The organism is Clostridium sp., assembly GCF_050717515.1.
Classification (GTDB): Bacteria; Bacillota; Clostridia; order Clostridiales; family Clostridiaceae; genus Clostridium_AD.
In genome coordinates this window covers 1-47,137 of sequence record NZ_JBOITL010000004.1, presented here as the reverse complement: position 1 = coordinate 47,137, position 47,137 = coordinate 1, and the positions used below count along the sequence as shown (strand labels likewise).

The 47,137-nt window shown below is 31.9% G+C and carries 47 protein-coding genes; 24 read left to right on the top strand and 23 right to left on the bottom strand.

The window, feature by feature from the left end; all coding sequences use genetic code 11:
* A partial coding sequence (locus tag ACREV6_RS00980; RefSeq protein WP_431576170.1) for a C40 family peptidase occupies window positions 1-319 on the top strand: 319 nt, incomplete at its 5' end.
* 91 nt (window positions 320-410) lie between these two features.
* Here ACREV6_RS00980 and ACREV6_RS00975 read toward each other — a convergent pair.
* The 6 genes from ACREV6_RS00975 to ACREV6_RS00950 all read right to left on the bottom strand — a co-directional run bounded on the left by ACREV6_RS00975 (window position 411) and on the right by ACREV6_RS00950 (window position 6,532).
* Window positions 411-731, bottom strand: coding sequence for a hypothetical protein (locus tag ACREV6_RS00975; protein WP_431576169.1), 321 nt, complete (start codon window positions 729-731; stop codon window positions 411-413).
* Window positions 732-920: 189 nt separating this feature from the next.
* Window positions 921-2,597, bottom strand: coding sequence for a peptide ABC transporter substrate-binding protein (locus ACREV6_RS00970; protein ID WP_431576168.1), 1,677 nt, complete (start codon window positions 2,595-2,597; stop codon window positions 921-923).
* Between the two features lie 64 nt (window positions 2,598-2,661).
* Window positions 2,662-3,639: an ABC transporter ATP-binding protein gene (locus tag ACREV6_RS00965; protein ID WP_431576167.1), complete on the bottom strand. Its 978-nt coding sequence runs from the start codon at window positions 3,637-3,639 to the stop codon at window positions 2,662-2,664.
* A complete protein-coding gene (locus ACREV6_RS00960; RefSeq protein ID WP_431576166.1) occupies window positions 3,636-4,667 on the bottom strand; it encodes an ABC transporter ATP-binding protein in 1,032 nt (343 codons plus the stop codon). The genes ACREV6_RS00965 and ACREV6_RS00960 overlap by 4 nt, the downstream gene beginning before the upstream one ends.
* Before the next feature lie 9 nt (window positions 4,668-4,676).
* Entirely contained in the window at window positions 4,677-5,603 is a 927-nt protein-coding gene (locus ACREV6_RS00955; RefSeq protein WP_431576165.1) for an ABC transporter permease, read from the bottom strand.
* An 8-nt stretch (window positions 5,604-5,611) separates the two neighbouring features.
* The gene (locus tag ACREV6_RS00950; RefSeq protein WP_431576164.1) at window positions 5,612-6,532 is read right to left on the bottom strand and encodes an ABC transporter permease; all 921 of its coding nucleotides are present in this window, start codon (window positions 6,530-6,532) and stop codon (window positions 5,612-5,614) included.
* Window positions 6,533-7,074: 542 nt separating this feature from the next.
* Here ACREV6_RS00950 and ACREV6_RS00945 point away from each other — a divergent pair.
* On the top strand, window positions 7,075-8,430 hold the full coding sequence (locus tag ACREV6_RS00945) for an MATE family efflux transporter (RefSeq protein ID WP_431576163.1): 1,356 nt from the start codon (window positions 7,075-7,077) through the stop codon (window positions 8,428-8,430).
* A gap of 137 nt (window positions 8,431-8,567) precedes the next feature.
* Here ACREV6_RS00945 and ACREV6_RS00940 read toward each other — a convergent pair whose 3' ends face one another.
* Window positions 8,568-8,786, bottom strand: coding sequence for a DUF3955 domain-containing protein (locus ACREV6_RS00940; RefSeq protein ID WP_431576162.1), 219 nt, complete (start codon window positions 8,784-8,786; stop codon window positions 8,568-8,570).
* 472 nt (window positions 8,787-9,258) lie between these two features.
* On the opposite strand from ACREV6_RS00940, the gene ACREV6_RS00935 reads away from it, so the two are divergent.
* Window positions 9,259-9,402 (top strand): hypothetical protein, encoded by a 144-nt coding sequence (locus ACREV6_RS00935; RefSeq protein ID WP_431576161.1) that lies wholly within the window; start codon window positions 9,259-9,261, stop codon window positions 9,400-9,402.
* A gap of 134 nt (window positions 9,403-9,536) precedes the next feature.
* Here ACREV6_RS00935 and ACREV6_RS00930 read toward each other — a convergent pair whose 3' ends face one another.
* The 5 genes from ACREV6_RS00930 to ACREV6_RS00910 form a co-directional block, all read right to left on the bottom strand.
* Window positions 9,537-10,127, bottom strand: a complete 591-nt coding sequence (locus ACREV6_RS00930) for a manganese catalase family protein (RefSeq protein WP_431576160.1) — start codon at window positions 10,125-10,127, stop codon at window positions 9,537-9,539.
* Between the two features lie 3 nt (window positions 10,128-10,130).
* Window positions 10,131-10,418: a spore coat protein CotJB gene (locus tag ACREV6_RS00925; RefSeq protein WP_431576159.1), complete on the bottom strand. Its 288-nt coding sequence runs from the start codon at window positions 10,416-10,418 to the stop codon at window positions 10,131-10,133.
* Complete coding sequence (locus ACREV6_RS00920; protein WP_431576158.1) at window positions 10,418-10,672, bottom strand: spore coat associated protein CotJA; 255 nt, start codon at window positions 10,670-10,672, stop codon at window positions 10,418-10,420. The genes ACREV6_RS00925 and ACREV6_RS00920 overlap by 1 nt, the downstream gene beginning before the upstream one ends.
* A gap of 248 nt (window positions 10,673-10,920) precedes the next feature.
* A complete protein-coding gene (locus tag ACREV6_RS00915) occupies window positions 10,921-12,312 on the bottom strand; it encodes a hypothetical protein (protein ID WP_431576157.1) in 1,392 nt (463 codons plus the stop codon).
* Window positions 12,313-12,582: 270 nt separating this feature from the next.
* On the bottom strand, window positions 12,583-13,668 hold the full coding sequence (locus ACREV6_RS00910) for a tetratricopeptide repeat-containing glycosyltransferase (RefSeq protein ID WP_431576156.1): 1,086 nt from the start codon (window positions 13,666-13,668) through the stop codon (window positions 12,583-12,585).
* Window positions 13,669-13,946: 278 nt separating this feature from the next.
* On the opposite strand from ACREV6_RS00910, the gene ACREV6_RS00905 reads away from it, so the two are divergent.
* The 7 genes from ACREV6_RS00905 (at window position 13,947) to ACREV6_RS00875 (ending at window position 19,500) form a co-directional block, all read left to right on the top strand.
* Entirely contained in the window at window positions 13,947-14,162 is a 216-nt protein-coding gene (locus ACREV6_RS00905; protein ID WP_431576155.1) for a hypothetical protein, read from the top strand.
* 1 nt (window position 14,163) lies between these two features.
* Window positions 14,164-14,463, top strand: a complete 300-nt coding sequence (locus ACREV6_RS00900) for a spore coat protein (RefSeq protein ID WP_216277464.1) — start codon at window positions 14,164-14,166, stop codon at window positions 14,461-14,463.
* Window positions 14,464-14,603: 140 nt separating this feature from the next.
* Window positions 14,604-14,876, top strand: coding sequence for a hypothetical protein (locus tag ACREV6_RS00895; RefSeq protein ID WP_431576154.1), 273 nt, complete (start codon window positions 14,604-14,606; stop codon window positions 14,874-14,876).
* 393 nt (window positions 14,877-15,269) lie between these two features.
* Window positions 15,270-16,292, top strand: coding sequence for a CotS family spore coat protein (locus ACREV6_RS00890; RefSeq protein ID WP_431576153.1), 1,023 nt, complete (start codon window positions 15,270-15,272; stop codon window positions 16,290-16,292).
* A 22-nt stretch (window positions 16,293-16,314) separates the two neighbouring features.
* Window positions 16,315-17,319, top strand: coding sequence for a CotS family spore coat protein (locus ACREV6_RS00885; protein ID WP_431576152.1), 1,005 nt, complete (start codon window positions 16,315-16,317; stop codon window positions 17,317-17,319).
* Window positions 17,320-17,332: 13 nt separating this feature from the next.
* Window positions 17,333-18,469 (top strand): glycosyltransferase family 4 protein, encoded by a 1,137-nt coding sequence (locus ACREV6_RS00880; protein ID WP_431576151.1) that lies wholly within the window; start codon window positions 17,333-17,335, stop codon window positions 18,467-18,469.
* Window positions 18,470-18,495: 26 nt separating this feature from the next.
* On the top strand, window positions 18,496-19,500 hold the full coding sequence (locus ACREV6_RS00875; protein ID WP_431576150.1) for a GDP-mannose 4,6-dehydratase: 1,005 nt from the start codon (window positions 18,496-18,498) through the stop codon (window positions 19,498-19,500).
* Between the two features lie 60 nt (window positions 19,501-19,560).
* Here the strand turns inward: ACREV6_RS00875 and ACREV6_RS00870 are convergent, their stop codons facing one another.
* Window positions 19,561-20,868 (bottom strand): UDP-glucose dehydrogenase family protein, encoded by a 1,308-nt coding sequence (locus ACREV6_RS00870; RefSeq protein ID WP_431576149.1) that lies wholly within the window; start codon window positions 20,866-20,868, stop codon window positions 19,561-19,563.
* A gap of 358 nt (window positions 20,869-21,226) precedes the next feature.
* Complete coding sequence (locus ACREV6_RS00865) at window positions 21,227-22,270, bottom strand: alpha/beta hydrolase (RefSeq protein ID WP_431576148.1); 1,044 nt, start codon at window positions 22,268-22,270, stop codon at window positions 21,227-21,229.
* A 268-nt stretch (window positions 22,271-22,538) separates the two neighbouring features.
* Here ACREV6_RS00865 and ACREV6_RS00860 point away from each other — a divergent pair, with 268 nt between their 5' ends.
* Both ACREV6_RS00860 and ACREV6_RS00855 read left to right on the top strand, forming a co-directional pair.
* Window positions 22,539-22,739 carry a hypothetical protein gene (locus ACREV6_RS00860; RefSeq protein ID WP_431576147.1) on the top strand — a complete coding sequence of 67 codons (201 nt, stop codon included), beginning with the start codon at window positions 22,539-22,541 and terminating at the stop codon, window positions 22,737-22,739.
* A gap of 100 nt (window positions 22,740-22,839) precedes the next feature.
* Window positions 22,840-23,355, top strand: a complete 516-nt coding sequence (locus tag ACREV6_RS00855; protein ID WP_431576146.1) for a hypothetical protein — start codon at window positions 22,840-22,842, stop codon at window positions 23,353-23,355.
* A gap of 232 nt (window positions 23,356-23,587) precedes the next feature.
* Here the strand turns inward: ACREV6_RS00855 and ACREV6_RS00850 are convergent, their stop codons facing one another.
* Together ACREV6_RS00850 and ACREV6_RS00845 are read right to left on the bottom strand one after the other, a co-directional pair.
* Entirely contained in the window at window positions 23,588-25,006 is a 1,419-nt protein-coding gene (locus ACREV6_RS00850) for a PH domain-containing protein (RefSeq protein WP_431576145.1), read from the bottom strand.
* Window positions 25,003-25,461, bottom strand: coding sequence for a PH domain-containing protein (locus ACREV6_RS00845; protein ID WP_431576144.1), 459 nt, complete (start codon window positions 25,459-25,461; stop codon window positions 25,003-25,005). The genes ACREV6_RS00850 and ACREV6_RS00845 overlap by 4 nt, the downstream gene beginning before the upstream one ends.
* Window positions 25,462-25,641: 180 nt before the next feature.
* Here ACREV6_RS00845 and ACREV6_RS00840 point away from each other — a divergent pair, with 180 nt between their 5' ends.
* The gene (locus tag ACREV6_RS00840) at window positions 25,642-25,839 is read left to right on the top strand and encodes a hypothetical protein (RefSeq protein WP_431576143.1); all 198 of its coding nucleotides are present in this window, start codon (window positions 25,642-25,644) and stop codon (window positions 25,837-25,839) included.
* A 121-nt stretch (window positions 25,840-25,960) separates the two neighbouring features.
* Here the strand turns inward: ACREV6_RS00840 and ACREV6_RS00835 are convergent, their stop codons facing one another.
* Window positions 25,961-27,676 carry a methyl-accepting chemotaxis protein gene (locus ACREV6_RS00835; RefSeq protein ID WP_431576142.1) on the bottom strand — a complete coding sequence of 572 codons (1,716 nt, stop codon included), beginning with the start codon at window positions 27,674-27,676 and terminating at the stop codon, window positions 25,961-25,963.
* A 298-nt stretch (window positions 27,677-27,974) separates the two neighbouring features.
* Here ACREV6_RS00835 and ACREV6_RS00830 point away from each other — a divergent pair, with 298 nt between their 5' ends.
* On the top strand, window positions 27,975-29,423 hold the full coding sequence (locus ACREV6_RS00830; protein ID WP_431576141.1) for a TldD/PmbA family protein: 1,449 nt from the start codon (window positions 27,975-27,977) through the stop codon (window positions 29,421-29,423).
* Window positions 29,413-30,744, top strand: a complete 1,332-nt coding sequence (locus tag ACREV6_RS00825; RefSeq protein ID WP_431576140.1) for a TldD/PmbA family protein — start codon at window positions 29,413-29,415, stop codon at window positions 30,742-30,744. The genes ACREV6_RS00830 and ACREV6_RS00825 overlap by 11 nt, the downstream gene beginning before the upstream one ends.
* Before the next feature lie 59 nt (window positions 30,745-30,803).
* On the opposite strand, the gene ACREV6_RS00820 is transcribed toward ACREV6_RS00825, so the two are convergent.
* From ACREV6_RS00820 to ACREV6_RS00800, 5 genes are all read right to left on the bottom strand, one after another.
* Window positions 30,804-31,103 (bottom strand): hypothetical protein, encoded by a 300-nt coding sequence (locus tag ACREV6_RS00820; RefSeq protein WP_431576139.1) that lies wholly within the window; start codon window positions 31,101-31,103, stop codon window positions 30,804-30,806.
* A 231-nt stretch (window positions 31,104-31,334) separates the two neighbouring features.
* Window positions 31,335-32,051 carry a transaldolase gene (locus ACREV6_RS00815; RefSeq protein WP_431576138.1) on the bottom strand — a complete coding sequence of 239 codons (717 nt, stop codon included), beginning with the start codon at window positions 32,049-32,051 and terminating at the stop codon, window positions 31,335-31,337.
* A gap of 30 nt (window positions 32,052-32,081) precedes the next feature.
* Entirely contained in the window at window positions 32,082-33,455 is a 1,374-nt protein-coding gene (gene ulaA / locus ACREV6_RS00810; RefSeq protein ID WP_431576137.1) for a PTS ascorbate transporter subunit IIC, read from the bottom strand.
* A 24-nt stretch (window positions 33,456-33,479) separates the two neighbouring features.
* Window positions 33,480-33,767: a PTS sugar transporter subunit IIB gene (locus ACREV6_RS00805; protein ID WP_431576136.1), complete on the bottom strand. Its 288-nt coding sequence runs from the start codon at window positions 33,765-33,767 to the stop codon at window positions 33,480-33,482.
* A 31-nt stretch (window positions 33,768-33,798) separates the two neighbouring features.
* Window positions 33,799-35,874, bottom strand: coding sequence for a BglG family transcription antiterminator (locus ACREV6_RS00800; RefSeq protein ID WP_431576135.1), 2,076 nt, complete (start codon window positions 35,872-35,874; stop codon window positions 33,799-33,801).
* Window positions 35,875-36,216: 342 nt separating this feature from the next.
* Between ACREV6_RS00800 and ACREV6_RS00795 the strand changes: the two genes are divergently transcribed.
* The 8 genes from ACREV6_RS00795 (at window position 36,217) to ACREV6_RS00760 (ending at window position 45,057) form a co-directional block, all read left to right on the top strand.
* Window positions 36,217-36,903 carry a response regulator transcription factor gene (locus ACREV6_RS00795; RefSeq protein ID WP_431576134.1) on the top strand — a complete coding sequence of 229 codons (687 nt, stop codon included), beginning with the start codon at window positions 36,217-36,219 and terminating at the stop codon, window positions 36,901-36,903.
* Entirely contained in the window at window positions 36,900-38,279 is a 1,380-nt protein-coding gene (locus tag ACREV6_RS00790; RefSeq protein WP_431576133.1) for a sensor histidine kinase, read from the top strand. The genes ACREV6_RS00795 and ACREV6_RS00790 overlap by 4 nt, the downstream gene beginning before the upstream one ends.
* A gap of 191 nt (window positions 38,280-38,470) precedes the next feature.
* Window positions 38,471-39,748 (top strand): efflux RND transporter periplasmic adaptor subunit, encoded by a 1,278-nt coding sequence (locus ACREV6_RS00785; protein ID WP_431576132.1) that lies wholly within the window; start codon window positions 38,471-38,473, stop codon window positions 39,746-39,748.
* A gap of 30 nt (window positions 39,749-39,778) precedes the next feature.
* Window positions 39,779-40,495 (top strand): ABC transporter ATP-binding protein, encoded by a 717-nt coding sequence (locus ACREV6_RS00780; protein ID WP_431576131.1) that lies wholly within the window; start codon window positions 39,779-39,781, stop codon window positions 40,493-40,495.
* A complete protein-coding gene (locus tag ACREV6_RS00775; protein ID WP_431576130.1) occupies window positions 40,492-41,682 on the top strand; it encodes an ABC transporter permease in 1,191 nt (396 codons plus the stop codon). Before ACREV6_RS00780 ends, ACREV6_RS00775 begins: the two co-directional genes overlap by 4 nt.
* A gap of 221 nt (window positions 41,683-41,903) precedes the next feature.
* Window positions 41,904-42,302 (top strand): GtrA family protein, encoded by a 399-nt coding sequence (locus tag ACREV6_RS00770; RefSeq protein WP_431576171.1) that lies wholly within the window; start codon window positions 41,904-41,906, stop codon window positions 42,300-42,302.
* Between the two features lie 85 nt (window positions 42,303-42,387).
* Window positions 42,388-44,583 (top strand): glycosyltransferase family 39 protein, encoded by a 2,196-nt coding sequence (locus ACREV6_RS00765; RefSeq protein ID WP_431576129.1) that lies wholly within the window; start codon window positions 42,388-42,390, stop codon window positions 44,581-44,583.
* 150 nt (window positions 44,584-44,733) lie between these two features.
* Window positions 44,734-45,057, top strand: coding sequence for a FlxA-like family protein (locus ACREV6_RS00760; protein ID WP_431576128.1), 324 nt, complete (start codon window positions 44,734-44,736; stop codon window positions 45,055-45,057).
* An 84-nt stretch (window positions 45,058-45,141) separates the two neighbouring features.
* Here ACREV6_RS00760 and ACREV6_RS00755 read toward each other — a convergent pair whose 3' ends face one another.
* Window positions 45,142-45,597, bottom strand: coding sequence for a DUF441 domain-containing protein (locus ACREV6_RS00755; RefSeq protein WP_431576127.1), 456 nt, complete (start codon window positions 45,595-45,597; stop codon window positions 45,142-45,144).
* A gap of 319 nt (window positions 45,598-45,916) precedes the next feature.
* Here ACREV6_RS00755 and ACREV6_RS00750 point away from each other — a divergent pair, with 319 nt between their 5' ends.
* Entirely contained in the window at window positions 45,917-46,909 is a 993-nt protein-coding gene (locus tag ACREV6_RS00750; RefSeq protein WP_431576126.1) for a glycosyltransferase family 2 protein, read from the top strand.
* Window positions 46,910-47,137 lie beyond the last annotated feature (228 nt).

The window sequence follows — 47,137 nt, the reverse complement described above, 5'->3', positions numbered from 1 at the left end:
CGCTTCGTATTGCTGTTACCAGCTTCAACGCAACACTCGATATGAGTGGTTGGTTAGACCTTCCTCAATAGGGACTTTCACCCTACAAGTAGATGCCAAGCTTTCTTGGCGCACTATAAATAATCTTGAAAAGGGTGATTTAGTTTTTTTTATGACAAATCCAGTTCTACCGAACCAGGTATCTCATGTGGGAATATATATTGGGAATAATAAATTCATACATTCCCCTAACGCATATGATGTTATAAAAATATCTGAATTAACTGGATATTACAAAGATAAGTTTGTAATAGGTAAAAGATTGATAAAATATACATAAGAAATGCCAGGTCCTTTTAAGGTAGCCATACATTCCCTATGTCATATTAAAAGTATCTTCCATATATTTAAGGTATTTGTCCAAACTTTGTTTACAAATAATATATTCTTCCAGTACAGTTTATTTCTGAATCTTCTTCATACTCTTGATAGTCAATATATGCACCTTTAAGTTCTATAACATTTTCGCTTATATCAAATGCTTCTATACTTATTGTTTCTATTACATTATTCTCATTAACGCAGGTAGCCAATGTCTCATAATAATCTTCTTCTGAATTATATATAATTACTGAATTTAATATTCTAAATCTCCTTTCCCTTCTAATCATTTTATCATCATTTAAAACTTCCCCAAATCCAATTTTTTCTACTCCATCATTATTTTTTTTCTCTTTAAATAAAAAACTCATTTCTATTACTCCCCTTTCACTTTAATTACCTTGACCTTTGCTTTACTCCTCCCTGTTAAACTTATTCTATCATAGTGACTTTGCTAAATTAGTAGAATATTGTCATATTTCAAATTAAAAATGATGCAATTTGCTGTATAATTATTTAAAAAGAAAATAACCAAGGTTTCCCCCGGCTATTTCTTTAATCTATTTTGCAGCTTTACCTTCAACAAATGCTCTGTCAAAGTACATCATACCAGTAGGTATCTTACGAACTCCCTTTACATAGGTTTTGCAAGCTACATTGCTTACATAGAAAGCTACTGGAACCACTGGCATATCTTCCATTAATATTTTTTCTGCATCATGTAACATTTGCATTCTCTTAACAGGATCTGCTTCTTTTTTTGCACCGAGTACAAGTTCATCGTATTTGGGGTTATTGTATTTAGGATGATTATTTCCATCAGTACTCACCATAATATCCATAAAAGTCATTGGATCCATAAAGTCGCCGATCCATCCATCCCTAGAGATTTGATAGTCTCCTACTCTTCTTTGCGGAACGAATACCTTCCAATCTACTTCTGTTAATTTAATATTTACCCCTAAATTCTTCTTCCACATATCTTGAACTGCCTGTGCTATTTTTGCATGTGTCTCATTTTTGTTATAAGCATATTGAAATTCAGGGAAGCCTTTTCCATCAGGGTAACCTGCCTGCGCAAGAAGTTTCTTTGCCTCTGCTATATCACCTTTTCCATCATAGTAGTCTCCACCAACAGTTCTAAACTGTTTAGTTGTATCTGAATCAGAAATGCCGAAAGGAACCCATGCAGTTGCTGGTTTACGAGGATCTTTCCATACTGCTTCAATAAGTAGTGGTCTGTCAATAGCGAGTGCTAATGCCTTTCTAACCTTAGAATTATCTAAACCCTTTATTTTGTTATTAAGGGATATATAATAATTTCCTATATATGGTACTGAAACAGCTTTTTTATCAGCAACTAATTTTGGTATGTCGTTACTTGGTAAATCATCAAGGTAATCAACTTCTCCTGTTTCAAAAGCAGCAAGAGCAGAAGTTGATTGAACTATCATTACAAACTTCATTTTATCAAGTTTAACTTCAGCTTTATTCCAATAATTATCGTTTTTTACATATTCCATTGAAGCATCATGTGTCCATGAAGTAAGTTTAAAAGGTCCATTTCCTACATAGGTTTCAGGATTAAGTGTCCATTTTTCAGGGTCTTTTTCTACTATATCCTGTCTTACAGGCATTAAGGTTGAAAGTGCACAAAGCTGTAAAAAATATGCTGTTGGAACTGCTAGTTCAACTTCAAGAGTGTAATCATCTGTTGCTTTTACTCCAACGTCTTCTACTTTAGCTTTCCCTCCATTATACGCTTGACCATTTTTCAAGTAATATAATTGGTTTGCATAATCTGATGCAGTTTTAGGATTCAAAACCCTTTTCCAAGAATATTCAAAGTCTTTTGCAGTTACAGCCTTTCCATCTGACCATTTAGCATCTTTTCTTAAATGAAACACATATTTTGTAGGAGCTTTTTCATCAAAATCAACTTTTTCAGCTGCAGCAACAACTGGTTTATTATTTTCATCTAGTCTCATAAGACCTTCAAAAACTTGATTTGCTATAGTCATTCCACCTACAGTTGTAAGAAGAGTTGGATCTATAGTATCCGGTTGAGCTCCCAGATTATAAACAACGGATTGCTCCTCCACTACTTTTGTCTCTTCCTTTGTTTTTGTCTCTTCCTTTACAGGTGTTTTGCTAGTACAACCTGCGAACATAGTCATAGTGAGTGCAATACATAGAGCCAAAGTTATTTTTCTGCTTAATTTTTTCTTGTTCAACATAACATCCCCCTTCATTTTATAATTATCTAAATATTAAAGGATTAAGCTCGTTACCCTCCGTCCTTTAATAAAGATGACAGGCTACCTTATGGTCTCCACCCATATTTTTTAATACTGGAGTTACTTTGGTACAAATTTCTTTAGCAAATCTGCATCTACCTGCGAACCTACATCCTTCAGGTGGATCCATAGGACTTGGAATATCACCTTCCAATATAATCCTTTGGCTAGCTGCAGCTTCATCAGGGTCTGGTAATGGTATTGAGGATAATAATGCTTGTGTGTATGGATGCAGTGGATGTAAATAGACCTCATTACTCTCACCAATCTCCATCATCTTCCCTAAGTACATTACTCCAACTCTTTTTGAAATATGTTTAACCATAGATAAGTCATGAGCTATAAAAAGGTAAGTAAGGCCCATATCTTGTTGTAGTTCTTCTAGCATATTCACTATTTGAGCCTGAATAGAAACATCAAGAGCTGAAATAGGCTCATCACATACTATAAAATTCGGCTCAACTGCTAGAGATCTAGCAATACCTATTCTTTGTCTTTGGCCACCAGAAAATTCGTGAGGGTATCTATTAATGTGCTCGTTATTTAAACCAACAATGTCTAACAGTTGTTTAATTCTATCTTTTCTTTCATTACCAATTGAAAGTTTATGAATATCAATAGTTTCACCAATAATATCTCCAACTGTCATCCTGGAATCTAGGGAGGCATAGGGATCTTGAAATATTATTTGCATTTGTTTTCTATAAGAAAGCATTTGTTTAGGCGAAAGGGTTTCAATATGATGTCCATTATATATAATTTCACCAGAAGTTGGTTCGTAAAGCTTTAAAAGAGTTCTGCCACAGGTGGTCTTTCCACATCCAGATTCTCCTACCAACCCTAGGGTTTCTCCTTTTTTTATATCAAAGCTTAAGTCATCAACTGCCTTAACAAAACTATTCCCTTTTCCAAAAAATCCTCGTCGTACAGGAAAATATTTCTTTAGGTTTCTTACGGACAATAAATATTCCGGCTCCTTCATATTATCTGCTCCTTCCTAAGTGGTCTTTCTATTTTGGGGGCATCAGGATGATTTAACCAACAGGCAGCACTGTGAATGCTGACAGTTGAATCAACATTATCAATTGAAAAATGCTGCGGCATATCCACCATACATACCTCCATAGCGTAATCACACCTTGGAGCAAATGGACACCCTTTTGGAGGGTCCAATAAATCAGGCGGTTGCCCTTCTATAGGTTTCAATTTTTCTTTTACCAGATTCTTAGGATTAGGAACACTATTTAAAAGCCCCCAGGTATAAGGATGTTTTGCATTATAAAAAATTTCTCTTGTGCTTCCTCTTTCAACTACATATCCACCATACATTACATTAACACTATCGCAAAGGTCTGCTACAATGCCCAAATCATGAGTTATCAAAATTATCGAAGTATTAAGTTTTTTCCTTATGTCCTTAAATAGCTCCAATATTTGGGCTTGAATAGTTACATCAAGTGCTGTTGTTGGCTCGTCGGCAATTATTAGTTTTGGATTACAGGAAAGCGCTATTGCTATCATTACTCTTTGCCTCATACCACCTGAAAATTCGTGAGGATACTGCTTTAGTCTTGTTTTTGGGTTTGCGATTCCAACAAGATTAAGCATATCTACTGCAAGTTTAATCGCCTGGGATTTTGAAACTTTTTTATGAAGTATAATAGGCTCTATCATTTGTTTCTCTATGGTTAGAACAGGGTTAAGAGAAGTCATAGGATCTTGAAATATCATGCTCATGGAGTTTCCTCTTATATTTCGCATAGCCTTATTGTTGTATTTTGTTATATCTGCGTCATCAAATATAATTTGACCTTCAGTCAATTTACCATTATCAGTTAATAATTTCATTATGGAAAGCATGGTTACAGATTTTCCACTACCGGATTCTCCAACAATACCTAAAGCATGACCTTTTTCAAGAGTAATGGATACATTTCTAACAGCTTTTACTTCTCCAACATGAGTAAAAAAAGATGTATTTAAATCTTTAACTTCCAGAATTTTTTCCACAATATTCACCTACTTTCTCATCTTTGGATCAAGGGCATCTCGAAGCCCATCACCAAAAAGATTAAACGCAACCATTGTTATAGAAATAGCTAAAGCTGGAATAAATAATTGATAAGGAAAAGTTTTATATGTGGCTAGCGCATCATTGCACAATGTACCCCAACTTGACATTGGAGCAGCCACGCCAAGCCCAATAAAACTTAAAAAAGCTTCTGTGAAAATCGCTTGAGGTATAGAAAGTGTTAAAGTAACTATTATAGCACCCATTGAATTAGGTATCAGGTGTCTTAAAATAATTCTGATTTTGCTGGCTCCTGCAGCTTTTGCCGCCAATATGAATTCCTGTTCCTTTAAAGATAACACTTGCCCTCGCACAATACGGGCCATTCCAACCCAATATATAATTCCAAGGGTTATGAATACATTTAGAAGGCTCTTACCTAAAACCACCATTAGAAGTATTACATAAAGCATCATTGGTATACTATAAAGAACATCTACAATACGCATCATAATATTATCTACATTGCCACCATAATAACCTGAAATACCGCCATATAATACACCTATAGTAAGATTAATAATTGCAGCTACAACACCTACAGAAAGAGATATTCTAGCTCCATACATAACTCTAACAAATATATCTCTGCCGAGTTCATCGGTGCCAAACCAATGAATTTTGTCAGGCCACTTGTTTGAATTCAAAAGATTATTTGAAGCATAATCAAATTTGCTTATTAAGGGACCTACAATAGCCATTATTAACACAAACATAATTACCACCATTGAAACCATAGCGACTTTGTTCCCTTTTAGTCTTCGGCCTGCATCTTGCCAGTAAGTTTCGCTTTCACGGTTAGCTACATAGCTTTGTCTTTTTTCAATGCTTACCGGCTTAAAATCCGGTATTTTTTTTATAGTATTTTCAGCCATTATCACCACTACCCTTCAATGTTAATCCTTGGATCCACAAATGCATAAACAATGTCTACCAAGAGATTACATACAATTAATAAAAAACTGTAGAAAACTGTCACTCCAAGTACTAAGGTATAATCTCTGTTAGATATACTATCCACAAAGGATCTACCAAGGCCTGGTATTGTAAAAATTCTTTCTACTACAAAGCTTCCAGTTAAAATTGCTGCAACTAGTGGTCCGATATAGGTAATTACAGGAAGTATCGCATTTCTTAAGGAATGCACAAAAACAATTGATGTTTCAGATAAACCTCGTGCTCTTGCGGCTCTAATATAATCCTGCCGAATAACATCCAGCAAACTGGATCTTATAAGCCTAGATATAAAAGCCATAGAAAATCCTGCTAGAGCCATTGCAGGTAGAACATAGTGTCTCGGACTCGAAAGACCGAATACTGGAAACCACCTCAGCTTTTCTCCTAAAAAATATATAAGAAGAGTAGCAACTACGAAGGATGGGATGGTAACACCTAATGTGCTTATAAACATTGCCAAGTTGTCCTGCCACTTGCCTTGTTTATAAGCGGATATTATCCCAAGGATTATCCCAAAAACTAATGATATAGAAACGGCAACAGCTCCCAGTTTCGCAGATACAGGAAAGCCTCTATTAATAATGTCATTAACAGATGTTCCTCTTTGTTGAAAAGATGGTCCAAGATCTAATTTTACTAAATCACCAATGTAATTCTGATACTGCCACAATAGCGATTTGTCTAAATTATATCTTTCTTGAATATTTTTTAATATCTCTGGTGGAAGGACCTTCTCTCTATCGAAAGGACCACCAGGAATTACATGTGCAAGTATAAATGTTGCAGTAACTACCACCCATAAGGTGAGTATGCTTGAAACAATTCTCTTAAGTATGTATTTTGACACGCCAATCCCCCCCTAGCATTGTTAATAAAAGTATAAATTCTATACTTTACTATTAATATTACTATTATTATTCATATATACCATATTATTCCTGTAATTGCAAGTTTATTCACATAATATTCTGTTAAATGTCTTTAATTTGGTGCCATCCACCTGCAAGTGGCAAATTCTTTTTCTTAATGAAAGCAAAAAAAACTAGCCAAAGTAGTGAATCTACACCACTCCAGCTAGCTTAAACTTCTCTTATTTAATTACACCCTCAATTACTGAAACTTCACACCTAAAAAAATGGACTTTACACGCAAATTATAAGTTACAATAAATAAAAATATTATAAGTATATATCAAAATTATATTTAAGCTTTACTTAAATATAATTTTGATATATACTTATATACGGACATAAAATACCAATTTACACTACTTCAAATATCACAATTATATCATATCACAAAACAAATATCAATGTCAATAGAAATTTCAAAAATTGTAAAAGGATTTAGTTATACTATCAAAATAATTTGATTAAGGAGATTTTTGTTATGAGTTCAGCGAGTTCAGATTTTGAAAAGGGTAAAATAGGAAAACTATTGTTCAAACTAGCCTTGCCATGCATTATAGCGCAATTAGTAAATGTTTTATATAATATTGTGGATAGAATATTTATAGGTAAGCTTCCAAATGGCGAAATTGCTATGGCTGGAGTTGGTATAGCTTTTCCTATAATTCTTATAATATCAGCTTTTAGTGCTTTAATTGGTATGGGTGGTGCTCCAATCGCTGCTATAAAAATGGGTGAAAAGAAAAATGAGGAAGCTGAAAAAATACTAAGCAATAGCTTTTCTATGCTTATTATTATAGGCATAATTTTAACTGTAGTATTTTTAATTTTTAAGGGTCCAATTCTTTATGCTTTTGGCGCAAGCGATCAAACTATTGGGTATGCTCAGGATTACATAACAATATATTTAATTGGAACAGTTTTTGTTCAGATAGCTTTAGGCATGAATGCTTTTTTAAATACACAAGGCTTTACGAAAATCAGTATGTGCACCGTAATGATTGGCGCTGCAATAAATATAGTTCTTGATCCTATATTTATTTTCACTTTTAACATGGGAGTTAAGGGAGCTGCTTTAGCAACTATAATTGCTCAAATGGTTTCCGCTATATTTGTTTTAAAATTTTTATTTGGAAAAAAAACCATTTTAAAAATACGCAAAAAGTTTTTAATGCCAAATCTCAAAATTATACTTCCTATTGTTAGTTTAGGTATTGCACCATTTATTATGCAATCTACTGAAAGTTTAGTTTTAGTTTCTTTAAATACAAAACTTCAAGCTTATAGCGGTGATTTGGCTGTAGGTGCTATGACTATTATGGCGAGTATAATGCAAATCATCATGCTGCCGTTAATTGGTTTAACTCAAGGTTCCCAACCTATAATAAGCTATAATTATGGGGCTAAAAACTTAGATAGAGTAAAAGCTACTATCAAACTTTTATTAACATGTTCTTTAACTTACACCATAGTAATGACAAGTATTTTAATGCTATTTCCAGAAACCATTGTTTCTATATTTAACAAGACACCAGAACTTATGTCTATTACCACTTGGAGCATTAAAATTTATTTTGTAGGTACATTTATATTCGGCGCTCAAATAGCTTGTCAACAATCATTTCTAGCTTTAGGACAAGCTAAAATTTCATTATTCCTAGCATTATTAAGAAAGATAGTTTTGCTAATACCTCTTATATTTATTCTTCCAAACTTCTTTCAAGATAAATTATTCGCCGTTTTATTAGCAGAACCAATAGCCGATATTATAGCTGTAACAATAACTGTCATTTCATTTTACCTATTTTATAAAAGAAATTTAATCAATGAAGCATAAAAAAATCAATAATGGATAGGTACTAAATACCTATCCATTATTCCTAATCATTACTTCTTTAAATTTCTACATGACACCTATATTATATCCCGCTGGTTCATATTAATTACCAAAAATTTTCATGGGAGTGCAAATATTTATCTGTGAGATTTTTTAGATTTACGAAAGAATGACACTATACTCACTGATAGTACAAGAATTATACCAATAGCCAAGAATAAGAAACTCATTGGTATTAAATAAAATGGTTCCAAAAGAGTACCATCTGGAGCGACTTCAGATCCGATTATGCTATAGGCAATCATACAACCGCCCCCTATAATAAAGGGTATTAAAGTTAAATATTTTTTTTTCATTGCAAACTCCTTTCGCGCTTTTCAGCTTTAAAAATTATTTTCATGCATATTCTCCTGGCAAGTAGCCCCTTAAAACACACTTCTAAATATAGCTTTAAAACTATATTTCTATTAGTTAACCTGTAGCAATTAATTATTAACCGTAGTATATCACATTTTTTATTGTTTATCAATATATTCTTAATGCTTATTAGTATATATATATTGTTAACCAACATATTGCTTAACTACATAATCAATTCCAATTCTTTAAATTTATATAATTTCAATTTTTTCTCTATCTGTTGATTCTTATATATAGGCCGTTTTCTTGCAAATCTTGTTTACTATTTTCTTCATTTATATTTAAAGTTTCTTTAGCATAAAATTCTAGGGCATATATAATGAATTTTTGGTCATTATAATATCTAAAGATCATTAGACAAATATATGTTTGCGTAAATTTAAATATTAACAAGAAAGGTGAGATAATATGAGCAATAAGTTAACTGTAACCAAAAATAAAATGGCTGCATTAGGAATCAAGAAAAATAAACAAAACGATTATGAATATATTAATCCTGAAGATGAGACTAAATCTAAATATAAGTCAGTTAAAAAAGAAGTTAAATATTAAATTGAACATTTCATATATTATTAACCTGGTGTAAAATGCTTAAGACTATAATTGCAGATTATAAATAAAATAATGCGATAAAAAAAATATATATAGCTGTTAAATAAAATTCAACAACTATATATATTTAAACTCTAAACTGGTTTATGCATTACAAATAAGTGTGGTTCTTGTAGATGATCCTGAACAATTCTTAGAGCTTCACCAAATCTTTGATAATGAACAACTTCTCTTTCTCTTAAAAATTTTAAAGGCTCTATTACATCTGGATCATCAGCCATACTAATTAGATATTCGTAGGTAGCCCTTGCCTTCTGTTCTGCAGCTAAATTTTCAGTAAGATCTACAATGGGATCCCCTTTTGATTGAATATATGATGCGTTAAAAGGAACGCCTGATGCGCTTACAGGGTATATTCCTCTACCATGGTCAGCATAGTAGCCACTCATTCCGCCTTTTTGAATTTCTTCTAGCGTTGCGCATTTCATTAATTGACGAACCATGCTTCCAACCATTTCTAAATGAGCTAGTTCTTCAGTGCCTATATCATTACATGTTGCTATAGCTTCGGGAGTTATCATAGAAAATCTCTGACTTAAGTATCTTAATGATGCACCTAGCTCACCGTCTGGACCGCCATATTGAGTAATAATAATTTTTGCCATTTCTGGATTAGGATTTTTAATTTTTACAGGATATTCTAAGAATTTATCGTATGTCCACATAAATTACACTTCCTCCTTTTCAAACATAAAATTAGCATCATTTTCCCAAGGCCAGGGTTCGTTTATCCATTGCCATGGGTATGGGCTTAAGGAGTTAAGTTGAGTTAACATGCCATAATTCATCTCATAGTTTTCTTTTAGTCCTCTCCATTGCATAATGTAATTATTATACTCTACAACAGCTTCTCTATCCAATGGATGAGTATTAAGGAACAACGCTAAGTCTATCATCATAAAACGTGTAGCGCTAATCTGTTTTAGCATTTCCATTTTATTCATTTCATTTCTCATTAGATTCGCCCCTTTTTAATTGTTTCCAATTGACATGGTCTACTTTTTTTGTCCTCACCTTTGTAAGGACTGTAAAGTTCGGGAAAAGCAGTTCCTCTTCTAAGTGCTTCAATTGGCGTAAACACAGCACAAAGGAATTGGAATGGAACATATGCAGCAGCTAGCCTAACATTTTCAATTATGGTTTCTTGTGGTATGCAATTGCTCATTTCTTCGACTTTGGACATCTTTTTTCCTGTATCAGTCTGCTTCAATTTAAACCTCCAGAAAGTATTTAGTACATAATATTATATGCAAACATTAAAAAAAGTGAGTATATTTTCCAATTAAAAATAACACAATTTCCATCTCCATGAAATTAAATTGTATAATTTAGTGCTTCACCATTAGGTAATTAAATAATCTAGATATTATCTAAAAAAAGGCCACCTAAGGTAGGTAGCCTTTTAATGTTTAAAATTATTTTTATAATCTGTTACTTTTAAAATTGAACTTAATCCTACTAGACAATTCTGAAAATAGATACAGTTCCAATTGGTCCGGATAAACCTACTAATACTATACTAATAGGACCACTAGAATTATTAACAAATCTGAAAGTCTCTCCTGCTGTTGCGGCATATACTCTATTAGAGCCACTTATAATTGGGTTTGTTGCTGTAATAGATATACCGGCAATAACACCACGAAGGGATGATACCAAATCAATCTGTATAGAAACGGTTCCAGGATTTGGGGTAACTGCTATCTTCCAGTCTATTACATAAACTCCTGTTGTATTAACTGTAAAAATACCTGTTGCTGGATTATAACTGAGATCTGGTCCTACAATCTCTGCAGCATTATAAATAATAGTGCCTCCAACTGGAATTGATAATTCATTTATTGTTATAACACCATTTGCAAAGGAATTGAAACTTGGACCAGTTGGACCTGTTGGGCCTGTTGGGCCAGTTGGACCTGTTGGACCAGTTAGACCAGTTGCTCCTGTTGGGCCTGTTGGGCCTGTTGCACCTGTTGCACCTGTTGGGCCTGTTGGACCTGTTGGGCCTGTTGCGCCTGTTGCACCTGTTGCACCTGTTGGGCCTGTTGGACCTGTTGGGCCTGTTGGGCCTGTTGGGCCTGTTGGGCCTGTTGGGCCTGTTGGGCCTGTTGCGCCTGTTGCGCCTGTTGGGCCTGTTGGGCCTGTTGCGCCTGTTGCGCCTGTTGCGCCTGTTGGGCCTGTTGGGCCTGTTGGGCCTGTTGCGCCTGTTGCGCCTGTTGCGCCTGTTGGGCCTGTTGGGCCTGTTGGGCCTGTTGCGCCTGTTGCGCCTGTTGCGCCTGTTGCTCCTGTTGGGCCTGTTGCGCCTGTTGCGCCTGTTGGGCCTGTTGGGCCTGTTGGGCCTGTTGGGCCTGTTGGGCCTGTTGGGCCTGTTACGCCTGTTGGGCCTGTTGGACCTGTTGGACCTGTTGGACCAGTAGGACCATCTGCACCTGTATTACCAGTAGGACCTGTAGGACCTGTAGGTCCGGTTGGCCCGGTTCTTCCCGTTGGACCAGTTGCTCCAGTAGCACCTGTAGGTCCAGTAGCACCTGTAGGTCCAGTAGGCCCGGTTGGACCAGTTGGCCCAGTTGGTCCAGTTGGTCCAATTATACATGCTGGGAAGCAATGCTTGCAGCAGCAACAATCATCTTTGTCATGCTTACAACAATCATCTCTGTCGTGTTTACAACAATCATCTCTGTCATGTTTACGACAATCATCCCTGTCATGCTTACGACATTCATCTCTGTCATAATTATAATCGTCGTCTTTGTCATAACAATTTTGACTATTTATAATAAGATTTCCAGTTGTTCCATCTATCTCGGTACATTGATACTTCTTAGATGAAGCATCATTGGATTTACCCATAATATACACCATCCTTATATATAATACTTTCTTTATATAAAATCATAAAATATTGACATTGTATTTATATAAAATGCTATTATTTTTTTTGCATAATTTATAATACTGTCCTTACATAGTATGCAAGGACTTTAATTTACGTTAAACAGATTTAATAAAAACTTACAGTTAAATTCGAAAAAAATATAGCACAAAAATTAATCAGCCAAGAGTTTTGGCTGATTAATTTCTATATTATATTTTTTATATTATATAAAATGAAATTTATATTTATAAACTATCTAAATAAAATTTATGATTATTTAACAGCCTTTCATCATTAGGCGAAAACTTAATAGCTTGCTCAGAAAATTCTATTGCTTCAACCATGAGATTTAAATTATAACAACCTAAAGCTGCTAAATCATAAGGAGTATAGTCCCAAGCATTTTCATCGTTTGCAAAGTTGAATGTTTTTTTATTGATTTTTAAAGCTTCAGTTGCATAATAATAAACACCAATCCAATCCTTTTCCCTATAGGCTAATAAAGATAACTCTATATAGGGTTCTCTTAATGAAATAGATTCACTTATGGCTTTATGATACCATTTTTTAGCGTTTAATATTTCTCCCTTTTCACAATATGCTCTTGCAATAAACCTCATAGATGATGCTCTTTCTTCTTCATAATTTGATGTAGGCAGTGATAAATAATTCTTTAAGGTTAAAATGCAATCATCCCAGTTCCTCTCAAACATATACTCTCTACCAAGGTAATATGTGTTTCTACTACTATTAGGATTTTCTTCAATAGCCAATTTCAATAATGGAAGATTTAAACTCCTGTTTTTTGTCTTATCAGGATAATGATTAACTACCAGACCCTTAATATAAACTTGTTTTTGCTCCCCCTCTCCCAAATATTCTAAAATCTCATGTGTTGGGTATATCCATCTATATCCATGTCTTGCATGAATTCTGTCCCAAGTATATTGTACCGCAGGCGAGCCGTCATCATTAACCTTCCAATTATATAGGTATAATCCTCTTGTGGTTTCTTTTGTCCATGCATTTTCTAAATGCTTTCTCCAACCACTCTCAATAACATCATCAAGATCTGCGGATACACAAATATCTATATCATCTGGAATAAAACTTAAGCATTCATTTCTTGAATAATCAAACCGAAATAGACTCACATCCATAGAATAAACAATGGCTCCTCTTTCTTTTAGTTTATTAATTGTATTATCGGTAGAGCCTGTATCTACAACTATAACAACATCAGCATCACTAAAGTGATCCATAAAGCGATCAACAAATTTTTCTTCATTTTTACAGATTGCATATACGCAAACTTTATATTTATTACTCATGTAAAAACCTCCAATAAAATGAATAATACATTTCATTCCATTCTATGCTTATACATAATTATAGGTGACATAGTAAACATGTAAAACCTTAGTATTATTTATCCTTACTGTTTCACTTTTAAACCACTAATTTTAGCATGCTTTTTTTACTTTCCTTTCATAGAAAGTTTATTTTTAAGGCAAAACTCTAATAAAATTACAAGTTATTCCAAGGTTTAATTGTTTCGTAAATGCACATAATAAAGTGTAAAAAAATATTATTATTTGGAGGTATTATTATGAGAAAGCTTTCTGAAGGTGAGTTATTATCCTTAACAACTCTGTTAACCATGGAAAAAGATGGATTAGCAGTGGCAAAAGTTATGAAAAATCTAATCAGTGATGAAGAATTAAAAAGACAAGCCGAGACTGGTGTTTTAGCAGCAGAGGGAAGAATAAAAGGAGTACAACAATTCATCAATGAAAATCAAGCGACAATAGGAGGGACAAAATAATATGGGAATAATAATGGACAATATCGTAAAAAATAACACAGATATTAATGATGAAGTAATAGTTGGAAATATGATTGGATCTGCAAAAAGTGCAGCAGATGCATATCTAAACGCCACTATGACCAGCGCTACCCCTGAATTAAAAGCAATATACTCCTCTAGTTTAAATCAAATAATAGGTGGTCATTCAGCATTAACAGAGCTAGCTGTAAACCGCAAGTGGGTATCACCTTATGATGCACCTTCACAACAACTTGCTAATACTTTTAGCAAATCCGAAACTACAGTTCAGGCTAAATAATATATAAATCCTATTACCCCTCCATAGATAAACTCTATGGAGGGGTTATTTATTTTCCCAATTCCTTAAAAAATATACATAAATACTATCACCCTTGAGTCCCCACTGGAATATTATTATAAAGAAAGGGGGCTTTATACATGAATTCTAGAGAAAAATATACTGGTAACAAAGAAGAATTTTATTTTTTCTTAAAAGATGAAGTTATAAAATTATTCAAGGACAGACTTAAAATAGAAGGAGAACGTGTTTTAATACCAGATAATGAAGAATTAGATTATCAAATTAAATTTGATTCAGATGAAAATTATGGTGACTTTACAATTAAAGTTAAATGGGGCGAAAAAACTGAACAATTTGATGGTTTTGAAGAAAATACAAATGATAATGAAGATAAAACCTTTGAGTTTTAATAAATTTTAAATTAACATTCCCTGAGGATGCACTATAAAAATTTTAATTAATAGTTCTATCTATTAACCAATATTATCTTATAATAGTTTTCTTTTCCTTAATATTTAATAAGGCTCCTCAGGGTTCCATATAAAGTTATAAATTTATTTACACAGCTTATATTTATTATCTATATAAACAAATTTTAAAATTAAATTTATAGCATTGCAAACTCAATTCTCTTAAATAGCTCATCATTTAATTGTTTAATTTTAAATTCACAATATATAAAATTAAATTTTAAAATGGAGTATATTGCTAGAGCAATTTTAAAATAAATAACTTTTTATAATTATAGAAGAGATAAAATTAATATTGTTGTCTTCTTAATCGATTTACAAGGAGGCCATACCATGGGAGAAGAAAATATAAATTTAATATTAGCCCAATATGATATTACTGTAACTAATATAAGAAATGAGTGTAATAAAGGTAAAAAGGCAGTGTGGTGGATAAAAACACCTTATGGTGATAAAATTTTAAAAAAACATTCTTGCTCTGCTAAAACCCTCCAATTTATACTTGCAGCTGTGGAACATTTACAGGCTAACAAAGTTAAGCTTCCTCAAATTATTAAAACAAAACAAGGTGCTAAGTTTATAAAAGAGGTTGATTGCTGCTATGTTTTAAGTGAGGCTATATCAGGCGTCACTCCAAATGAGGACAACCCTCAAGAATTAAGACTCGTTGTACAGCAATTAGCTAATTTTCATCTTGCATCTAAAAACTTTGTACCACCCAGTGACTGTAAAGTGAGAATTCACTTAGGCCTTCAAAGGGAAGAATTTCAAAATGGAATGACTAAATTAAAAGGTTTTTATGATATGGAACAGTCTAAACCTAGACATTCGGAATTTGGTGAAATTATCCTAAGTGTGTTTCCACATTTTTATAAAAGAATGCAACTGGCCATAAGTGAAAACGAAAATTCGGGTTATAACAAATGGGTTGAAGCTGATAAAAATTTAAATTCCCTCTGTCATCAAGATTTTACCGCTGGAAATCTCATTCTTACAAAATCCAAGGAAATATTTGTTTTAGATATAGATTCTATAGCAATTGATTTGCCTACACGGGATATCAGAAAATTTTTAAATAAAGTAATGAAAAAACATGGCACCTGGGATTTAAATCAAGCAAAACAAATTCTACATTGGTACAACACTGTAAATCCTCTTGAACCTTGGAAATGGAAAGTACTAAAAGAAGCTATAACATTCCCTCATCTCTTCGTAGGTATAATGAGTAAATATTATGAGAAGCGGGAAGCTGCTTGGACTGAAGATAGATATGTTGAAAGACTAAAATCAATGATAAAAGTAGAAAAATCTATAGATCCAATTTTACAAAATTTCGAAAGAATTATTCCTTCATAGGTTAGTATAGGAGGCATTTACAATGGAAAAAGACTTAACTAATTATTCAGAACTTGGTACAAAAGTTCTTCTAGCATATAATATAACACCACAAAATTTACAAACAATACAAAGTAAAGGACTTAAAACATTGTGGAAATTCACTTATAAAGGTACTACATTATGTCTTAAACGGTTGAAGCATTCATTGGAAGAAGCTCTTTTCTCTGTTAATGCTCAAATATATATATTGAATAATGGTGGTAAGGTACCAAAAATCTACCCTAATTCTAAAGGGAATGCTATTACTGAATACAATGGACAAATATTTGTATTATACAGTTGGATTCCTGGAAGAGATATGAATTTAGAGAATCCTAAAGATTTACCTTTAGCACTGCAAGCATTGTCAAAGTTTCATATTGACTCAATTGGATATGAGCCACCCACCACTGCCATAGTATCATCTAAACTTGGAAAATGGCCAACTCAATATGAATCCATGAAAAATAGAATGCTAAAAATAAAGGAACTCTGTATACAAACCCCTAATAATACATCTTATTCTACCTATGTAAAGCATGTAGATCCCATCATAGAAATTTGTAATAAAACTATTAATCTAATTAATAAATCTCCTTATAGTGATTTATGTAGTATTGAGCAAAAACAGTCCTGTTTATGCCATCAGGATTTTGGCACTGGCAACATTATGCTTTCAAAAGAAGGAGCTACTGTTATTGATTTAGATGGCGTAACTTATGATTTACCTATTAGGGATTTAAGAAAGATAATTGGAAAGAGAATGATGAAATTTAATGATTATAGCATACAAAACATTGAAGCTATTTTAAAATACTATGAAACAAATACTACCCTCTCACCTGAGCAAAAGAAAGTTTTAAAAATTGATTTAATGTTCCCTCACTGGTTTTTTGGCTTAGTAAAGACATTGCATAAAAATCCTAAGCTAATAGGTAGTGACAAAATTACTTCAACTTCAAAGTTTGAACTAAATAAATTTACAATTTTGCAAAGATGGCTTTAAAAGGAGTGTTCTTATGAAAATAGCATTTATTTGTACTGAAAAACTTACCTTTCCTCCAATTAATGGTGGGGCAGTTCAATTATATCTTGAAGGTGCTTTGCCTATAATATCAAAGTTTCATGAAATAACTGTGTTTTGCATAGAAGATCCTAAACTACCTAACAGAGATTCTAAGAGCGGTGTAAAATATATACGATTGCCTGCAAGCACTACGGAAGAGTATGTTCGTGGTTTAAAAAATTTTCTTACAAATGACTTTGATTTAGTGCATGTTTTTAACAGGCCTCGTTGGATTAACTTTTTAAGTAAAGATTTAACTTGCGCATTTAGTTTAAGTTTGCATAATGAAATGTTTTTACAAAACAAAATCAATTCAAACTTAGCTAATGCCTGTATTAATAGAGTAAGTTTTATTACAACTGTAAGCCATTTTATTGCCAGCGGTGTAAAAGATTTATATCCCTCTGCTGCTAGTAAACTTCACCCTGTGTATTCTGCAGTAGATTGTAATATATATAACCCAATTTGGAATGATGACAAGGATTCTTATAGAAATAAATTGCGTGCAAAATATGGCCTTCAAAATCATAAAACAATATTATATGTAGGTAGATTAACTCCAAAAAAAGGTACCCATATTGTAATAGATGCCATGAATTCTGTTATGGAATCCCACCCCAATACTGCACTAATGATTATAGGGAGCAAGTGGTATGGTGGAAATGAATCTAATGCTTATATAGAATTATTAAAAAGAGCATCTAAAGAGCTAAAAGGACCAGTTATTTTTACAGGTTACTTAGCCCCTACTGAAATTCCAAAATATTATAGTATGGGAGACATCTTTGTAAACATGTCCCAATGGAAAGAACCCTTAGCAAGAGTTCACTATGAAGCTATGGCTGCTGGATTACCTATTATAACCACTAATCGAGGAGGTAATGCTGAAGTAATGATTGAAGGCGTAAATGGCTTTGTAATGAATGATTATACCAATCCAAGGGTGCTAGAGAAAAATATAGTTCGTCTTTTAGACAATAGTGATTTAGCACTTAAACTAGGTGTTAATGGCAGAAAAACAGCTGAGGAAAAGTATAATTTTAATAGACTAGCTAAGGATTTATTAAAACTCTTTGATAGTGTTAAATGATTTTTTAGAGATTAGGGGGTGCCACGTTGAGTTATACACTTTTAGTAACTGGAGGAGCAGGCTTTATTGGTTCAAACCTTTGTGATTATTTACTAAAAAACAATCATAAAATAATCATTATTGATAACTTTAATGATTTTTATAATCCTGAAATAAAAAGATTTAACATTACGGAAATAAAAAACACCATGAAATTAAATAATATTACTGATGATAATTTAATACTACAAGAAGGTGATATAAGAGATACTAATTTTTTAAAAGAAGTATTTACTTCATACAAAATAGATGTGGTAGTTCATCTTGCTGCTATGGCTGGTGTGCGCCCCTCAATTATAAACCCACTTTTATATAACGAAGTAAATATTCGCGGCACTCTAAATTTATTGGATTTATGTAATGAATTTGGTATAAATAAATTTATCTTTGCTTCCTCTTCTTCTGTATATGGAAACAATAAAAAACTTCCCTTTACCGAAACTGACCCAGTAGATTTTCCAATATCACCTTATGCTGCTACTAAAAAATCCGGTGAACTTCTGTGTCATGTTTATAGTCATCTATATGGAATTAATATAGCTTGTTTAAGATTTTTCACTGTATATGGAAAAAGACAAAGGCCTGATTTAGCTATTTATAAATTTACAAATCTCATATTAAAAGAAAGTGAAGTTACTATTTTCGGAGATGGTACTACTCAAAGAGATTACACCTATATTGATGATATTATTGCGGGAATAGATAAATCCATTACCTGGTCAAGTACAGGTACTCATAAGTATGAAATTTTTAATTTAGGCAGATCTGATACAATTATGCTTAAATATATGCTGCAAAGATTAGAATTTGAGATTGGCGTTAAAGCTAATATAAAATATTTACCCCTGCAGCCTGGTGATGTGGAAATAACTTATGCTGACATTTCTAAATCCAAGGAAATTTTAGGTTATAATCCCTCAACAAAATTTGATGATGGAATTTCGAAATTTGTAAAGTGGTTTAGATCATCAACTGAGGTGCTGAAATATTAATCATGTAAATGAAAAGCACTAGTACTTATATTTTAAAAGTACTAGCGCTTTTTATATAACTTAGTTTTTAATGTTCCCTTTACCTATAGAGTAATACGCTTTAATATTAGCTCCTTTAATATTATTCATATCCAATATATTTCTTCCATCAATTACTACAGATTCCTTCATCAAGGAAGCTACCTTGTTTAAATCAAGATTATAAAACTCGCTCCATTCTGTACATATTATTAATGCATCTGAATCTACTAAGCATTCATACATATCACTACAATAAATTATATTTGGAAATGTTTTTTTTATCTCCACTGTAACCATTGGATCATATGCTTTTATTTTAACTTTATTCTTTATTAATTTTTCAATAATATATATAGATGGTGCTTCCCGAATATCATCTGTATCCGGCTTAAATGTTAACCCTAATATAGATACAGTCTTCCCTTGGAGCTCTTTATAATGTTCCCTTAATATTTTCACTGGCAAGACTCTCTGCTGCTGATTTGCATCAACAGTAGCTTTTAGAATTTTAAGCTCACAGTTATTGTTTTCAGATATTCTAATTAAAGCTTTTGTATCCTTTGGGAAACAAGACCCTCCATAACCAATACCTGCTTTTAAAAACAAGGGGGAAATTCTCTTATCTAGCCCTAAAGCATAGGCTATTACATTAATATCTGCTCCAACTTTATTACAAAGATTAGCTATTTCATTCATAAAGGAAATTTTCACAGATAAAAATGCATTTGAGGTATATTTAATTAGCTCAGCTGTTTCAGGAGTTGTAAACACCATTTTTATATTAAATGGCTCATATAATTTTCTCATTATGTCCTCAGCCTTTTCTGATTCACAGCCTATAACTATCTTATCCCCATAAAAAAAATCATTTATAGCATTACCTTCCCTTAAAAATTCTGGATTAGAGACCACATCAAAATATTCCTGTGGTATATGATTTTCTAATAACTTGCTTTTTATATATTTCTGAGTACCTACTGGCACTGTACTTTTAGTTACTACTATTTTATATTTATCAATATATTTGCAAATTAAATTTACCGCTTGTTTTACTTGCTGAATGTCTACCTCCCAATTTTTCTTTGTTGGAGTTCCAACCGCAATGAAAATTATATCCGAAGACTTAATACCTTGCTCTAAATCCTGCGTAAACTCAACACTATTTATCCTTAAACACTCTTTTAATAGTTCATCCAATCCCCCTTCAAAGATAGTTGGTATGCCATTTTTTAGCATGCTTAATTTCTCTAAATCTTTTTCTACACAAATCACTTTATTATCTTTTTTACCAAAGCATAATGCAGTTATAAGTCCTACATAACCCGCTCCAATAACGCATATATTCATAAAATCACATTCTCCTCTTTTTAGCATCACATTTTATCTAATAACTCAACTTGTTTATTAATTATATTCATTAGTTTACTAAAATTTTAAGCTTATGTGATTATCTAGAGCCTCTATAGAGGCTCTCTTATTACATATTAAGTTTAAAACTTTTTTTGCTATTCAATATTTTGCTTAGAATTATATATATATATATTATGAACTAACTTGTAGTTTGGTGAAATCAAGGCATAAAAAAGCTATGAAATATAGGCTTAATACCTTAATTTCATAGCTTTTACTTATTTTTTTATAATTAGTGCAACAGAAATACCCTATTAGATTCAAAGTTCTAGAGTTTATTATACTATTTAAAATATTAAATCTGCTTTTTATTAAATTGTGTTATTAGATATGTGGAAATTTCATTTAAAGCCTCATATGCTTTTTTTGTAATCTTTCCCATAGAAATGAAACCATGCGTAACACCTTTATATCTTGTAGAAACCACATTCACACCTGCCTGCTTTAATTTATTTCCATAATCTTCACCCTCGTCTCTTAGCGGATCAAATTCAGCTGTAATTATAAGTGTATCGGGTAATCCCTTGAAATTTTCAGATAATAGAGGGGAAGTATATTCACTTTTCCTATCTTTTAATCTTGGAGTATATAGGGATATAAATTTCTCAGAGTTTTCCTTTGTAAGATTATAATCCATACCAAAATACGACCAAGATTTAGTATTTAACTCATAAATGTTTGTAACTGGATATATTAGCACCTGAGAAATTATAGGGGGACCATCTTTATCACGTGCCATTTGAGAAACCACAGCAGAAAGGTTACCGCCAGCACTGTCCCCCACAACACATATTCGACTAGAATCCCCATTAATACTCTTAGCATTTTTATAAACCCATTGGAGCACATTATATACGTCATTAAGTCCAGCCGGAAAGGGATCTTCTGGTGCAAGTCGATAATTTACAGATACCACTATAGCTTTTGAATTTTTTGAAAGCTTTCTGCAAATATTGTCGCAGTCATCAATATTACCACTTATAAAGCTACCACCATGAGAATAGATTATCAAAGGAAAATTTTCGCCATTATCAGGAGTATATATTCGTACTGGTACTTGATTTATATCTGTTTTTATATCCATATTTTTAATATTTGAAAAGGATATAGGCTTAGGGCTCCATATTGTTGTAGCCTTATGTAAGGCTATACGTATTTCATATATTGATTTTTCTTTTAGGGAATCAGGGTTTAAATATTTTTCTATTTTTGACATTACACCAAATACTTTATCAAGCTTACCATAACTTGTTGTAGTTATATTTTTTATTATTAAGTAACCAGATACTATAATAATTAAGACAACAACTGAAAAAATTAAAAATATTTTCTTTTTCATCAGTAATCCCTCCTTCCTCCACAATTTACTGTTAGTAGTATGCCCATATAAATTATAATGTAATAGATATTTTCGTCTTAATATTGCAAAATAACACCTTGCTTTATTATATAACTCAAAATATTATAACCAACAATTACCAATATGCGAATAATACTGAATGTATATATGGAAAAATAAAATACTTTGTCGTTTTGTGTAATTTGGTGTATAATTATCGTACAGAACAAATTCACTGTAATAATTAAACTTTTTGGAGATGAAATATATGACTAACAATATGACTAACAACAAAAATATTAAATTAAGCATATTTTTATATAGATATATGAATCAGATAATCAATAAGGACCACTATCGTAAAAAAGAAAAAACAAGTGACATGAATAATAATTTCAAAGAAGAATTGAAGCAACATTTTAGATCATTAACTCTTGTTGATAAAAATAATATAGAATTGGATATATAGTTAATTTGTTATTATGTTTTACAAGAATTTAATTTGTAAAAAAAGGAATTTGGTAATATTTGGAGAATACTTCCTATAAATAGTATAGGAGGCGAGTAGAATGATGTATGATGCATTAAAAATTTCTAAACGGCTAAACATAAGCAAAGTAACCGTTTATGCTAAGATGAAATTACCTGAAATAAAAGCTTTTTTAATATTCCATAACGGGAAAACATGTGTTGATGAGGAAGGCCTAGAAGCAATTAAACAATCTCTAAAATATAATCAAACTGCAGAAGAAGAAGTTGCTGCTACAGAAGTTACGCACTTAAAAGAGGATATGATTGAGATACTTAAAAATAATATCGAATTTCTTAAAGAGCAGTTAAATGTAAAAGACGGGCAACTCTACGATATTAATAAATTACTAGAAAATACACAGATTCTGTTTAGACAAGATCAAGAGAAAAATAAAGCCATATTATCATTACCTGAGACCATTAAAGAACATGATATCCAATTGGTTAATAATCTAACTAAAACTCTTGAAAGACAAAAAGCTAAAGCAGCAGCTGAGGAAGAGCTTCATCGAAGAAAAGGTATTTTTCAAAGATTATTTGATAAACAAAAATGATTACTCTTTACATCTTATATAATTTCAAACTTATTTTATCGAATTTTGCCATAATAGTCGTTTTTTTAATATTTAATATATATTACACATTTTGTTCATTTTATTGTCATAATTCTATGTTATTATTTGAATATAAATAAAATACAAATTAAAGCGAAGTCCCCCTTTACTTTAATAAAAAGCTATGAAATAAAATTCATAGCTTTTTCGTTTTTTAAGTAATTACATCTAATCACACAATGTCTTCAACATAATTTTCATCTATATATTTAACCTTATATGATTTACCTAAGCTATCTCCAGCTATAGTTACTTTATATTTAGCAATAGCTTTTCTCTTTTGAAAAATATTCTGTATTTTTTCAAAAGACTGAATACATTCCTTATTAATTATAACAGTTTTCCTTGCTAATTCCCTATATCTCATGACAACAAAATCATTACCATAATACAAACCATTATCCTTAAATCTTATATAGTTCCAAACTATTATAATAGGTACTAATAGAAATACATAGTATCCATAAGGAGCAAAGATAGCTATTAGTACTATTACTATAAAAGCACTGGATAATCTAAGTAGAAGGAATCCCTTTAAAGCTTCTCTAGGAGACTTCATTAAGTCATAAGTTATATTCATTTCGGGTAAAATATCCTCAAAAAACTTGTTAAGTACCTTCCTTTTAGCAATAGGACAAATCATTGTGCTTTCCCCTTTATCTTTCCCATAACCTATAGTTTCAACATTTAATGAAAAATATCCTAGCGGCTTTTTAATAACTCCCTCTACTATAATTAAACTTTGAATTCGTTTTACTGGAATAGTTACTTCCTTTTTGTCAAAAAGGCCATAGGATAATTTAATATTTTGTTCTTCCCTAATAACTGTAAAATTGTAATATTTTATTATAGTTACAATGATTGACATTATCCATGAAATTAATAACATAATAAAAATGAATGCTACTATATATTTTGTTATGCCTGTACCGGCAACCACTTTCATCACGTCTTTACTAAATAGTTGAGCTCTTCTTTTAACCCCTTTAGGTATTATATTGTCTATCTTATAGTAAAAAGCTATAATCACAGAAAATCCTACTAAGATACGACTAGACATTGTTGCCATGACAAATAAATCTTTTAAGGAAGAAGTAAATTTTCTTCTATTTTCTTCTTCCTTAACTTCTTCTTCATTTTTATGTTTTTCAAATATAATACTTTTGATTTTTAGTGCTTCTTGCTTAGATAAGAACATAGATATTTCAGACTTTATATCTCCTCCAGCAGTATCAATTTCAAGCTTGCAAACATTAAATAACCTTTGAACTACTGAAGAAGATATATCCGCACTTTGAACTTGTGTAAAAGGCAATATTCTCTCATGTATCTCAAAAAATCCATATTTTATGTACATCCCTCCATCCTCTAGGGCATATACATTCTTCTTCCATTTAACTATAGCTAAAATAGTAACTACAATTAAGAAAGCTATTACTACTAAAATTAATGTATACTTTCCTCCATATTTTCTTAAGATTTTTGAACCTACCGATACCCAGAATAAAATAAATGGAATTATGCTGTTTTTCGTAGATTTAAAAATTTCTGAAAATATCAAGAATTTATGTGGATGTTTTAGTTCTCTCATATACTTTTCTCCTGAACAATTTTTGCAATACTTAACTGAATCTCATTTCCTATTTCACTTTCCAAATAAGGAATTACAAACTGCCCTCCAGCAGTATGAACTGTTAAATTTACAAGCTTATGTTTTCTTAATATTAACCCTTGTTCTGTATCTACATATTGAATTCTCTTCATAGGAATTGCTATATTTTTTTCAATAAATACTCCATGTTTTAAAATAATCTTTTCCTCATCTATATCATATGTAAATTTTTCGAATTTATATTTTGGCATTAATAATGAATTTATGAAAAAAATTAGTGCTAGTCCATATATGCTGATAGTTAATACACATTTCCATAGAGCATCGAATTCTAAAAATACATTTAGTACCACCGCAATTGATAAAAATACCCCTGTTGTGATTAATCCATCTATTGTCCACATTTTTCGTGAATATGTTGAAATTTTTCTCATGATAACCTCCATAAAATTACAAGTAATAAATTGTATTTTTTTAACATGACTTAAGTAATGCCATATGATTACCTAAGTTACTACTGTTGGGACTCCTTATGTCCTATAATAAAACCATAGAGAAAAACGCAAAACATTTTAAAAGTAATATAAATATTAAAATAAGAGGAGGAACATATTATGATTTTTTCAAAAATAGCTCAATTTGTAGGTAGAACAATAGGTTTGGCATTAGGCTTATATTTTAGTATATATTATATGGGTATGGCTTTATTATCTTTAAGTAGAAATAATTCACAAATAATAGCAGTAGTGTGCCTATCGGTAATTATAGCAATAATAACGCTAGCTAATTCAAGAAATAAAATCATTGAATAAATTAACATAATTTCATATTATTATAACATAAAACAAAGATTAAAGCGGAGTCTCCCTTTGCTTTAACCTTAAAGGCTGTGAAGTAACTATTCACAGCTTTTTTATTTATATAAGCCAGATGTTAGATTTTAAACACTGATATTTCTTTATTTAATCCTTCTACACTTTCTGTGGATTTCTTTACATCCTCAATAATTCCATTGGATCTTTCAGTTATATCCGATACCTTTTGAGCAATGTTTGTAGTTCCTTCTGCTCCTTCATTTGAAGCATGAGCTACTTGCTCTATAGTCTTTATCACCTCTTGAAGTGAAGCTAAAAGTTCCTCTGACGTTGAGCTAAACTCTAGTACAATATTGTTTACAAAGTCTGCATCATTGCTATATTCATCTGCCACATTTAATAATGTATTATAATCATTTTGAACATCCTCAGACACAAATTTTAATAATTCATTAGAGCTTACAGATAAATCAGTTACTGAACCAGTTACTTTTTCTGTTATACTTTGTATTTTAGTCACTGTACTTCTTGACTCTTCCGCAAGTTTTCTTATTTCATCTGCAACTACTGCAAAACCTCGTCCTGCCTCGCCAGCTCTTGCTGCCTCGATGGACGCATTTAATGCCAAAAGGTTGGTTTGTGATGATATCTGCATGATGGATTCAGATAATACACTAATTTGTGCCACTACTTTGGAATTTTCAATTGCTATTTCTAATTTATCTTTGGCTTTTGAAAATACTTGTAATGCTTTATCTTTTGATCCTGTAACATTACTTTTAGTATTCATAGCTCTTTTGTTTATTGCTTGAGCTTCTATAGCCCCTTCTTGTGCTTTTGTCGCTATAGATTGTACCGCTCTTTCTATTTCATCCGCTGTTGCATTCATCTCTTGAGTTGAGGCTGCTGTTTCTTCCATTCCCGCGGATAATTCCTGCGTAGTTGCGGATACTTCCTCTATATTCATGTTTAAAATTTTTACATTTTCCGAAACATTATGTACTACTGTTTTAATTCTATTGGATTCCTTACTTACATTTTTAATTAAAAGTTTTAATGAACTTTGCATACTATCAACTGCCTTTGCTATATCTCCCATTTCATCCTTTCTTTTTTTAGTCTCTTCTGGAACATCCATTGTAAAATCACCAGTAGCTATGAGTTTCAAATGATTTACAGCTAAACTTAATGGATTTGCAATAGCTTTTCTAAGCATAACGGTAAACAACGCACCAATACATAATGAAAGTAAAAATATTGACAGAGTTACCTTTTTTGAAGTATTAAAATCTTTATTATTTTGTACATTTAAATCAGAGGCTAATTGTACGTTATATTCTGCAATTTCTTTTAAACTCTTTTGAAATTCACCTCCATAATTTTCAACGGAAGCTAATTCCGCCATAGCTTCTTCAGATTTCCCATACATAGCTAGTTTAATAGCGGTATCTCTTCCTTTTATAAACTTTTCCTGATTGCTTTCAATAATTAAAATTCTATCTTTTTCATACTGATCATTATTGGTTTGTTTGTAATTTTTCCAGTTTGTATCAAATATTTTCTTCCTAACTTCGATATCTGCTGATTTTTTACTTTGCTTTTCTTTATCACCTGTATTTAGTAATATATAATAGGTATCTGCCTCTATTGCCCTGGATTGGTTTCTGTTATCATCTAAGTATTGAATACTCAATAGATTTTCCTCATACATTTTTGTCATATTTTTGTCTGCCTTTGCAAGATAAAAATATCCTACCCCACTCATCATGGTAATAAGTAATAACGCCGCAATTGAAAAAACTATAAGTTTTGATCTTACTTTTAAATTATTCATATAAACTCCCTCTTTTGTGTTTTTGTTATAATTATACAATAAGATATAAAATTCAACAATAACTTTTTCATATTTCTTCAAAAAAACTTAATTTTTGCAAATATTTTTCATGAAAATTATTTTCTTGAAATGAGCAATAAGCCATAACACACATATTAATACAATATATTATATCAATACAATATATTATATTTATTGCAAATTTTATAATAATTGAAGGATTATTAATTTTAATATAGAATATAGAATTATAATGTAAAAAATGTATAACTCTAGATAAATGCGAGGAGGCTATAATTTGAAAACTGAAATACTAAAAACATTAGATATGTTAAAAGAAAAAGGCGTTGATTATGCAGATATAAGAATGGTGGATAGGATGTGTGAAAACATTTCTACGGAGGATCTAAAGCTTCAAAATATTTCTAGTTCAAGAAGTAAAGGTGTAGGGATTAGGGTTATATTAGATGGCTCTTTAGGTTTTGCCAGCACTCAAGATTTAGGCAGATTAGAAGCTACTGCATTGTATGCTCTTGATTTAGCAAAGGCTAGTCGACTACTTCAGACAGAAAAAATAAGAATGGCGCAAAAAGATATAGTTGTGGATAGTTATATAACGCCTATAGAAGTTGATCCTTTTACAGTTTCAAAAGCAGAGAAAATTGAGCTTCTTTTAAAAGCTGAAGAGACTATGAGGAAAAGTGCAAACTTATCCAATACTTCAGCTTCTATGGATTTTCAAAAAGAAGAAAAAATTTATGCAGATACAGAGGGCAGTTATATAACTCAAACTCTTTATGAATCAGGTGCTGGAATTGAAGCACTAGCTTCAAGTAATGATGATGTTCAGGGCAGAACCTATCCTAATTCTTTCAGGGGTAACCATGCTACATCAGGTTACGAATATGTTAAATCATTAAATCTTGTAGAGAATGCTGAGCGTATTGGCAAGGAAGCAGAGATGATTGTAAATGCGCAGGAGTGTCCAAGTGGTCGTTTTGATATAGTTATTGATGGTTCTCAGTTAGCACTGCAAGTACATGAAAGTGTAGGACATCCTGTAGAGTTAGATAGAGTTTTTGGCTCGGAAGCTGCCTATGCAGGCATGAGTTTTGTAACTGTTGATAAATTAAATGAGGAATTTAAATATGGTTCAGAATTCGTTACGATAGTGGCCGATGGTACTGCACCTAAGGGCCTGGGTTCTTTGGGATATGATGATGATGGGGTTAAATCTCAAAAGACTGTTATCATAGACAAAGGTATATTTAAGAACTTCATTACCTCTAGAGATACTGCAGTAAAAATTAATCAAAAATCAAATGGTACAAATAGAGCTGACGGTTGGCAAAATATGCCTATAGTAAGAATGACTAACATAAGTTTAATGCCTGGAACTTTTGAACTAGATGAGCTTTTTTCAGGTATAGAAAAAGGATTATATTTATGTACTAATAAAAGCTGGAGTATAGATGATAAGAGAGTTAACTTCCAGTTTGGTACAGAACTAGCCTATGAAATAGCCAAGGGAAAACTTACAGGAAAAATTTATAAAAATCCTATATATACAGGAATAACACCAGAGTTCTGGGGCAGTTGTGATGGAGTTTGCAATGAAAAATATTGGACTCTTTACGGTACACCAAACTGCGGCAAAGGTCAACCACCACAAACAGCTCACGTAGGTCATGGGACAGCTCCTGCAAGATTCAGAAATGTAAAGGTAGGTGTTAAGGATGTTAAATAAAAGTGCAGCATATGAAATAATAGATAATGTTTTAAGCAAATGTAATTATTATACTATGGTATCTATAATGTGCAAGGAAGAAGGACTTACTCGTTTTGCAAATTCTGGCATTCATCAAAATGTATATAACGCTGAGGATAGTGTGACTATTACTGTTATTCATGATAAAAAAATAGCAACCGTTACAACAAATCTTTTATCTGAGGTGGGTTTAAAGTCGGCAGTTCGCGATGCAGAGGAAAATCTTAAATTCTTACCTAAGGGAGATATAGAACTTCCAGAGCTTACTTTTCCAATAGAAATCGCTTCAGAAGATTATGATAAAAGCCTAGCGGATAAATTTAATATTTTAAATAGAGCGAGTCTTATAAAGAGTGGCATGGATTTATTAGAGAAAGATTATACTGCAGCAGGAGCATTATCACTATCATCTCTTGTAATTTGTATGGGTAATAACAAAAACATTCGAAGATATGCAAGAATAGACACCGTAAGCTTTAACACAGTGGTTATGCATAGTGATGGTTCTTCAGGTTATTCAGAATATGTAACAAATAAGGCTGAAGAATTAGATGTAGTAGAAATGTTTGCATCTGCGCAAAATAAATGCAAAATGGGCATTAACCCAGCTTCTATAGAGCCAGGTAGCTATGATGTAATTTTAGAGCCCTTAGCTGTTGGAGATCTTTTAACATATATGAGCTTCATAGGCTTTAGTGCAAAGGATGTACGAACAGGAACAAGCTTCCTTACTGGTAAACTTTGCGAGAAGGTTTTTGGTGAAAACATAACTATAAGAGATGATGTTAAAAATGAAAATACAATGCCTATTTATTTTGATTTTGAGGGGTATGCGCGAACTAGTTTGAATTTAATTGAAAAAGGTGTAGCTAAAGAACTTTCTTATGATGTAAAATCTGCCATAGCTGATAATGTAAAACCTACAGGTCATTCCTTTGGTTATGCAGGTGACGGTGGCATAGCTACAAACCTTGTTATGGATGGTGGTGCCGATAATTTAGAAGACCTCATAAAGTCTACAAAAAAAGGTCTTCTTGTATCAAGATTCCATTACATGAATATAGTAGACCCAAGACAAGCTATTTTGACAGCACTTACTAGAGATGGATTATTTTTAATTGAAAATGGTGAAATCAAAGGTGCAGTAAAAAATATGAGATTTACAGAAAGTATGTTACATGCTTTCAATAAGGTTACTGGCATAACTACTGAAAGAATTAAGGTGCCTGGAGCTTTTGGTTTTAATTATGTTCCTACATTAAAAATAGAAGATTTTCATTTTACGGGAAAAACTGAATAGAGGATATAGAAAAATAGAAGGCTCAACAGTAACTAACTGTTGAGTCTTTTGCAATGTTGTTAATTTTTTTTATTTGGGTCATCTAATGCTGTGCTTCTTCCAAAATAATATGAAACAACAGATATTACAATAGTCTTAAATTCTTCTGAAATAGTAGCCTGTTTTTCGAAAACAATAATATAAATTTGTATAGACAGATATATATATATTAAACCTAATGTAATGCTTCTTCTAGTTAAACTTTTTATATCACTAATCTCATGAGTTTTTTTCATATTAATTATATCTAATATTATTGGGAAAGAAATAATAAGAAATGCCGTAATAATAAAAATACAAAATATTATATAACTCGCCATCTTTATAAACACCCCCTATGTGTAGTATTAAGATTAAGATATAGATATTTGTATATCTCATAATATTCTAAGAGGGTCTTACTTGCTATATGTCGTTGAAAATTATACAACATATCAATGTAACCATTAACATATTTATTATAAATTACTTGTTCATTTTTAAAATCCTACAACAAAAAAAAACGCTATCATAAAATCATAGCGTTTTTTTCAAGTGAAAACTAATTTACTTTATAAAATAGAATACCCTAAGGTTTTAATATCATTATTAAACATCTTTACTGTATCAAGAGAAATGTCTTCAAGGCTTCGACCTACTTTCATAAATTTATTTAAAAGGTCATTAGTTACAGTAATGATATCGCATTCACATTCATCAGCCTGAAAAATATTCAAAACTTCTCTACTGCTTGCCCATAAAAGTTCTGTTCCTTTTTTACTATGACAAATCTCTGCAGCTTGTTTCATGTAAGGAATAGGATTAATTCCACTATCCGCCATTCTTCCTGCAAATACAGAAACAATGTTTGTAGTTTCTGGTGCTAGAGCCTCTACAGTTTCTTCAACTTGTTTTATGGTAAGTATTGCTGTTACATTTAAAGATAACCCTTGCTCTGACAATCTTTTTACAAGTGGAATAGATGACTCTCCTCTTGAATTAGTAATTGGAATTTTTATATATACATTTTTACCAAGGCTTCCTATTTTTTTTGCTTCCTTTTCCATCATTTCAAATTCATCTGAAAAAACTTCAAAAGAAATTGGTTTTTCTTTTATATTTTTAAGCACATCTCTTGCAAAAGTTTCATAGCTAGTAATCCCAGCCTTTTTCATAAGTGAAGGATTAGTGGTAAACCCTTTTATAACTTTATTAGAGTCTGCTTCCATCATATCTTTTAGAACAGCACCGTCTGCAAATATTTTAACATTTAAATCTTTTTTTATCATTTTAAACCCTCTTTTCTAATTTTTTATAAATTACGCTTCTATATTGTTAATAACTTTTGATTTGGTCTTTATAAAGTTTGGTACAATTAATACTATTAGAGCTACAGCCAGTATTGCGTATATTGCAACTTTTCCAGCCATATTTGATGATTTTCCTAATAATATTCCCAGTACTGAAAAATCTATATCTCCAAAAGTTGTATTTTGAAAACCAAGTTTACCAAGTACGGGTAGTAATATAGCTGGTAAGAATGCTAATGCAAGTCCATTTACAAAAGCGCCTACTGCAGCTCCTTTTTTTCCACCTGTAGAGTTTCCATAAATTCCGGCTGTTGCTCCACAGAAGAAATGAGCTACTAGTCCTGGAATTATTAATACGCTACCTGCTATTCCAAGTATAAACATTCCTATGATTCCGCCTATAAATGAACTAATAAAGCCCACTATAACTGCTGTTGGCGCATAAGTGAAGAATACAGCGCAATCAACTGCCGGAATTGCATTAGGTATAATTCTATTTGCAATACCTTGGAAAGCTGGAATTAAATCTCCAAGTATCATCCTAACGCCAGAATAAACTATAGTTACACCAACTGCAAATTTAAGTGCAGACATTGTTGCAAATAAGAATGGAGCTGTACCACCTGAAAGTGTGGATACATATGTAGGTCCAGCTGCAATAGCTGCTACTAAGTAAAATATCATCATTGTAAGTGCTGTGGATATAGTAGTATCTCTTAAAAATCCCCATTGCTCTGGAACTTCAATTTTTTCTGTACTTTCTTCAGGGTTTCCAACAAATTTTCCAACAAAGGCTGCTAAGTAATAACCTAAACTACCAAAGTGGCCCATTGCGATTTCATCGCCATCTGTAACTTTCAATGTATATTTTTGACCTATTGCTGGAGAAATAGCACTCCATGCACCTAATGCAAATCCACCAAGTATTATAAGTTCAAACCCCTTCATTCCAGAAGTTCCTAGAACCGCTGATAGAAGACATGCCATAAAGAAGCTATGATGTCCAGTTAAGAACACATATTTGAATTTAGTAAATCTTGCAATTACCAAATTAAGCAGCAGGCCAACTACTAGAATCGACATTGTTTCTACCCCAAGAATTTTTTGTGCCGCAGAAACAACAGCTTCATTGTTTGGAACTACACCAGTAATATGAAATCCTTTTTGAATCATTTTTCCAAGTGGATCAAGATTTGCAACTATAAAATCTGCACCTGCTCCTAGCATTATATAACCCAAAATTGGTTTTAAGGTTCCTGTCATAACCTTATGAGCAGGTTTTCTTAGTGCAACAAGACCAACGCAGGACATTATACCCATTAATAATGCTGGCTCCTTTAATATATCTCTTAAAACCTGTAAAACAGCTTTTAATGCTTCCATTAGTAGTCCCTCCCTTCATATGTTTTACTTATTTTTTTCTTGTGCCTTCTTTTTAATCAGTTCAAGAATATCTTCTGTGATTTTCTTCTTGTTTATATAACTTCGAACAATTCCAACCTCTTTGCCTTCAAATTCATATGATAATTCTTTTATAGTAACTATTAGATCAACATTTTTACCTTGTGCAGAGTTCAAATCACAAGAATCTACTGATGCTTGAATATTATTATCAGCACATATTTCCTCGATCTTCATTTTTAACATCAAACTGCTTCCTATACCATTTCCACAAACTGTTACAATTTTTAACATAATAACCCTCCTAAATTTAGTGTTTTATTTTTTAATGCTTTAATGTTGAAATATAATTTATAATTTCATTTTTATCAGTTGCATTACTAGCTAATTCTTTAAATGTCTCATCCTCTAAAAGCTGCATTAATTCTGATAATGCCTTTAAATGGCTTACTTTATCAATTGCACATAGAAAAATCACTATTTTCACAGGATCATTTTCCTCATTCCCAAAATTTATAGGATTTTTTAATGTTAAGAGTGCCATTCCAATTCCTTTTGCTCCTGCCTCAGGTCTTGCATGTGGCATAGCAATTCCCTTTACAATAACAATGTATGGTCCCATCTCTTTTACCGTATTTATCATTGCATCAACATATCTATGTTCTATAAGTCCCTGATCTTCTAAAATTTTACCTCCTATTAATATAGATTCTTCCCAGTCTTTTGCATTTACATTTAGTTCTATAGTTTTTTCATTTAATAATTCTACTAACACCGGTTGCACAACCCCTTTCTCTTTTTGTTTTATTTCAATTTTAAGAATTTCTGATAAATCCCCTACTAAGTTATCATAATTGAAAATTTCACAGTTTTTGTGAATGACTTCTAAAATTTCATCTAACATGTTTGTTGAATAGGTTTTAACTGGTTTTAAAAACTTATTTAAATTTTCTACATCCCTTTCCGTTAAAAAGGGACTTACCTTTACAGATATAATATCTTTAAATTCTACAGAAAGTGTTGTAACGATAAGGTCAACTTTTGCACTTTTAAGTACCTCTGAAACCTTATGATAAGCCACTGTATCTACAATGAATACATCATACAACTGCATAATCTTTGTAGATAATAGTTTTGCTGTTCCAATTCCTGTACTACAAACCACAAGGATTCTATTAACTTTTTGCACTGTCTCCTTTATTCTTTCCATAGCTGCTGCAAAATGCAAAGTAAAATATCCTATTTCTTCATCACTAAAAGTTTTTTTCGCATATTTTTCTATAGGTTCAAGACCTATGGCAACTATTTGAAACAGCTCTTCATAACTTTCCATAATTTCTGCAAGTACTGGGTTTTTTACTTTCAAGTCATGTTCTAATCTATATAACGCTGGGGTTAAATGATCCAAAATAGCATTAAAAAGTTGCTTATCATCCAGTAAATTTTCATGTTTGGTAAGCTTTCCAATCTTTTCTAAAATATCTCCTGTGAGTATCTGAGTGTTTGCCCAATCCGCCTTATCTACAGGACTCAAAACAGATGAATTGCTTCCAAGGAGATGCACTGTAATATAACCGATTTCATCGATAGTAATGGATACCGAAAAATGTTCTTCCATCATTTTTGCAATATATGAAGCTGCAGTAAATTCTTTGGTTATTTCAAAAGTACGCAATTCTTTATATGGCATAATGATATCTCGTCCAAGTCTTATTCGCCTTATTGATATTGCTATATGGCCTACTAATCCATAAAATGCCTCATCCGAGAAAATCTTCTCTAACTGTTTTTCAACTACTCTCACGCAATTTTCTATAAATTCAATATCTATATCTGCAAACACTTTTTTAATTTTCCAATGAATTGGTATGCTTGCCCTACTAATTATTGCGGATTTTTCTTCACTTAACATTGCTGAGGCATCCATATTTTTTGTAAAAAGGTCAATGGATGCTCTTCTTAAATATTTCTCTTCTCCAACAATTTTAATTCCATGTTTTCTTTGAGTATTTAGCTTTAAATCCTTATCCTTAAGCCATTTTTTAACTTGTTCTAAGTCGCTTACCATAGTACTCCTACTGACCATAAGCTTTTCCTTTAGCAAATCTATTGTTATATAGTCTTTTTTTCGCAACAGTTCGCTCAAAATAATATCGATTCTCTCTTGTTTTGATAATACATACTGATAGCTACTTATTTTTTGAAGTTTCTCTGTTACACAATGGATAATATTATCAGCCTGTTCATAGCTTATCCCAACATTCTGTTTTCTGCATAATTGTGGCAATTTAATAAACATTAAGAATTCATCTATTTTATCAAGATCATATCTTACAGTTCTGGCACTTATATTAAATTCACTTGCAATATAAGATATAGCAACCGCAGAGGGGGAGTTCATAATTAGCAATAATATATGAGTACATCTTTCGTTTAATGTAATCGTAATCACTTCTTTCTATTTTTATTATAGTTTACATATGTTCAATTTAAAAGTTTAAGATTTGGCAATATAATTGTGGCAAAAGTAACTTATTAAACTACTTTATGTATATTATAATAGAAATTAATGAAAGGTGCCACCCACGTGGCAAGTGGCAAGTTAAATAACACATAATCTTCACATAAATTTTATGAAATGTTTTGAAATTTATATGATAGAATATAAATAATAGGTACATGTGGGTCTTAATTAATTTTATAAACTATAGAAATTAGTGCTTAATACATAGGGGTGATACACTTGTCAAAGAAGATATATCTTGTTGAAGATGAAATAAGTTTAAATCTTTTACTAGAAAAATACCTACAACGTGAAGGTTATGAAGTAACCACTTTTTCAAATGGTAGTTCTGCAATCGCAAGAATTGATGATATGCCTGATCTTTGGATATTAGACATTATGCTTCCAGATATTGATGGTTATCAAATTATAAAAGCTATTAAAAATAACAATAAAAATACCCCAGTTATCTTTATGTCTGCAAGAAATGAGGAGCTTGACCGAGTGGTGGGACTAGAGCTTGGCAGCGATGATTATTTGTCAAAGCCATTTTTGCCTAGAGAGCTTATTATTAGAACAAATAAACTTTTGGAGAGAATTTCTGTAATGAATAAAGAGGATGTTATTCAACCCACAGATGACTTGAATCTTGGAGGATATAACATTAGCAAGAAACAAAGAACGGTTTTCCTAGGGGATGAAGAGATTATACTAACTAACAAAGAATTTGAACTACTGTACTATTTTATTGAAAACAAAAACAATTTAGTTTCTAGGGAACAAATATTAGATACTGTATGGGGAGATGATTACTTCGGCTCAGATCGAGTAGTTGATGACACCATAAGAAGAATCAGAAAAAAAGTAGATAAATTCACCATAGAGACAGTATATGGCTATGGTTATAAATTAGTGTATAAGTCATGAAGAAAGTAAAATTCAAATCACTAACCATGAGAATATGGGCTACCTTTACAATCATAATACTTATAATAATTTTCAGCATTTCATTTTTCTATATTGTTGCTTTTAAAGCCATAGATGAAAAAGCTAAAATCCAAGACTTAAAAGTAGCTCATGATGTGAAGGCTAAAAATTTTACAGAACCTAATAGATTTGATGAGCTAATAAATCTAAAAGGTAGCGATTATTATATTGTAAATGTGGATGAAAATAATAAAACTGAAATTATAAATATAAATAAAAGGCGTAGATTACCACCAAATGCTCCTAACGCCCCTCATTCACCTTTTAGTTTAAATGATAATGATGTTAAACTATGGATGTCAAGTTTTATTACACCAGGTACTCTTGTGGAAAAACAATTTAAAGAGTCCTACAAAAATATGAAATTTGTTTTTATAATAAGTTCAGTTCAATATGGAAATACCGGAAAGTCCTACTTAATAACTTATATGCCCGAACTACAAGAAAATATCTTGCTTTATATGGTGCTTATTATAGGCCTAGTATTTATAGCTATTGGTTTTCTAACTTCTAAATTAGTTGCAAACTATATTTCAAAACCCCTTAAAGAACTTGAAAATTATACTGTTAGAATAGCCCACAAAGATTGGAAGCAACCTATCAATATTAAAAACGCAGATGAGATTGGACGACTAGCGAACTCAATGAATATGATGCAAAGAGAATTAAAGCGTGCAGATGAAGAAGAGAAAATGTTTTTACAAAGTATATCCCACGATTTGAAAACACCCATTATGGTAATTATGAGTCATGCTGCCGCTATTATTGATGGTGTGTACGTTGAGTCAGTGGAAAAAAATGCCGAAATAATAAAGGATGAGGCTTTAAACTTAGAAAAAAAAGTTAAGCAGATGTTATATTTGAATACCCTTGATTATGTTTTAGAAAATAACACTTGCGATATGGAAATTAACTTGCATCGCCTGCTTTTCCATATCATAAATAGGTTTAAAGTAGTTAATAATAATATTAAATGGGATTTAGACATTGATGAAGCTCTTATAATTGGAAACGTGGATAAAATACAGGTTTCTATTGAAAACATCTTAGATAATAGCCTTAGATATGCTAAAGAAAAAATTTGTGTAACCCTAAAAAAAGAAGGTACTTTTGCAGTGATAGAGATATATAACGATGGCCCTAATATTCAAAAGGAACATCTGTGTCACATTTTCGATAATTTCTACAAAGATAAGACTGGTAATTTTGGCCTTGGTCTGGCTATTAGTAAAAAAATAATAAAATTTTATAATGGAGAAATAGAAGCTATTAATAGGGATACTGGTGTTAGTTTCACAATTAAATATCATATATAATTCCAACTATATATACCTTCTCCTCTTGAAAAGTGATTCAATAAAAACAACCAACAAATTGTTGGTTGTTTTTGCTTTGTGCTCTCACATAAAGTTCACATATTAATTTGATATTTGCAATAATATTTCATATTATAATTACATTATTGAAAAGAACAGAATTAAAACACCACTATTACTGGAGGTAAATAATGAAAAGTAAAATGATTAAAGCAATAATAATAGGTATAGTTGTGATTGTAATATGTGCTAGTGGTTATGTAGGATATACTAAAATCTTCACAAAAACCGCAGCAGTTACGGCCTCAAAATTTTATTCTTCCACCGTTAAAACTATGAGTATATCAAAAACTATCCAAGGTACAGGAGCTGCTTATGCTAGTACCACTTCCACGGTAGCACCTAATAATAATGGTACTATATCAGGTTTAACTATTAAAATTGGAGACACTGTAACCGCAGCGCAGAAGCTTTTTGTTTGCTCAAGTTCCGCTCTTACAAAAGCTGTAACTACCGCAACGAAAAAATTGACAAAGGCAAAGGCACAACGTACAAATGATGAAAGTGATCTTACTGCTGCAAAGGCACAACTTGCAACTGATGAAAGTGCTGCTAAAGTTGATTCAAATAAAGTAACATCTGACAAAAAAACAATAACCGATATTACTAATAAAATATCAGATGATGAAGAATCAGTAACTGATGCTGCTACTGAACTTTCAGATGCAGAGACTACAATAACAAATCAGACTGTAACCTCACCTATAGCTGGTCTTGTAACAGTTGTGGATTGCGCTAACGGAAATACTGGTCAAAGTGGTAAAAGTTTACTTACGATTTCAGATATGAACACAATGAAAGTTAAGGTTGCTGTAGATGAGTTAGATATTTCAGCTGTAGCAGTAGGTCAGAAAGCCACTATTAAATTTGATGCTCTATCTGAAAAGACTTTTACGGGCACTGTTGAGTCCTGTGCACAGGCAGGTACCACTACCAACAATACTACAACCTATGATGTTATTGTAAGTGTTAGTAAACCAACAGGAATAAGACTTGGCATGAATGCAAATGTTACAATTGCGGTGCAAAGTAAAGAAAATGCAATTGTAATACCAGCCGAAGCTTTAGTTGAGAGTAATAGTAAAAAATACGTAAGGGTTCAAAATAATGCGAATTCAAGTAGTGGACAACGCAATAGTACCTCCTCAACAACAGAAACCAATAGTAAATTAGTAGAAATTACAACAGGAATTGACACTGAAGACTATATTGAAGTTACCAACGGAGTTACAAATGGACAATTGGTATTAGTTCAGTTACCTTCAAGTAGCAGTTCTAGCACTCAAGGTGGTATGGGTGGTATGGGCGGTATGGGCGGCGGCAAAAGGCCAAGTGATGGTCAAATGCCAAGTGGTAGCAGACAACCGGACAATAATAGTAGCGGTTCTAAATCCACAACCACTAAATAATAAGTCTTACAATACAGGAGGTATAAATGTATGTCCGAAGTGCTAAATAATAATTACTTAATTAAAATGACTAATATAGAAAAAGAATATAAAATGGGGAATAGTACTTTTAAAGCTATAGAAAATGCAAATCTAACAATAGCTAAAGGGGAATACGTAGCTATTGTTGGCCCATCGGGTGCAGGTAAATCTACTCTTATGAACATTATTGGATGCCTGGATAATGCCTCCGCGGGAGAATATTTTTTAGATGGCGTGGACACAAAATGTAGTGACAATAAACTTGCAGAAATAAGAAATAAGAAAATAGGCTTCATTTTTCAAAATTATAATTTACTTCCTAAATTAAGCATATTGGATAACGTATTATTACCATTATTATATTTAGGATATGCAAATAAAGCGGCAAAAGAAAAAGCAAAAACTCAACTTACGAAGGTAGGCCTAGTATCCCATATAAAACACAAACCAACAGAATTATCCGGTGGACAAATGCAGAGAGTTGCAATTGCTAGGGCTCTAGTTACAAATCCACAAATCATATTAGCAGATGAACCAACAGGTGCACTTGACAGTAAGTCTGGAAAGGAAGTACTTAAAATGCTAAAGGATTTGAATAATGAAGGAAATACAATTGTAATAATTACTCATGATAGAGATATAGCTTCCCATGCAAAACGAGTGATCACAGTTAAAGATGGTCGCATAACTTCCGATAAAATGAATGATAAAGAGGTGTCATCATGAGATTATCACAACTATTAAAAATATCACTTTTTTCGGTGTGGACAAACAAAATACGTTCATTTCTTACAATGCTTGGAATTATTATCGGCATATCCTCCGTAATTATTCTTGTAGGAATAGGTAAAGGTACAGAAAAGGAGGTTAGTGATCAAATAAGCAGTTTAGGAACCAATCTTATAACCGTTTCACTTAAGCAAACTACTACTATTGATACCGCTGACTTAAATGAGCTTAAAGCTAAACCCGGTATAAAACAAGTATCACCACAAATTTCATCAAGTAATGTAGATGTAAGAGCTGGAAGTAAATCTAGTACTACATCAATAGAAGCATCAAATACGAGCTACGCAGAAATAAAAAGTTATACTGTAAGTTCTGGTAGGTTTATAACAAATAGAGATGTTGAAAATAGATATAATGTACTTGTAATTGGAACTGAAACTGCCAATAATATTTTTGGAAGTGTAAATGTTGTTGGTGAGACAATGTATGTTAGTGGTATTCAGTTTAAAATAGTAGGTGTTCTTAAAACAGCTGGAACATCAACTACCGGTAGCAGTGATGATAAGATAATACTTCCAATATCAACAGCGCAAAGATTACTTAAAACATCTGATATAAGCACCTATTATATTGAAGCTGAAAGCCAAAAACAAATAGATACAGCCATGTCTTATACGAAAATGTTCCTAAATAAAAAGTATGGACTTAGAAATTTGGCAACGTCCACAACTACAGATACTTATTATAGGGTACTAAGTCAAACAAGTTTACTTACTACAGCTACTTCAACTACTAAAAGTATGAGTAACATGTTAAGTGGCGTTGCAGCTATATCTCTTTTAGTTGGTGGCATTGGAATTATGAACATAATGCTTGTTTCAGTAATTGAAAGAACTAAAGAAATAGGAACAAGAAAAGCAATTGGAGCTAAAAGAAGAACTATACTTGCACAGTTTTTAATTGAATCCGCAAGTGTAAGTGGCCTTGGAGGACTTTTAGGAGTATTTTTTGGTTACGCAGGCGCCTATATTGGCAGAACATTCTTTTCCACACCTATTATAATTTCAAGCAATATAGTAATTAGTGCTTTTGTTTTTTCAGTGCTTGTAGGTTTGGTTTTCGGAATTTACCCTGCAAATAAAGCATCAAAATTGAATCCAATAGCAGCTTTAAGATTCGAATAATATTAAGTTACTAATTAAGCCAAGAGATGATTTCTGTATTGTACAGGAGTCATTTTTTCAAGTCCCATTATCACATAAAGCTCACATATTTATTTGATATTACTACTACAATTGTTGATTATAATCTTATATATAGAGATAAAAGTAATATGCATGAGATTAAGTTTGAGGCTATATTTAAGAAAAACGGGGTGAAATATATTAAGACATTAGATAACATTATGAACTATATCTTATATGGAAAGCTTAAGCATTTAAGTCGATTTTCCCTAGTTGGGGTATCAAATACACTAATAGATTTTTTAATATTTACATTATTCAATGGATTTATCGGACTAAACTACATAGCAAGTCAAATTGTTGGATATAGTTTTGGAGTTGCTAACAGTTTTGTGCTTAATAAAAAATGGACTTTTTCTATGAGTAATTCTAATAAAAAAACAAATAATGAACTTTTTCAATTTATTGTAGTAAACTTATTCTCACTTCTCATAACCCTTATAACAATGAATTTTTCAGTAAAAAACTTGGATATTAACGTGTATGTATCTAAAGTAATTGTCACCTTTATAGCTCAAATAGCAAATTTTCTTTGTTATAAATTATGGGTGTTTAATTAAGAGTAAGTGCTAATATAAATTCAAATTAATTATGATAATAGCTGTTATTGCAGTGAATAATCATTCTAAAAAGGAGCAAATTAAAATGAAAAAATTAAAACTTTCAAAAGAAAAGCTATTATTATCATTAATATTATTATTGTCAGGAATATTGAATTTCACTAATTTAAGCATGGAGGGATATTCAAATCTTTATTATGCCGCTGGCGTAAAAAGCATGACTATGAGCTGGAAAAATTTCTTTTTCGTAGCTTTTGACCCTACTAGCTTTATAAGTATTGATAAGCCGCCTCTAGGCTTTTGGATTCAAGCAATCTCCGCTAAAATCTTTGGATTTAGTGGCTGGAGTATTATTCTTCCCCAGGCTCTTGCAGGAGTAATCTCCGTTATAATAATATATATTATCGTTAAAAGATCCTTTGGAACTGCAGCTGCTCTTCTTTCAGCATTATTTCTTGCAGTAACCCCGATTTTTGTTGCTGTAAGCAGAAATAACACTTGTGATAACTTACTTGTTTTAACTCTTCTACTGGCATGCTGGGCTATTTCTGTAGCAGCCGAGAAAGGCAAAGTTAAATATGTTTTAATATGTTTAATTATTGTAGGTGTTGGTTTTAATATAAAAATGCTTCAAGCTTATATGGTGATTCCAGCTATATATATAACTTATCTTCTTTCTAGTGCAGCTTCACTTAAAAAGAGAATAATCCATCTTATGGTAGGAACCATGGTTCTTCTAGTTGTTTCATTCTCTTGGGCTATAGTTGTAGATTTAATACCTGCTGCAAACAGGCCTTATGTAGGCAGTAGTACAACTTATAACTCAGAACTAGAATTGATATTTGGGCATAATGGCCTGGAAAGGCTTGGAATTGGAAGCAGTAGTACTGGTGCCGGTGGCAAGGGTGTTGGAGATGGAGCAAGGAATCAAGGTGGAACTTTTGAAGGAATGCCTGGCGGAACTCCCCCTTCTGGAACTATACAAGGAGATGTAGCAAGCGTTAACTCAGAGCATCCTTCTGATGGCAACTTTGAAAAAGGAATGCAAGAAGGTACTCCGCCTACAGGCGATGTACAAGATGGACAGGCTCCAGGAAGAAACCCTAATGGTAGCGGTGGTCAAGGTCCCAGAGGTAAATCTGGCGGTGTAGGTGGCGGTAGCATGGGAGGTAATGAAAAAGCTAGTATTACAAGATTATTTTCAAGTAATAGTATGTCAGATCAGATAATTTGGTTATTCCCTCTTGCCGTATTTGGCTTTATAGCAGCTGTCTTAAAGGAAAAACTTAAGCCTGCTTTTGATAACAAAAAAAAATCAGCATTAATTTTATGGTCAATGTGGTTAATACCTGAATTTATATATTTCAGCTTCACCACAGGTTTATTTCATCCTTATTATTTAACAATGCTTGCCCCCCCAATTGCAGCTCTGGCAGGGATTGGAATTGTATCTATGTGGGAACTTCATAAAGAGAAGGGATTTAAATCTTGGATTTTACCAGTAGCACTTATTGTAGATGGATTAGTTCAGTTACTGATTTTATCTTATTATTACAAAACTTCAAGTATACCTAAAATTTTAATGATTGCGTTATCCCTTTTATGTTTTGTTTCTTCAATCATAATTATTATTCTTAAGCTGTTAAAAAATAAAAATTCAAAACTTTCTAAAATATTAGTAGCTACTGCTTTGGTAGGACTTTTAATAACCCCTATAGTTTGGTCTGCTACTACAATGTTTAATGCTATGTCTGGAACCTTTCCCTCTGCTGGACTTAGTTTAATATCTAGTGTATCAAAGAATATTCCAAATATGAATACTTCTAATAGCAGTAGTAATTCAAAGTTAATAGAATTCCTTACCAGTCATAAAACTACTGAAAAATATATCCTTGTAACTTCCTCCACTAATGGTTATGCAACAGATATAATACTTGAAACTGATGAATCTGTAATGACTTGGGGTTTCTTTGGAACCGATAAAGCAATTACCTTAGCTCAGTTTAAGGAATTAGTTAACAAAGGTCAGGTAAGATATGTAATGGTAGGTGGTCAAGGTGGAGGCTCTAATGACGAAATTATGACCTGGGCTAAATCAGCTGGTAACCTCGTTGCAGAGAGTGAATGGAAAGATTCTACAACTAATAAGAAGTCAGCTACATCTAATACAACAACTAAAACAAGCTATACCACAAAAACTACAAATTCAAAAACCAAGCAATTTGGCGGTGGAAGTTCCGAAGCTTTATATGATCTCAAAGCTGCTGATACTACAAAATAATAATAATACTTACCTTAGTTTTATATAAATGAAAGTTGATTTTTTACCATCACATAAAGTTCACATAATTATTACATATAGATGCCACAATTGGCAATTATAATTTTAATTATAAGAAAACATTAAAAAATAAAGTTAAGGAGAAAAAATATGAGTATTTCATCACTATCATCAACATCCAATGCGGTAACAAATAATAGCAGCGATGTAAGACAGCTTAAGTTACAAGAAGCAACTCTCAAATCACAGTTGAGCCAAATTAGTTCAAGTATTGATGATGAAAAGATAAAACAAGTGAAAATACAAGTAATCGCAGCTAAAATGCAACAAATTCAAGCACAAATTCAGCAACTACAAACAAGCCAATCCTCTACTAGAAAGGTAGAACCTTCAAAGAATATCGCTATCAATCAAAATACAAATAAAGGTTATTCAATAAATCCTAGACATATAATTGATATTTTTGCTTACTAAGCTGACATATTATAAAAAGGTTCTAACATTAGTATGAACATGCTTTTATCACAAAAGCATGTTCATACTAATTTGTATCCCCTATTATTTGTGAATCATCTTTGCAAATAAAGCTACCATTCCAGATGTAATAAGTGGTCCTACAGGCACCCCTCCTAAAAATGCTGCAGCAGCAACTGCACCTAATATCATCGCAGGCATAATATCGCTGTGTCCTTGAACCGTAAGATAGTTCAATCCTTGTCCACTTAAATATGTTGTTAGAAATGAAAGAACTAGAGCTGTTATACCTATCCAGGATGTAAATACATTTTTTATGTTTTCTGCTGTAATGTGACCATTAGCAATAGGTATCATTATGGCGGCTATAAGAAATATAATTCCACCTGTAATTCCGTTTTTTTCTATAAAAGGATATACATAACTGTCTAAGCCTAATAGTTTTAGCATAAGCAAAACACATGTAGCAATAGCAACTGAATTAGCTTTACCAAATATGGCAGTAGCAAGAATCAGTAATAAAATGATATTAGAACTCAAAATAAATCATCTCCTGAGATTTTTAATAAAATTATTCACTTAAAATATTCTATTCAAAATATACACTATTAATTCGATTATATTTTGTTAAATAATAGTAAGATATCGCGTTTCCGCACCGACTGTGTGTAATACAAACAAAAAAATGCTTTTATTAACATCCCATAGTATAGAACTAAAAAGTTATAAACTTAATACTGAAATCAGTGTAATTCTCACATAAAGTTCACATATTAATTTGATACTGATGTTACAATTGGCATCTATAATTTTAATTATAGAGAAACAGTAAAAGATTAATGTGAAGGGAATGATAAAAATGACTAATGGGATTGTTTATTCTTTAATAGTGCCTTTGTTTAATGAAGAACTAGTTATAAATGAAAGCTATTTCAGATTAAAATCCATTATGGATCGTACAATGGAAAATTATGAAATTGTATTTGTAAATGATGGAAGTGGCGATACAACAAAAGAAAAAGCAGAGCATATATGTAGCAAAGATGAAAGTATAAAACTTATAAATTTTTCAAGAAACTTTGGACATCAAGCTGCAATAACTGCAGGAATGAACGTGGCCTTAGGTGATGCTATTATTGTTATAGATGCAGATCTTCAAGATCCTCCAGAAGCTATTTTAGAAATGATTAAAAAATGGAGACAAGGCTATGATGTTGTATATGGCAAAAGATTTAAGCGAGAAGGTGAAACCTTTTTCAAAAAATTCACTGCTAAACTCTACTATAGATTACTAAAAAGCATGACAAGTATAGATATTCCAGTTGATACTGGAGATTTTAGACTGATAGACAGAAAAGTATGTGATGCTCTAAATTCATTACCAGAAAAAAATAGATATATAAGAGGCTTAGTTAGTTGGGTTGGCTATAAACAAACCTTTGTAGAATTTGCAAGGCAAGAAAGATTTGCTGGTGAAACAAAATATTCATTAAAAAAAATGATGAAACTAGCTTTTGATGGCATAACCTCTTTCTCTTCTAAACCATTAGTTCTAGCTGGCTACTTTGGTGCATTTTCTGGTTTAATAGGTACTTTTTTATTAATTAGTAATATTATTACCTCAGTGATTAAGGGCAATAGTATATTAAATTTAGGGCTGATTCTGTCAATTAACTTAATTATGTTTGGTATAATGTCTTGTTTTTTCGCTATCCTGGGGCAATATATTGGAAGGATTTCTGATGAGGGCAAAAACAGACCATTGTATATAGTAGAAAGTACCATAAGTCATAAGCCTCTTAATAAAAGTGAGATTTTAAAGGGAACAGCTCTTCTAAAATATACCATTTAAAATTTACTTCAAAATTCTAGCCATTATTATAAATAAACCCCTTACAATTTTTTTTAATTTAAGAGTAGTACTAATAATCTTACAATATTAAAGGGAAACCATTTTGAACTGACCCCTGTCAAGTAGACAGGCAAAATAATTAAAAAATCTAAGATGATGCGACCACATTGTTGGCCGCATTTCTTATGCAGATTGTTTTTGTTTCTTCTCTTCAAGTCTTGATTTGTA

What these genes read in the sequence shown, in the direction of transcription:
- ACREV6_RS00975 (WP_431576169.1), bottom strand. Translation starts at nt 731, where the DNA reads ATGAGTTTTTTATTTAAAGAGAAAAAAAATAATGATGGAGTAGAAAAA.
- ACREV6_RS00970 (WP_431576168.1), bottom strand. Translation starts at nt 2,597, where the DNA reads ATGTTGAACAAGAAAAAATTAAGCAGAAAAATAACTTTGGCTCTATGT.
- ACREV6_RS00965 (WP_431576167.1), bottom strand. Translation starts at nt 3,639, where the DNA reads ATGAAGGAGCCGGAATATTTATTGTCCGTAAGAAACCTAAAGAAATAT.
- ACREV6_RS00955 (WP_431576165.1), bottom strand. Translation starts at nt 5,603, where the DNA reads ATGGCTGAAAATACTATAAAAAAAATACCGGATTTTAAGCCGGTAAGC.
- ACREV6_RS00945 (WP_431576163.1), top strand. Translation starts at nt 7,075, where the DNA reads ATGAGTTCAGCGAGTTCAGATTTTGAAAAGGGTAAAATAGGAAAACTA.
- ACREV6_RS00940 (WP_431576162.1), bottom strand. Translation starts at nt 8,786, where the DNA reads ATGAAAAAAAAATATTTAACTTTAATACCCTTTATTATAGGGGGCGGT.
- ACREV6_RS00935 (WP_431576161.1), top strand. Translation starts at nt 9,259, where the DNA reads ATGAGCAATAAGTTAACTGTAACCAAAAATAAAATGGCTGCATTAGGA.
- ACREV6_RS00930 (WP_431576160.1), bottom strand. Translation starts at nt 10,127, where the DNA reads ATGTGGACATACGATAAATTCTTAGAATATCCTGTAAAAATTAAAAAT.
- ACREV6_RS00925 (WP_431576159.1), bottom strand. Translation starts at nt 10,418, where the DNA reads ATGAGAAATGAAATGAATAAAATGGAAATGCTAAAACAGATTAGCGCT.
- ACREV6_RS00915 (WP_431576157.1), bottom strand. Translation starts at nt 12,312, where the DNA reads ATGGGTAAATCCAATGATGCTTCATCTAAGAAGTATCAATGTACCGAG.
- ACREV6_RS00910 (WP_431576156.1), bottom strand. Translation starts at nt 13,668, where the DNA reads ATGAGTAATAAATATAAAGTTTGCGTATATGCAATCTGTAAAAATGAA.
- ACREV6_RS00905 (WP_431576155.1), top strand. Translation starts at nt 13,947, where the DNA reads ATGAGAAAGCTTTCTGAAGGTGAGTTATTATCCTTAACAACTCTGTTA.
- ACREV6_RS00900 (WP_216277464.1), top strand. Translation starts at nt 14,164, where the DNA reads ATGGGAATAATAATGGACAATATCGTAAAAAATAACACAGATATTAAT.
- ACREV6_RS00895 (WP_431576154.1), top strand. Translation starts at nt 14,604, where the DNA reads ATGAATTCTAGAGAAAAATATACTGGTAACAAAGAAGAATTTTATTTT.
- ACREV6_RS00890 (WP_431576153.1), top strand. Translation starts at nt 15,270, where the DNA reads ATGGGAGAAGAAAATATAAATTTAATATTAGCCCAATATGATATTACT.
- ACREV6_RS00885 (WP_431576152.1), top strand. Translation starts at nt 16,315, where the DNA reads ATGGAAAAAGACTTAACTAATTATTCAGAACTTGGTACAAAAGTTCTT.
- ACREV6_RS00880 (WP_431576151.1), top strand. Translation starts at nt 17,333, where the DNA reads ATGAAAATAGCATTTATTTGTACTGAAAAACTTACCTTTCCTCCAATT.
- ACREV6_RS00870 (WP_431576149.1), bottom strand. Translation starts at nt 20,868, where the DNA reads ATGAATATATGCGTTATTGGAGCGGGTTATGTAGGACTTATAACTGCA.
- ACREV6_RS00865 (WP_431576148.1), bottom strand. Translation starts at nt 22,270, where the DNA reads ATGAAAAAGAAAATATTTTTAATTTTTTCAGTTGTTGTCTTAATTATT.
- ACREV6_RS00860 (WP_431576147.1), top strand. Translation starts at nt 22,539, where the DNA reads ATGACTAACAATATGACTAACAACAAAAATATTAAATTAAGCATATTT.
- ACREV6_RS00855 (WP_431576146.1), top strand. Translation starts at nt 22,840, where the DNA reads ATGATGTATGATGCATTAAAAATTTCTAAACGGCTAAACATAAGCAAA.
- ACREV6_RS00850 (WP_431576145.1), bottom strand. Translation starts at nt 25,006, where the DNA reads ATGAGAGAACTAAAACATCCACATAAATTCTTGATATTTTCAGAAATT.
- ACREV6_RS00845 (WP_431576144.1), bottom strand. Translation starts at nt 25,461, where the DNA reads ATGAGAAAAATTTCAACATATTCACGAAAAATGTGGACAATAGATGGA.
- ACREV6_RS00840 (WP_431576143.1), top strand. Translation starts at nt 25,642, where the DNA reads ATGATTTTTTCAAAAATAGCTCAATTTGTAGGTAGAACAATAGGTTTG.
- ACREV6_RS00835 (WP_431576142.1), bottom strand. Translation starts at nt 27,676, where the DNA reads ATGAATAATTTAAAAGTAAGATCAAAACTTATAGTTTTTTCAATTGCG.
- ACREV6_RS00825 (WP_431576140.1), top strand. Translation starts at nt 29,413, where the DNA reads ATGTTAAATAAAAGTGCAGCATATGAAATAATAGATAATGTTTTAAGC.
- ACREV6_RS00820 (WP_431576139.1), bottom strand. Translation starts at nt 31,103, where the DNA reads ATGGCGAGTTATATAATATTTTGTATTTTTATTATTACGGCATTTCTT.
- ACREV6_RS00815 (WP_431576138.1), bottom strand. Translation starts at nt 32,051, where the DNA reads ATGATAAAAAAAGATTTAAATGTTAAAATATTTGCAGACGGTGCTGTT.
- ulaA (WP_431576137.1), bottom strand. Translation starts at nt 33,455, where the DNA reads ATGGAAGCATTAAAAGCTGTTTTACAGGTTTTAAGAGATATATTAAAG.
- ACREV6_RS00805 (WP_431576136.1), bottom strand. Translation starts at nt 33,767, where the DNA reads ATGTTAAAAATTGTAACAGTTTGTGGAAATGGTATAGGAAGCAGTTTG.
- ACREV6_RS00800 (WP_431576135.1), bottom strand. Translation starts at nt 35,874, where the DNA reads ATGAACTCCCCCTCTGCGGTTGCTATATCTTATATTGCAAGTGAATTT.
- ACREV6_RS00790 (WP_431576133.1), top strand. Translation starts at nt 36,900, where the DNA reads ATGAAGAAAGTAAAATTCAAATCACTAACCATGAGAATATGGGCTACC.
- ACREV6_RS00785 (WP_431576132.1), top strand. Translation starts at nt 38,471, where the DNA reads ATGAAAAGTAAAATGATTAAAGCAATAATAATAGGTATAGTTGTGATT.
- ACREV6_RS00780 (WP_431576131.1), top strand. Translation starts at nt 39,779, where the DNA reads ATGTCCGAAGTGCTAAATAATAATTACTTAATTAAAATGACTAATATA.
- ACREV6_RS00775 (WP_431576130.1), top strand. Translation starts at nt 40,492, where the DNA reads ATGAGATTATCACAACTATTAAAAATATCACTTTTTTCGGTGTGGACA.
- ACREV6_RS00770 (WP_431576171.1), top strand. Translation starts at nt 41,904, where the DNA reads ATGAACTATATCTTATATGGAAAGCTTAAGCATTTAAGTCGATTTTCC.
- ACREV6_RS00765 (WP_431576129.1), top strand. Translation starts at nt 42,388, where the DNA reads ATGAAAAAATTAAAACTTTCAAAAGAAAAGCTATTATTATCATTAATA.
- ACREV6_RS00760 (WP_431576128.1), top strand. Translation starts at nt 44,734, where the DNA reads ATGAGTATTTCATCACTATCATCAACATCCAATGCGGTAACAAATAAT.
- ACREV6_RS00750 (WP_431576126.1), top strand. Translation starts at nt 45,917, where the DNA reads ATGACTAATGGGATTGTTTATTCTTTAATAGTGCCTTTGTTTAATGAA.